The organism is Allobosea sp. NPDC055353, from assembly GCF_053644975.1.
The window spans coordinates 655,655-711,293 of sequence record NZ_JBSHMC010000001.1 but is presented as its reverse complement, the minus strand read 5'-3'; the positions used below and the strand labels follow the sequence as shown (position 1 = coordinate 711,293).

52 protein-coding genes and 1 tRNA gene (2 of these 53 cut by a window edge) are annotated in these 55,639 nt (G+C 66.6%); 29 read left to right on the top strand and 24 right to left on the bottom strand.

Going from position 1 to position 55,639, the window contains the following annotated elements; translation table 11 throughout:
* Both ACWIEX_RS03170 and rpsA read right to left on the bottom strand, forming a co-directional pair.
* Positions 1 to 443, bottom strand: partial view of an Hsp70 family protein gene (locus tag ACWIEX_RS03170; protein WP_454031687.1) — the 5' portion only. The gene continues 847 nt to the left of window position 1, outside the view; only the first 443 of its 1,290 coding nucleotides appear in the window; the start codon lies at positions 441 to 443; its stop codon lies off the left edge, out of view.
* 153 nt (positions 444 to 596) lie between these two features.
* Positions 597 to 2,300, bottom strand: coding sequence for a 30S ribosomal protein S1 (rpsA, locus tag ACWIEX_RS03165; protein WP_061968390.1), 1,704 nt, complete (start codon positions 2,298 to 2,300; stop codon positions 597 to 599).
* Positions 2,301 to 2,736: 436 nt separating this feature from the next.
* Here rpsA and ACWIEX_RS03160 point away from each other — a divergent pair, with 436 nt between their 5' ends.
* Together ACWIEX_RS03160 and ACWIEX_RS03155 are read left to right on the top strand one after the other, a co-directional pair.
* Entirely contained in the window at positions 2,737 to 3,294 is a 558-nt protein-coding gene (locus tag ACWIEX_RS03160) for a LemA family protein (protein ID WP_454031686.1), read from the top strand.
* A 37-nt stretch (positions 3,295 to 3,331) separates the two neighbouring features.
* Positions 3,332 to 4,405 carry a M48 family metallopeptidase gene (locus ACWIEX_RS03155; protein ID WP_454031685.1) on the top strand — a complete coding sequence of 358 codons (1,074 nt, stop codon included), beginning with the start codon at positions 3,332 to 3,334 and terminating at the stop codon, positions 4,403 to 4,405.
* Positions 4,406 to 4,408: 3 nt separating this feature from the next.
* Here ACWIEX_RS03155 and ACWIEX_RS03150 read toward each other — a convergent pair whose 3' ends face one another.
* Both ACWIEX_RS03150 and ACWIEX_RS03145 read right to left on the bottom strand, forming a co-directional pair.
* On the bottom strand, positions 4,409 to 5,308 hold the full coding sequence (locus tag ACWIEX_RS03150; protein ID WP_454031684.1) for an NHL repeat-containing protein: 900 nt from the start codon (positions 5,306 to 5,308) through the stop codon (positions 4,409 to 4,411).
* 10 nt (positions 5,309 to 5,318) lie between these two features.
* A complete protein-coding gene (locus ACWIEX_RS03145) occupies positions 5,319 to 5,927 on the bottom strand; it encodes a 2-hydroxychromene-2-carboxylate isomerase (protein WP_454031683.1) in 609 nt (202 codons plus the stop codon).
* A 348-nt stretch (positions 5,928 to 6,275) separates the two neighbouring features.
* On the opposite strand from ACWIEX_RS03145, the gene ACWIEX_RS03140 reads away from it, so the two are divergent.
* Positions 6,276 to 7,508: an argininosuccinate synthase gene (locus ACWIEX_RS03140; RefSeq protein WP_454031682.1), complete on the top strand. Its 1,233-nt coding sequence runs from the start codon at positions 6,276 to 6,278 to the stop codon at positions 7,506 to 7,508.
* 91 nt (positions 7,509 to 7,599) lie between these two features.
* Here ACWIEX_RS03140 and ACWIEX_RS03135 read toward each other — a convergent pair whose 3' ends face one another.
* Positions 7,600 to 7,884 (bottom strand): GIY-YIG nuclease family protein, encoded by a 285-nt coding sequence (locus ACWIEX_RS03135; RefSeq protein WP_454031681.1) that lies wholly within the window; start codon positions 7,882 to 7,884, stop codon positions 7,600 to 7,602.
* Between the two features lie 163 nt (positions 7,885 to 8,047).
* Here ACWIEX_RS03135 and ACWIEX_RS03130 point away from each other — a divergent pair, with 163 nt between their 5' ends.
* The gene (locus ACWIEX_RS03130) at positions 8,048 to 8,398 is read left to right on the top strand and encodes a hypothetical protein (protein ID WP_454031680.1); all 351 of its coding nucleotides are present in this window, start codon (positions 8,048 to 8,050) and stop codon (positions 8,396 to 8,398) included.
* Between the two features lie 69 nt (positions 8,399 to 8,467).
* Here ACWIEX_RS03130 and ACWIEX_RS03125 read toward each other — a convergent pair whose 3' ends face one another.
* From ACWIEX_RS03125 to fabA, 5 genes are all read right to left on the bottom strand, one after another.
* A complete protein-coding gene (locus tag ACWIEX_RS03125; protein WP_061968406.1) occupies positions 8,468 to 8,713 on the bottom strand; it encodes a DUF2188 domain-containing protein in 246 nt (81 codons plus the stop codon).
* A gap of 54 nt (positions 8,714 to 8,767) precedes the next feature.
* Positions 8,768 to 9,601, bottom strand: coding sequence for an enoyl-ACP reductase FabI (gene fabI, locus ACWIEX_RS03120; RefSeq protein WP_454031679.1), 834 nt, complete (start codon positions 9,599 to 9,601; stop codon positions 8,768 to 8,770).
* 127 nt (positions 9,602 to 9,728) lie between these two features.
* Positions 9,729 to 10,001: a DUF3303 domain-containing protein gene (locus ACWIEX_RS03115; protein WP_047578035.1), complete on the bottom strand. Its 273-nt coding sequence runs from the start codon at positions 9,999 to 10,001 to the stop codon at positions 9,729 to 9,731.
* Positions 10,002 to 10,008: 7 nt separating this feature from the next.
* On the bottom strand, positions 10,009 to 11,235 hold the full coding sequence (gene fabB, locus ACWIEX_RS03110; protein ID WP_454031678.1) for a beta-ketoacyl-ACP synthase I: 1,227 nt from the start codon (positions 11,233 to 11,235) through the stop codon (positions 10,009 to 10,011).
* A 112-nt stretch (positions 11,236 to 11,347) separates the two neighbouring features.
* The gene (gene fabA, locus ACWIEX_RS03105) at positions 11,348 to 11,860 is read right to left on the bottom strand and encodes a 3-hydroxyacyl-[acyl-carrier-protein] dehydratase FabA (protein WP_377845654.1); all 513 of its coding nucleotides are present in this window, start codon (positions 11,858 to 11,860) and stop codon (positions 11,348 to 11,350) included.
* Between the two features lie 285 nt (positions 11,861 to 12,145).
* Here fabA and irrA point away from each other — a divergent pair, with 285 nt between their 5' ends.
* Both irrA and ACWIEX_RS03095 read left to right on the top strand, forming a co-directional pair.
* Positions 12,146 to 12,610 carry an iron response transcriptional regulator IrrA gene (irrA, locus tag ACWIEX_RS03100; RefSeq protein WP_454031677.1) on the top strand — a complete coding sequence of 155 codons (465 nt, stop codon included), beginning with the start codon at positions 12,146 to 12,148 and terminating at the stop codon, positions 12,608 to 12,610.
* A 32-nt stretch (positions 12,611 to 12,642) separates the two neighbouring features.
* Positions 12,643 to 13,413 (top strand): YbaY family lipoprotein, encoded by a 771-nt coding sequence (locus ACWIEX_RS03095; RefSeq protein WP_454031676.1) that lies wholly within the window; start codon positions 12,643 to 12,645, stop codon positions 13,411 to 13,413.
* Positions 13,414 to 13,426: 13 nt separating this feature from the next.
* Here ACWIEX_RS03095 and ACWIEX_RS03090 read toward each other — a convergent pair whose 3' ends face one another.
* Positions 13,427 to 13,957, bottom strand: a complete 531-nt coding sequence (locus tag ACWIEX_RS03090; protein ID WP_454031675.1) for an SH3 domain-containing protein — start codon at positions 13,955 to 13,957, stop codon at positions 13,427 to 13,429.
* A gap of 178 nt (positions 13,958 to 14,135) precedes the next feature.
* Here ACWIEX_RS03090 and ACWIEX_RS03085 point away from each other — a divergent pair, with 178 nt between their 5' ends.
* The gene (locus ACWIEX_RS03085; protein ID WP_454031674.1) at positions 14,136 to 15,131 is read left to right on the top strand and encodes a 2-hydroxyacid dehydrogenase; all 996 of its coding nucleotides are present in this window, start codon (positions 14,136 to 14,138) and stop codon (positions 15,129 to 15,131) included.
* Between the two features lie 201 nt (positions 15,132 to 15,332).
* Here ACWIEX_RS03085 and ACWIEX_RS03080 read toward each other — a convergent pair whose 3' ends face one another.
* Positions 15,333 to 16,013, bottom strand: coding sequence for an HAD family hydrolase (locus ACWIEX_RS03080; protein WP_454031673.1), 681 nt, complete (start codon positions 16,011 to 16,013; stop codon positions 15,333 to 15,335).
* Positions 16,014 to 16,032: 19 nt separating this feature from the next.
* A complete protein-coding gene (locus ACWIEX_RS03075; RefSeq protein WP_454031672.1) occupies positions 16,033 to 17,037 on the bottom strand; it encodes a complex I NDUFA9 subunit family protein in 1,005 nt (334 codons plus the stop codon).
* Between the two features lie 285 nt (positions 17,038 to 17,322).
* On the opposite strand from ACWIEX_RS03075, the gene ACWIEX_RS03070 reads away from it, so the two are divergent.
* A tRNA-Leu gene (locus ACWIEX_RS03070) sits at positions 17,323 to 17,409 on the top strand.
* A gap of 277 nt (positions 17,410 to 17,686) precedes the next feature.
* Here ACWIEX_RS03070 and ACWIEX_RS03065 read toward each other — a convergent pair.
* The 6 genes from ACWIEX_RS03065 to ACWIEX_RS03040 form a co-directional block, all read right to left on the bottom strand.
* Entirely contained in the window at positions 17,687 to 18,157 is a 471-nt protein-coding gene (locus ACWIEX_RS03065; protein WP_454031671.1) for a YHS domain-containing (seleno)protein, read from the bottom strand.
* 17 nt (positions 18,158 to 18,174) lie between these two features.
* On the bottom strand, positions 18,175 to 18,660 hold the full coding sequence (locus ACWIEX_RS03060) for a hypothetical protein (RefSeq protein WP_454031670.1): 486 nt from the start codon (positions 18,658 to 18,660) through the stop codon (positions 18,175 to 18,177).
* A gap of 20 nt (positions 18,661 to 18,680) precedes the next feature.
* Positions 18,681 to 20,093 carry a tetratricopeptide repeat protein gene (locus ACWIEX_RS03055; protein ID WP_454031669.1) on the bottom strand — a complete coding sequence of 471 codons (1,413 nt, stop codon included), beginning with the start codon at positions 20,091 to 20,093 and terminating at the stop codon, positions 18,681 to 18,683.
* Between the two features lie 69 nt (positions 20,094 to 20,162).
* Positions 20,163 to 21,347, bottom strand: coding sequence for an OpgC family protein (locus ACWIEX_RS03050; RefSeq protein WP_454031668.1), 1,185 nt, complete (start codon positions 21,345 to 21,347; stop codon positions 20,163 to 20,165).
* On the bottom strand, positions 21,347 to 22,999 hold the full coding sequence (locus tag ACWIEX_RS03045; RefSeq protein WP_454031667.1) for a thiamine pyrophosphate-binding protein: 1,653 nt from the start codon (positions 22,997 to 22,999) through the stop codon (positions 21,347 to 21,349). Before ACWIEX_RS03045 ends, ACWIEX_RS03050 begins: the two co-directional genes overlap by 1 nt.
* Before the next feature lie 74 nt (positions 23,000 to 23,073).
* Positions 23,074 to 23,967, bottom strand: a complete 894-nt coding sequence (locus tag ACWIEX_RS03040) for a CE1 family esterase (RefSeq protein ID WP_454031666.1) — start codon at positions 23,965 to 23,967, stop codon at positions 23,074 to 23,076.
* Positions 23,968 to 24,120: 153 nt separating this feature from the next.
* On the opposite strand from ACWIEX_RS03040, the gene ACWIEX_RS03035 reads away from it, so the two are divergent.
* Both ACWIEX_RS03035 and ACWIEX_RS03030 read left to right on the top strand, forming a co-directional pair.
* Positions 24,121 to 24,693: a sigma-70 family RNA polymerase sigma factor gene (locus ACWIEX_RS03035; RefSeq protein WP_454031665.1), complete on the top strand. Its 573-nt coding sequence runs from the start codon at positions 24,121 to 24,123 to the stop codon at positions 24,691 to 24,693.
* An 86-nt stretch (positions 24,694 to 24,779) separates the two neighbouring features.
* A complete protein-coding gene (locus ACWIEX_RS03030; RefSeq protein WP_454031664.1) occupies positions 24,780 to 25,421 on the top strand; it encodes an NrsF family protein in 642 nt (213 codons plus the stop codon).
* A gap of 250 nt (positions 25,422 to 25,671) precedes the next feature.
* Here the strand turns inward: ACWIEX_RS03030 and ACWIEX_RS03025 are convergent, their stop codons facing one another.
* From ACWIEX_RS03025 to ACWIEX_RS03015, 3 genes are all read right to left on the bottom strand, one after another.
* Positions 25,672 to 26,823, bottom strand: coding sequence for an ABC transporter substrate-binding protein (locus tag ACWIEX_RS03025; RefSeq protein ID WP_454031663.1), 1,152 nt, complete (start codon positions 26,821 to 26,823; stop codon positions 25,672 to 25,674).
* Positions 26,823 to 29,006 (bottom strand): TonB-dependent receptor, encoded by a 2,184-nt coding sequence (locus ACWIEX_RS03020; RefSeq protein ID WP_454031662.1) that lies wholly within the window; start codon positions 29,004 to 29,006, stop codon positions 26,823 to 26,825. Before ACWIEX_RS03020 ends, ACWIEX_RS03025 begins: the two co-directional genes overlap by 1 nt.
* Positions 29,007 to 29,298: 292 nt before the next feature.
* Positions 29,299 to 30,045 carry a Crp/Fnr family transcriptional regulator gene (locus ACWIEX_RS03015; protein ID WP_454031661.1) on the bottom strand — a complete coding sequence of 249 codons (747 nt, stop codon included), beginning with the start codon at positions 30,043 to 30,045 and terminating at the stop codon, positions 29,299 to 29,301.
* A 222-nt stretch (positions 30,046 to 30,267) separates the two neighbouring features.
* Here ACWIEX_RS03015 and ACWIEX_RS03010 point away from each other — a divergent pair, with 222 nt between their 5' ends.
* The 4 genes from ACWIEX_RS03010 (at position 30,268) to ACWIEX_RS02995 (ending at position 35,226) form a co-directional block, all read left to right on the top strand.
* Entirely contained in the window at positions 30,268 to 31,617 is a 1,350-nt protein-coding gene (locus tag ACWIEX_RS03010) for a substrate-binding protein (protein WP_454031660.1), read from the top strand.
* 182 nt (positions 31,618 to 31,799) lie between these two features.
* Positions 31,800 to 32,675 (top strand): branched-chain amino acid ABC transporter permease, encoded by an 876-nt coding sequence (locus ACWIEX_RS03005; protein ID WP_454031659.1) that lies wholly within the window; start codon positions 31,800 to 31,802, stop codon positions 32,673 to 32,675.
* 5 nt (positions 32,676 to 32,680) lie between these two features.
* The gene (locus ACWIEX_RS03000; protein WP_454031658.1) at positions 32,681 to 34,531 is read left to right on the top strand and encodes a branched-chain amino acid ABC transporter ATP-binding protein/permease; all 1,851 of its coding nucleotides are present in this window, start codon (positions 32,681 to 32,683) and stop codon (positions 34,529 to 34,531) included.
* Complete coding sequence (locus tag ACWIEX_RS02995) at positions 34,528 to 35,226, top strand: ABC transporter ATP-binding protein (RefSeq protein ID WP_454031657.1); 699 nt, start codon at positions 34,528 to 34,530, stop codon at positions 35,224 to 35,226. Before ACWIEX_RS03000 ends, ACWIEX_RS02995 begins: the two co-directional genes overlap by 4 nt.
* A 152-nt stretch (positions 35,227 to 35,378) precedes the next feature.
* Here the strand turns inward: ACWIEX_RS02995 and ACWIEX_RS02990 are convergent, their stop codons facing one another.
* On the bottom strand, positions 35,379 to 36,311 hold the full coding sequence (locus tag ACWIEX_RS02990; protein ID WP_454031656.1) for a LysR substrate-binding domain-containing protein: 933 nt from the start codon (positions 36,309 to 36,311) through the stop codon (positions 35,379 to 35,381).
* Positions 36,312 to 36,417: 106 nt separating this feature from the next.
* Here ACWIEX_RS02990 and ACWIEX_RS02985 point away from each other — a divergent pair, with 106 nt between their 5' ends.
* The 8 genes from ACWIEX_RS02985 (at position 36,418) to ACWIEX_RS02950 (ending at position 46,242) form a co-directional block, all read left to right on the top strand.
* Complete coding sequence (locus ACWIEX_RS02985) at positions 36,418 to 37,614, top strand: pyridoxal-phosphate dependent enzyme (RefSeq protein ID WP_454031655.1); 1,197 nt, start codon at positions 36,418 to 36,420, stop codon at positions 37,612 to 37,614.
* A complete protein-coding gene (locus tag ACWIEX_RS02980) occupies positions 37,611 to 38,453 on the top strand; it encodes a transporter substrate-binding domain-containing protein (RefSeq protein ID WP_091857919.1) in 843 nt (280 codons plus the stop codon). Before ACWIEX_RS02985 ends, ACWIEX_RS02980 begins: the two co-directional genes overlap by 4 nt.
* A 72-nt stretch (positions 38,454 to 38,525) precedes the next feature.
* Positions 38,526 to 39,188, top strand: a complete 663-nt coding sequence (locus ACWIEX_RS02975) for an amino acid ABC transporter permease (RefSeq protein ID WP_454031654.1) — start codon at positions 38,526 to 38,528, stop codon at positions 39,186 to 39,188.
* A gap of 10 nt (positions 39,189 to 39,198) precedes the next feature.
* On the top strand, positions 39,199 to 39,915 hold the full coding sequence (locus ACWIEX_RS02970) for an amino acid ABC transporter permease (protein ID WP_454031653.1): 717 nt from the start codon (positions 39,199 to 39,201) through the stop codon (positions 39,913 to 39,915).
* A gap of 36 nt (positions 39,916 to 39,951) precedes the next feature.
* Positions 39,952 to 41,451 (top strand): argininosuccinate lyase, encoded by a 1,500-nt coding sequence (gene argH / locus ACWIEX_RS02965; protein WP_454031652.1) that lies wholly within the window; start codon positions 39,952 to 39,954, stop codon positions 41,449 to 41,451.
* A complete protein-coding gene (locus tag ACWIEX_RS02960; RefSeq protein ID WP_454031651.1) occupies positions 41,448 to 42,212 on the top strand; it encodes an amino acid ABC transporter ATP-binding protein in 765 nt (254 codons plus the stop codon). Before argH ends, ACWIEX_RS02960 begins: the two co-directional genes overlap by 4 nt.
* On the top strand, positions 42,205 to 43,530 hold the full coding sequence (locus tag ACWIEX_RS02955; protein WP_454031650.1) for an NAD(P)/FAD-dependent oxidoreductase: 1,326 nt from the start codon (positions 42,205 to 42,207) through the stop codon (positions 43,528 to 43,530). Before ACWIEX_RS02960 ends, ACWIEX_RS02955 begins: the two co-directional genes overlap by 8 nt.
* 150 nt (positions 43,531 to 43,680) lie before the next feature.
* The gene (locus ACWIEX_RS02950; RefSeq protein ID WP_454031649.1) at positions 43,681 to 46,242 is read left to right on the top strand and encodes a bifunctional acetate--CoA ligase family protein/GNAT family N-acetyltransferase; all 2,562 of its coding nucleotides are present in this window, start codon (positions 43,681 to 43,683) and stop codon (positions 46,240 to 46,242) included.
* Positions 46,243 to 46,275: 33 nt separating this feature from the next.
* Here ACWIEX_RS02950 and ACWIEX_RS02945 read toward each other — a convergent pair whose 3' ends face one another.
* Positions 46,276 to 47,028 carry an IclR family transcriptional regulator gene (locus ACWIEX_RS02945; RefSeq protein WP_454031648.1) on the bottom strand — a complete coding sequence of 251 codons (753 nt, stop codon included), beginning with the start codon at positions 47,026 to 47,028 and terminating at the stop codon, positions 46,276 to 46,278.
* A 192-nt stretch (positions 47,029 to 47,220) separates the two neighbouring features.
* Between ACWIEX_RS02945 and ACWIEX_RS02940 the strand changes: the two genes are divergently transcribed.
* The 7 genes in view from ACWIEX_RS02940 to ACWIEX_RS02910 are tightly spaced (at most 52 nt apart) and all read left to right on the top strand, a layout consistent with a single transcriptional unit that may run on beyond the window.
* Positions 47,221 to 48,162, top strand: coding sequence for an ABC transporter permease (locus ACWIEX_RS02940; protein WP_454031647.1), 942 nt, complete (start codon positions 47,221 to 47,223; stop codon positions 48,160 to 48,162).
* Positions 48,159 to 49,040, top strand: a complete 882-nt coding sequence (locus tag ACWIEX_RS02935) for an ABC transporter permease (RefSeq protein WP_454031646.1) — start codon at positions 48,159 to 48,161, stop codon at positions 49,038 to 49,040. Before ACWIEX_RS02940 ends, ACWIEX_RS02935 begins: the two co-directional genes overlap by 4 nt.
* Positions 49,040 to 50,842, top strand: a complete 1,803-nt coding sequence (locus ACWIEX_RS02930) for an ABC transporter ATP-binding protein (protein ID WP_454031645.1) — start codon at positions 49,040 to 49,042, stop codon at positions 50,840 to 50,842. The genes ACWIEX_RS02935 and ACWIEX_RS02930 overlap by 1 nt, the downstream gene beginning before the upstream one ends.
* Before the next feature lie 25 nt (positions 50,843 to 50,867).
* The gene (locus ACWIEX_RS02925) at positions 50,868 to 52,220 is read left to right on the top strand and encodes an MmgE/PrpD family protein (protein WP_454031644.1); all 1,353 of its coding nucleotides are present in this window, start codon (positions 50,868 to 50,870) and stop codon (positions 52,218 to 52,220) included.
* Positions 52,221 to 52,222: 2 nt separating this feature from the next.
* A complete protein-coding gene (locus ACWIEX_RS02920) occupies positions 52,223 to 53,788 on the top strand; it encodes an ABC transporter substrate-binding protein (RefSeq protein ID WP_454031643.1) in 1,566 nt (521 codons plus the stop codon).
* Between the two features lie 52 nt (positions 53,789 to 53,840).
* A complete protein-coding gene (locus tag ACWIEX_RS02915; RefSeq protein WP_454031642.1) occupies positions 53,841 to 55,136 on the top strand; it encodes an NAD(P)/FAD-dependent oxidoreductase in 1,296 nt (431 codons plus the stop codon).
* Positions 55,137 to 55,162: 26 nt separating this feature from the next.
* Positions 55,163 to 55,639, top strand: partial view of an RNB domain-containing ribonuclease gene (locus ACWIEX_RS02910; protein WP_454031641.1) — the beginning only. The gene runs 909 nt beyond the window's last position; only the first 477 of its 1,386 coding nucleotides appear in the window; the start codon lies at positions 55,163 to 55,165; its stop codon lies beyond the right edge, outside the window.

Below are 55,639 nucleotides of genomic sequence, written 5' to 3'. Positions count from 1 at the left end.
CGGCCGACCGCCAGTTCCTCGTCCGGCCGTTCGCCGGCGAAGACGACCGGGCGGCCGGAGACCAGCGGCAGCGCCTCGCGATCAGCGAGCCCCTCGGAGAGGTCCGACAGGAAGACGCCGATCAGGTCCTCCAGCCGGAAGAGCTTGCCGAAGAGCCGGGTCTCCTGGAAGGCGCGGCTGGAAAGATGGGTCTTCAGCGATTGCAGGAAGCGATGCTCGGTCGTCATGCCGAGCGCCATGTCGAGCGCATCGGGGCCGCTGACATGGGTGATGCGGGTCTGCGGCGGGCGGCCCTCGCGCCAGAACATCAACGCCGAGCGATAGGCATCGACCGCGCCCTGCTTGGTGGCGAAGGAGCGCGTCATGACCGATCCGTCAGCGCCAGCCAGCGCGACGACGCTGTTGGTGGTGCCGAAGTCGATGCCGATGGCGGCGGGGGTCATGGCGGGCTCCTTTTTGCCGTGAGCACGCTGTCATTCCGGGGCTTCGCGTCAGCGAAGAACCCGGAATGACAGCGTGGTTTCGAAACAAAAGCCCGCGCGGATCGCTCCGCGCGGGCCGAATTCAAAGGCCGGCCGCTTCACGCGGCCGAAACCTCACTTCTTGTCGGTGGCCTTCTTGAGCGCTGCACCCAGGATGTCGCCGAGCGAGGCACCGGAATCGGCGGAGCCGTACTGGGCCATCGCTTCCTTCTCCTCGGCCATTTCCAGGGCCTTGACCGAGACCTGGATCTTGCGGGCCTTCTTGTCGAAGAGCACGACGCGGGCGTCGATGCGCTCGCCGGCCGCGAAGCGCTCGGGGCGCTGCTCGGAGCGATCGCGAGCCAGCTCGGCGCGCTTGATGAAGGTCATCATGTCGGTGTCGGCGATCTTCACGTCGAGACCGGACTCCTTCACCTCGACCACCTCACAGGTGACGATCTGGCCCTTCTTGAACTCGCCGGCATCCACGAAGGGATCGCCGCCGAGCTGCTTCAGGCCGAGCGAGATACGCTCCTTCTCGACGTCCACATCGAGAACGATCGCCTGCAGGACGTCGCCCTTCTTGTATTCCTCGATGACCTGCTCGCCCGGACGGTTCCAGTCGAGATCGGAGAGATGGATCATGCCGTCGATATCGCCTTCGAGACCCAGGAACAGGCCGAACTCGGTCTTGTTCTTGACCTCGCCCTCGACCGTCGAACCGGCCGGGTGCTGCTCCGCGAAGAGCTCCCACGGGTTGCGCAGGGTCTGCTTGAGGCCGAGCGAGATGCGGCGCTTGACCGGATCGACCTCGAGGATCGCGACGTCGACTTCCTGCGAGGTCGAGACGATCTTGCCGGGGTGGACGTTCTTCTTGGTCCAGGACATCTCGGAGACGTGGATCAGGCCTTCGATGCCCGGCTCCACTTCGACGAACGCGCCGTAATCCGTGATGTTGGTCACGCGGCCCTTGAGACGGGTGCCGACCGGGTAACGCTCGGCGATGCCATCCCACGGATCGGCCAGCAGCTGCTTGATGCCGAGCGAGATGCGATGCGTGTCCTGGTTGATCTTAATGATCTTGACCTTGACCGTCTGGCCGATGGTCACGACCTCGGACGGGTGGTTCACGCGGCGCCACGCCATGTCGGTGACGTGCAGCAGGCCGTCAATGCCGCCGAGATCGACGAACGCACCGTATTCGGTGATGTTCTTGACGACGCCGTCGATGACCTGACCCTCTTCGAGCGAGGCGACGAGCTCGGAACGAGCCTCGGCGCGGGTCTCTTCGAGGACGGTGCGGCGCGACACGACGATGTTGCCGCGGCGGCGATCCATCTTGAGGATCTCGAAGGGCTGCGGCTGGCCCATCAGCGGGCCGACGTCGCGGATCGGACGGATATCGACCTGCGAACGCGGCAGGAAGGCCACGGCGCCGTCGAGATCGACGGTGTAGCCGCCCTTGACGGTGTTGAAGATCATGCCGCTGACCTTCTCGCGGGCCTCGAAGGCCTTCTCGAGCTTGACCCAGCTCTCCTCGCGGCGAGCCTTGTCGCGCGAGATGACGGCTTCGCCGAGGGCGTTCTCGATCCGGTCCAGATAGACCTCGACCTCGTCGCCGACATTCAGTTCCTGCTCACGGCCGGGGCCGGTGAATTCCTTGAGCGCGACGCGTCCTTCGGTCTTCAGACCGACGTCGATGATCGCCATATCCTTCTCGATGGCGACGACCTTGCCCTTGATGACGGAGCCTTCGAGGGCATCGTTCTTGCCGAAGGATTCCTCGAGCAGGGCGGCGAAATCCTCGCGACCCGCGCTGTAGCTTTCAACTGCTGACATGTAATCTCCTGGGAGCCGGCCGCGTATCCCGCGGGTGTCCGGCATGGGCGCCGTGGTTGGTGCTGCGTTTCCGGATCGCGGCCGTCGGCACCTCCTCTCGGAGGTTTCCGCCTCCCCGTCAGGCGGGGTTGGCGGAGGCGCCAGGACCAGCGGCTCGATCCGTATCCGGACGACCTGCTTCAAACACGAAACGGGAGCAGGTCTTGCAGACCGCCCCCGGCGCATGATCGATCACGGCCCTTCGGACAGGGGCGATGTAATGCAAACCGGCCTTCAGGGCAAGGTCGAAGCCCTGCCCGGGGCACCGATTTGGCCAACATCATCCCGCCCCCCTATTTCGAGGGAGCCCGCACCACCTGATATCGCGTAGCTTCCCCGGCGTTACGCTTCGTGCAAGGCTGCGGACGGATTTCATCCGCGATTTGGGAGGGGTGCCATGGGCTGGGCCATTCTGGGGCTGATCGTCGTCCTCGTCGTCTATCTGATCATGACCTATAATGGGCTCGTCGCGATGCGGCAGCGCACGAACCAGGCCTTCGCCGATATCGACGTCCAGCTGAAACAGCGCCACGACCTGATCCCGAACCTGGTCGAGACGGTGAAGGGCTATGCGACGCACGAGAAGTCCACGCTCGATGCGGTGATCGCCGCGCGCAACGCGGCGCAGGGCGCGAGCAGCGTGCATGACAAGGCCGCGGCCGAGCAACAGCTTTCCGGTGCAGTCGGCCGGCTGCTTGCGCTGGGCGAGGCCTATCCCGACCTCAAGGCCAGCGCCAATTTCCAGCAGTTGCAGGTCGATCTCGGCAATGTCGAGGACAAGCTGGCGGCGGCGCGGCGCTTCTTCAACAATGCGGTCGGCGAGTTCAACGCGGCGATCCAGGCCTTCCCGGCGGTGCTGTTCGCGCCGCAGATGGGCTTTACCCAGCGCGAATTCTTCGATGTCGGTCCGGAAACCCGCGCCCAGATCGAAGTCGCGCCCAGCGTGAAGTTCTGACGGCGGCAAGACATTCACGGCAGCGGGAGCGGCTGCGATGGCCGAGGCCTTCGGGCTCTATACCCACCAGCGCAACAACCGGATCAGGTCCAATCTCCTGATCGCCGGGCTTTTCCTGCTGGTTTATCTCACCGCCTGGGGCCTGCTGCTCGTCGCCTTCGGCTATGGCGGCGTGCCGCGCGGGCGCACCGCCTTCGGCGAGGCCGGCCGCGTCTTCCGTTCGTGGTTCCCCTTCATCACGGCGGCGGCGATGCTCTGGGTTTTCATCGGCTTCCGCATGAATGTCGCGATGATCAACGCGGTCACGGGGTCGAAAGGGCTGGCGCGCGAGGACAATCCCAAGCTCTACCGGATGCTGGAGAACCTCTGCATCTCGCGCGGGCTGCCGATGCCGAAGCTTGCCATCGTCGAAAGCGAGGCGCTCAACGCCTTCGCCAGCGGCGTCAACGACAAGCAGTTCACCGTCAGCGTCACGACCGGGCTGCTCGCCCAGCTCAACGACGCCGAGGTCGAGGCGGTGCTGGCGCATGAACTGACCCATATCCGCAACGGTGACGTCCGGCTGATGGTGATCGCGGTGGTGATCGCCGGCATCGTCTCCTTCGTCGGGGAGCTCGTCTTCCGCGGCTTTGGTCGCGGCCGGGTCAGGGTCTCATCGGACGATGCGAAGAAGGGCAACGGCCTTGCCATCATCATCGGCATCGCGGTGATCGCGATCTCCTGGTTCCTGGCGGTGCTGATCCGGCTGTCGCTGTCGCGCTCGCGCGAGTACCTCGCCGATGCGGGGGCGGTCGAACTGACCAAGAACCCGGATGCGATGATCTCCGCCCTTCTCAAGATCTCCGGCCGGGCCGATATCGAGGGCGTGCCGTCGGGCGTGATGGACATGTGCTTCGAGAACGACCCGGACGATTTCGCCGACCTGTTCTCAACCCACCCTTCCGTCACCAAGCGCGTGCAGGCGCTGGTCGAGACGGCCGGTGGGCGCATGCCGGCGATGCCGCCGCACCCGCCGAAGATCGGCGAGCGGCAGGACCTGCCGACCATGGTCGAGGAAACCGCGGCGCGCGGACCCTGGGCAAGGCCGCCGCAGGCGCCGGGCTCACATTAGAGCTCAGGCGACGAGCTTCCCCGGATCGATCTCGAAGACCAGCGGATAGAAGGTGCTCCAGCGATTCCAGCGCTGCGTGCCGGCCTCGCCGACCGCCCAGAGCCTGCCGTCGGGCGCAAGCCCGAGATCCTCGATCCCGCCGGGAGCGGGGTAGCGCGCAAGCACGGTGCCCGTGGCGGGGTCGAGTTGCGACAGGAAGGCCGGCCGATTGCCGGAGCTCTGCGAAATCCAGACCTTGCCCGCCTTGTCGAAGGTCGCGCCCTGCGAAAGAAGCGGCAGCGGCAGGATGGCCCGGCTATCGGCAAGACCGATCGGCGTCTCGCCGCCGGCAAGGACGCGATCGATGGGAACCGCGTGCAGGTTCGGTGCGCCTTCGCGGCGGTACGGCCCGAACCAGAGCGCGTCCCCTGACGCGCTCAGGAAGGACGGCCCCATCGTCTTGTCGACACGCACTTCCTTGAGCGGCACACATTCGCCGTTGCGGCAGGATTCCTTGAAATCAAGCGCAAGCAGCCGGCCGGAATTGGCGACGAACAGCGTATCCCGCGCCGTTGCGAGCCCACCGGGATGGCCATAGGTCGCCGGCAGCGCGAAGCTGCCGAGCAGGCGCCCGTCCCCGCGCGAGAGCCGGAACAGCCGCGCCGGGCCGTTGTCCTGGTCGCGTTCGGTGCTGCGATAGGCAGCGATCAGGATCTCGTCGCCGAAGACGGTGAGTCCCTGCGGCACATAGCCCTCGTTGAGACCGGGCGACCAGTAGCGCCGGCCGATCGCGGCGGCATTGGGTACGGCCGTCAGCTCGCGCGCATCATAAGCCGGAGCCTCACCGGGCAAGGCGGGGCGCGCCCGCGCCGCCGAGCCCAGGCACAGACCGGCGCCTGCCATCAGCATGTGGCGCCGGTTCACGCTCATCGCCTCAACGCCCTTCCGTCGCCCATTCGAGAGCTTCCTCGAGGCGGTCGTCGCCCCAGAACAGTTCGCCATCGCCGGCGACGAAGAAGGGCGCGCCGAAGATGCCGATCGACTTGGCATATTCGATCTCGGCGCGCAGGCGGCCCTTGACCTCCTCGCTGCGCGAGAGCGGGATCGCGACATTGGGATCGCTGCCCGCCTCTTTCAACGCCGCGCTCAGCACCGCTTCCTCCGCCATGTTGCGGCCTTCGCAGAAATGCGCCTGGAACAGCGCCTTCGAGAAGGCCGGCGTCCAGCCGCCATCGCGGCCGGCGAGCGCCAGCCGCGCCGCCGTCAGGGAATTCTGGGGAAAATTCTCGGGCTTGACGATGGCGACGCCCTGCCGCCGCCCCCGCCGCGCGGTATCGCGCCACATATAGCGGCCCTTGCTGGGGTAGAGCGCGAAGGGCGAGGTGTTCCAGCCCTGCGCCGCGAAGATCGGCCCGAGCAGGAAGGGCCGCCAGCGCAACGCGACGCCGGCTTCATCGGCCAGCTTCTCGATCCTCAGGGCACTCAGGCAGGAATAGGGCGACGCGAACTCATACCAGAAGTCCAGAACGGGACGATTCGGCATTCAGCCTCCGAACAGGTCGTCATGTCGTGTCGCGCCCGATCGAGCCTGCGCCCTTCGTAACGCGACCGCAAGCGCCACGAATGGGCGCCTGTGGAAGGGAAGGACGACGCGCGCTCCGGCGCCCATCCATCAGCGGACGACGCGGGATCGATCAGAAGGTTCCGATTGCTTCGCCCCGAGCGCTGGGATAGTGCGCCATTGCGTCCGAAACGCGGCCCATGGGGGCTGTTGACGCATCTTCGCGCTCCGAGGACCGCGGAGATGCTCTAGGTCGTTGTTTTGTCGCATTTTCTTCGTGCGAACCGGCATCCACTTCGCTTGAAAATGCTCTAACAGGAAAATGAACAGATGGCTGACAGCAGCGTGAAAAAGGTCGTCCTCGCCTATTCCGGCGGTCTCGACACCTCGATCATCCTCAAATGGCTGCAGACCACCTATCGATGCGAGGTCGTGACCTTCACCGCCGATCTCGGCCAGGGCGAGGAGCTCGGGCCGGCGCGCGACAAGGCGCTGCTGCTCGGCATCAAGCCGGAGAACATCTATATCGAGGACCTGCGCGAGGAATTCGTGCGCGACTACGTCTTCCCGATGTTCCGCGCGAATGCCGCTTATGAGGGGGTCTACCTGCTGGGGACCTCGATCGCGCGGCCGCTGATCGCCAAGAAGCTGATCGAGATCGCCGAGGCGACCGGCGCCGACGCCGTCTCCCATGGCGCGACCGGCAAGGGCAACGACCAGGTCCGCTTCGAGCTGACCGCCTATGCGCTGAAGCCCGACGTCGTGGTGATCGCGCCCTGGCGCGAATGGGACCTGCGTTCGCGCGAGCAGCTGATCGCCTTCGCCGAGCAGCACCAGATCCCGATCGCCAAGAACAAGCGTGGCGAGGCGCCGTTCTCGGTCGACGCCAACCTGTTGCACGCCTCCTCCGAAGGCCGCGTGCTGGAGGATCCGGCGGTCGAGGTGCCCGACTACGTCTATTCGCGCACGATCTCGCCGGAAGACGCGCCCGACAAGCCCACGATCATCACGGTCTCCTTCGAGAAGGGCGATGCAGTCGCGATCGACGGCGAGAAGCTCTCGCCCGCGACGCTGCTGGCCAAGCTCAACGATCTCGGCCGCGACAACGGCATCGGCCGGCTCGACCTCGTCGAGAACCGCTTCGTCGGCATGAAGTCGCGCGGCATGTACGAGACGCCCGGCGGCACGATCCTGCATGCGGCGCATCGCGCGATCGAGTCGATCACGCTCGACCGCGGCGCGGCGCATCTCAAGGACCAGATCATGCCGCAATATGCCGAGCTGATCTATAACGGCTTCTGGTTCTCGCCGGAGCGCGAGATGCTGCAGGCGCTGATCGACAAGAGCCAGGAATTCGTCACCGGCGACGTGCGCCTCAAGCTCTACAAGGGCGGCGTCCACGTCATCGGCCGGTCGAGCGATTACTCGCTCTACGACCAGGACCTCGTCACCTTCGAGGAGGGCGCGGTCGCCTACGACCATCGTGACGCGGCGGGCTTCATCAAGCTCAACGCGCTGCGCCTGCGCACGCTGGGACAGCGCAAGAAGAAGCTGGGCCTTTAGTCGCTCGCTCCTGAAGCGCGTCATCCCGTGCGCGCTGCGGCATGCAATGCCGCTGCGCAGACACGGGACCGCCCACCGATAAAAGCTCCGATCACCCGGCGAGGTCAGACCACGCCGGGTTTTCCTTTTCGATCAGCGTGACCTTCCAAGCACGGCTCCACGTCTTCATAACCTTCTCGCGCTCGATAGCTTGATTGGGATCGTCGAAGGTCTCGACGTAGACGAGCCGGTCTATGTTGTATTTGGCCGCGTGGCCCTTGATCGCATGGGCTTTGTGCTCCGCGATCCTGCGTTCGAGGTCGTTGGTGATGCCGACATAAAGCGGGCCGTCCTGGCGCGTCGCGAGGATGTGGACTGCGTAGATGCGGGCGGTCATCCGGAGCCTCGCGTCGAGGGCGAGATGGCACCTTATTCTGCACACGGTCCCGTGTCTGCGCAGCAGCACTCCGTGCCGCAGCGCGCACGGGATGACACCGCTCTTTGAACCAGCGGCGCGCTGAAGCGTTCAGCACTCACCGATCAACCTGAGTGCTCCTCGCATGCTTCGCTTCCTCGCCCCTGCCCTGATCTCCGCAACCCTCGCCACGACCGCCATCGCCCAGGAAATCCCGCCGAAGGGCGAGAAGCCGGCAACGCCGGAGATCGCGACCTGCAAGAGCGCCGCGCTGCAGGCGCTCCACGCCAAGGAGCCGGAGATCAAGGACATCTATATCGACGAGGACGCCGCCACGGTCGCGGTGTCCGAATCGAAGATCGAAAACATCCCGGTCACGCGCATCGTCATGGCCGAGGCCTATCTGAGGACCGACCGTTCGGACAAGCCGCGCCGCTTCCTCTGCCTGCTCGGCGAGAAGAACAAGGTGCTGCTGACCTTCTTCACCGCGCGCTGAGGCCTGCCGCCAGGCAAAGCGAAAGGGCCGCTCAACGGCCCTGTTGCTCTCCTGGGAACGAACGGCCCCTCAGCCGCCGTCGACGACCCTGGTTGCGGGCCGGTCATGGCCGTCCGCCAGCTCCTCGTGCCAGCGGCCGTTCTGATCCTGATAGACGATCCCGTCGGTGTTTCCGGCGACCGTCTGCCGGGCAGCGGCCCGGTTTGCCGCCTTCAGCGCCGCATCATGCGTCGGAAAGGTCTCCGACAGCGCGCCGCCGACCTTGTAGGCCCAGCCGCCATCATGCTCGACCACCTCGTACTTGACCATGACCATCGCGCATCCTCCTTTCGCTCGAGGGAAAACCGCGCCCCGGCCATGGAGTTCCGGCTAGTCGCCGTTGCCGCTATCGGCCGCGCGCAGCGAATCCAGCGCCGGCATCGAGGTGATGTGATAGCCGGCATCGACATGATGGATATCGCCGGTGACACCTCCGGAGAGATCCGAGAGATAATAGAGCGCCGAGCCGCCGATCTCTTCAAGCGAAACCGACTTGCGCAGGGGCGAATTGGCACGCTGCCAGGACAGCATGGCGCGCGCATCGGAGATGCCGGCGCCGGCCAGCGTCCGCACCGGCCCAGGCGAGAGGGCGTTGACGCGGATGCCGCGCGGGCCGTAGTCGCCGGCGAGATAGCGTACGCTCGCCTCCAGCGCCGCCTTGGCGACGCCCATGACGTTGTAGTTCGGCATGATCCGGGTCGAACCGCCATAGGTCAGCGTGATCATGCTGCCGCCCCTGGGCATGCGCTCCGCCGCGCGCCGGGCGATTTCCGTGAAGGAGAAACATGAGATCACCATCGTCCGCGAGAAATTCTCGCGGCTGGTGTCGGCATAGAGCCCCTTCAACTCGTTCTTGTCGGAGAAGCCGATCGCGTGGACGATGAAGTCGAGCGTGTTGCGCTCGGGATCGCCGCCCCAGGCCTCGTCGAGCGTGGCGAAGGTGGCGTCGACCGAAGCGGCGTCCTCGACATCGCAGGGCACGACCAGCTTCGAGCCGATGCTCTCCGCCAGCGGCCGGACGCGCTTGCCGAGCGCATCGCCCTGATAGGTGAAGGCGATCTCGGCGCCATGGGCGTGAAGGGTGCGGGCAATGCCCCAGGCAATCGAATTCTGATTGGCGACGCCCATGATGAGGCCGCGCTTGTTGTGCATCAGCGGGAGCATGGCAAACTCGGAAGGGGCTTCAGGAACGGGTCCGAAGGCGGGGGCATGGAGGGAAGTCGGCTGGTCGGGTCGGTCGAACTCTGAACGGCATAGCAGCATTGCCGGGCCATTGACGGCCCGCAGACGTCTAGTCGGTCTTGGTGATCGCGGCAGCCGCCGCCTTCGAGGTGGAAACCGGCACGATCTCGAAACGCACGAGATCGTTCCATTGCAGGACCCATTCCTGCAGCAGCGCGACATCGTCGCATTCCATGATCTGGAAGCAGCGGCCGAGATCGGCCGAGACCCAGCTCTCGACATAGCGCACGCCGGCCGGAGCCATCCGCCCGCTATGCTGGAAGCGGGCGTAGACATCCTTCACGCGGGCCTGATCGAAATGCTCGATCACCATGAAGAGCATGGCGCTCTCAGACCTCCAGGCGCTTCATCACGATGGTGGCGTTGGTGCCGCCGAAACCGAAGGAGTTCGAGAGCACGGTGCCCAGGCCGGCATTGTCGATGCGCTTGCGCACGATCGGCATGTCGGCGAAAGCCGGGTCGAGCTCGTCGATATGGGCGCTTTCGCAAATGAAGTCGTTGTTGAGCATCAAGAGCGAGTAGATCGCCTCCTGCACGCCGGTGGCTCCGAGCGAATGGCCGGTCAGCGACTTCGTCGCCGAGATCGGCGGCGACTTGTCGCCGGCGCCGAAGACCTCGCGGATCGCCTCGATTTCCTTGGCGTCGCCGACCGGGGTCGAGGTGCCGTGCGGGTTGATGTAATCCACCTTGGACTTCACGCCCTCGAGCGCCATCTTCATGCAGCGCACCGCGCCCTCGCCCGACGGAGCGACCATGTCGTAGCCATCAGAGGTCGCGCCATAGCCGACGATCTCGCCATAGATCTTGGCGCCGCGCGCCTTGGCGTGCTCCAGCTCCTCGAGCACGACGACACCGGCGCCGCCGGCGATGACGAAGCCGTCGCGGGCCAAATCATAGGCGCGCGAGGCGCGGGCCGGGGTGCCGTTGAAGTCCGAGGACATCGCGCCCATGGCGTCGAACAGGACGGAGAGCGTCCAGTCCAGTTCCTCGCAGCCGCCGGCGAAGATGACGTCCTGCTTGCCCCACTGGATCAGCTCATAGGCATTGCCGATGCAGTGGTTCGAGGTCGCGCAGGCCGAGGAGATCGAATAGTTGACGCCCTTGATCTTGAACCAGGTCGCCAGCGTCGCCGAAGCGGTCGAGGACATGCCCTTGGGCACGGCGAAGGGGCCGACCTTCTTCGAGGAACCGCTCTCGCGCGCCTTGTCATAGGCATCGATCAGGGCGCGGGTCGAGGGACCGCCGGAGCCCATGATGATGCCGGTGCGCTCGTTGCTGATCTCACCCGTCTCCAGGCCGGCATCGGCGATCGCCTGCTCCATCGCGACCTGGTTCCAGGCCGAGCCGCCGCCATGGAAGCGCATGGCACGCCGATCGAGCACCGTCGCGGGGTCGAGCGTCGGCACGCCGGCGACCTGGCTGCGGAAGCCGTGCTCGGCGAAATCCGGCACGAAGGAGATGCCCGATTTGGCTGTTTGCAGCGAGGCCAGGACCTCCTGGGTGTTGTTGCCGATGGACGAGACGATGCCCATCCCGGTGACGACGACGCGTCTCATGCTCGCTTACTCCAGCTGTCAGCACGCGGCGAGCTGAGCCCGTCGCTCTGGCATTGATACCGCGCAAATGGACCGAGCGGCAGCTGCGCGCAAGGTCGCGGTGCGCTTTTCCTCAGGCCGCTTCCGGCTTGAACAGGCCGACGCGCATGTCGCTGACCGTGTAGATGCGCTTGCCGTCGGCCTCCAGCCAGCCATCGGCGATGCCGAGGACGAGCTTGGACTTGAAGACGCGCTTGAAGTCGACGCCGTAGACGACTTTCTTGACCGAAGGCAGGACCTGGTCGGCGAACTTGACCTCGCCGACGCCGAGCGCCCGGCCGCGGCCGGGCAGGCCGAGCCAGCCGAGGAAGAAGCCGGTGAGCTGCCAGAGCGCATCGAGCCCGAGGCAACCCGGCATCACCGGATCGCCCTTGAAATGGCAGTCGAAGAACCAGAGATCGGGCTTGATGTCGAACTCGGCGCGGACCATGCCCTTGCCGTGCTCGCCGCCCTCTTCAGCGATCGCGACGATGCGGTCGAACATCAGCATCGGCGGCAGCGGAAGCTGCGCATTGCCCGGCCCGAACAGTTCCCCACGACCGCAGGCGAGGATCTCCTCGTAGCTGAAAGACGACTGACGCTGCATTCCCGTGAGGCTCCCTCGCACCGGCCGGATGCAGCCGATGTCTCCGCCGCCGTGCCTAACACGGAGGAAGCCGGAAACGAAAGAGCAGCGGGCGTGTCGACCCACACCGCAACGCCGAAAACCACAACGAAACCGCGCCGGATCAATGCAGGAAGGGCCGCCCGCCGCCTGGAAGCCGGCGCGACGCTTGCGACGGGAAGCCCGACGCCCTACATTTCAGTTGAAATCATTCAAGAGACGGAGCCTCCAGGACATCCGTTAGGCAAAAGGGCACGCGAGCACGGCATGAGCGACCTGACCTCCCAGGACCAGGGCTATGGAACGCCGGCGCGGCAGGGCTGTCCCTTCCACGATATCCGCCAGAAACTGCGGCGCGTCGGGTTGCGCCCGACCCGCCAGCGCGTCTCGCTCGGCTGGGTGCTCTTCGCCAAAGGGCAGCGCCATGTCAGCGCCGAGATGCTGTTCGAAGAAGCGATGAAGGAGCGCATCCCGGTCTCGCTGGCGACGATCTACAACACGCTGCGCCAGTTCACCGAGGCAGGCCTGCTGCGCGAGCTCACCCTCGACGGCGCCAAGGCCTATTTCGACACCGCCGACCATGATCACCATCATTTCGTCGTCGACGGCGAGAACCGGGTGATCGACATCCCGGCCGACGAGATCGATATCGCCACCCTGCCTGTGCCGCCTGCGGGCTACGAGATCGCGCGGGTCGATGTCGTGGTGCGGCTGCGCAAGATCGACGGCTGATCGCCGCTCCGCCGCTTCCGGAGACGATATTCATGCGCTTCACCGATTCGCCGCTCTCGCGTCGCGCGCTGGCAGGCCTCCTGCTCGCAGCGGCTGTCCCGGCGACACCGGCGCTGGCGGCGCCGCGCACCTTGCGCGGCACCGTCGCCTGTCGCGAACGCATGGCGCTGCCGCCAGGCGCCATCGTCGAGGTCAAGCTGCTCGACGTTTCGCTGGCCGATGCCCCTTCCCGCACGATCGCCGAGACCCGCGTTTCCGGTCGGCGCATCCCGGCGCGCTGGACGCTGCGCTTCGATTCGCGGCGGATCGAGCCGCGGCACAGCTACGCGCTGCAGGCGCGCATTCTCGACGGCGACCGGCTGCTCTTCATCACCACGGAACGGCACAGCGTCTTCACAGGTGGGCCGGACAAGACCGATATCTGGGTCCAGCGCGTCTCGGGCGAGGACCGGCCGCCCGCCGCAGCGCCCTCCCCGATCGGAAGCTGGCGTCTCGCCAGCCTCGGCAGCAAGGACGTTCCCGGCTCGATCGCCACGACCCTCGCGATCGCGGCGGACGGCAAGGTGTCAGGGCGCGGCGGCTGCAACGGCTTTGGCGGCCATGCGACGCTCAAAGGCCGGACGATACGCTTCTCACGCATGGTCTCGACGATGATGGCCTGCGCGCCGGACGTGATGGCGCAGGAGCGCGGCTTCCTCGACGGACTCGCGAAAGTCCGCCGCTGGGATATCCATCGCGGCTCTGGCGCGCTCGCGCTGCTCGACAGCCGCGGCCGGCCGGTGATGATGCTGACTGCGCAGTAGCGCAGGCGGCCGCTCAGTCGACCTTCTCGTTGGGATAGACGCCCCAGAGACGCTCCTGGCGGATGAAGCCGTCGATGTTGCCGACGCTGACGTGGCACCAGGCACTGACGCAGGACGAGACGCTGGTGACGACGCCCGGCTGCAGCCTGGCGACCACGGCAGCCTCCTCGTTCGCGGCACTGCGCATCGGGAAATTCTCGTCTTTCTTCTTCGACCAGGGCGCGACGAGCGCCGTCCGGCGGCCGGAGAGCAGGCTGTGCAGCACCCAGCCCTCGGTGCCGTCGGCATCGCGCACGCGGCGCCAGGTCTCGAATTCCGCGGTGACTTCCATCGGCAGGCCAGCGCGCTGATAGACCCAGCGCGTCCGGTGCTCCTTCGAGGGGCCTTCGCGCAGGTTCACGCGGTCCGTCTTCAGGCTGACATAGCGTGGCACCGGCAGCCCGGTGACCGACCCGGCCTGCATGTCCTGGGCAGAGGCGACCGCAGGCAAGCCGAGGAGGGCGAACGTCGCCAGAACCAGGCAGCGCATCGACGAGACCTTCATGCCGCCACTCTCCTTCGCGTCCGCTTACCCCCGGCGAAGGGGCAAGTTGTCATCCGGTGCGCTGCCGCCTAGACAACGATCATGGTGCCGCGCAACAATTCCCATTCCTGGGCCACCAGGGTTAATGGCGGGTTGAGGATATCAGGCCGATACGGCCAATGACGGAAGGGTGACCGCCATGTCGAAGAAGAAGCCCTTGGTGGTGGTGACGCGCAAACTGCCCGCCGTGGTCGAGACCCGGATGCGCGAATTGTTCGATGCCCGGCTCAACATCGACGACAAGCCGATGTCGCAGGCCGCGCTGGTCGAGGCCGTGAAGACCGCCGACGTGCTCGTCCCGACCGTGACCGACAAGATCGACGCCGCCATCATCGCGCAGGCCGGCGACCAGTTGCGCCTGATCGCCAATTTCGGCAACGGCGTCGACAATATCGACGTCGCCAGCGCCGTGCAGCGCGGCATCACCGTGACCAACACGCCGGGCGTCCTGACCGACGATACCGCGGACATGACGATCGCGCTGATCCTGGCCGTCGCCCGCCGCATCGCCGAAGGCGCGCGCGTCATCCCGGACGACGACTGGGCCGGCTGGTCGCCGACCTGGATGCTCGGCCGGCGCATCACCGGCAAGCGCCTCGGCATCGTCGGCATGGGCCGCATCGGCCAAGCGCTGGCGAAGCGCGCCGCGGCCTTCGGCCTGTCGATCCACTACCATAACCGCCGCCGCGTCGATCCGCGGATCGAGGAGAAGCTCGACGCGACCTATTGGGATTCGCTCGACCAGATGCTGGCGCGGATGGACATCGTCTCGGTCAATTGCCCGCATACGCCGGCGACCTATCACCTGCTCTCGGCCCGCCGGCTCAAGCTGATGAAGCCGGACGCCATCCTGGTCAACACCGCCCGCGGCGAGGTCGTCGACGAGACAGCGCTTGCCCGCATGCTGGAGGCCGGCGAACTCGCCGGCGCCGGGCTCGACGTGTTCGAGAGCGAGCCGGCGGTCAATCCGCGCCTGCTCAGGCTGGCGCGCCAGCACAAGGTCGTGGTGCTCCCGCATATGGGCTCGGCCACGCATGAAGGCCGTGCCGACATGGGCGAGAAGGTCATCGTCAACATCAAGACCTTCATGGACGGCCACAAGCCGCCGGACCGCGTGCTGCCGAGCATGCTCTGACGCGCCAGTCTCTCACCCCCCCTGTCATTCCGGGGCGCGCCACGGGCGCGAACCCGGAACCCACGACCGGGTGAGACAGTCCATGCCGCGCAATTTAAGACTCACCCAGTCGTAGGTTCCGGGCTCTTCGCTGCGCGAAGCCCCGGAATGACAAGGGTGGTTGAGGCCACGAGTGATCCGGCAGGCACCTAGGCCGGCAGCTCAGGCGGCGCGCAGTCCCGCGAGCCGCGCGGCTTCCGCCGGCCAATCCCTGTAATCGTCGATAACGCCCCCCGCTCCAGCAGCCAGCAGGCGCTCGCGCATGCGCGCCTTGTCATGGGCCACGCCGGTAAAGCCGGCGACCTGCATGCCCGCCGCCCTTGCCGCCAGCACGCCCGGCACCGAATCCTCCAGCACCAGGCAACGCCCGGCATCGGCGCCCATCTGCGCGGCCGCGAACAGAAAGACATCCGGCGCCGGCTTGCCGCGCGCCACTTGCGAGGCCGAGAAAACATGGGGATCGAACAGATCGATCAATCCTGCCAGCGCGAGATTGCGGCGCAGCGGCTCGAGCACCGTCGAGGATGCGACGCAACGGCGCCCGGCCAGAACGGTCAGCGCTTCCCGCACGCCGGGCAGCGCGCGCAGCTCGGTTTCCAGACGCAGCGTGACCGCATCCTCGATACGCGTTTCGAAATCGGCCGGAAGCGGCCGGCCGAGCTCCGCTTCGATGATCTTGAGGCCATCGACCCAGGGAATGCCGACGAGCTGCTCGACATAATGGTCGAGCGTCCAGTGACTCAGGCCGATCTCATGGCATAGGGCGAGATTGACCTCGCCATAGAGCGTCTCGGTATCGATCAGCGTGCCATCGCAATCGTAGATGACAAGGTCGAACGACACGGGCCTTGCTCCCGGCCGCTTAGCGGGCCTGGAGCGCGTCGAACTGGCCGGTCTTGCGGAAACGCCAGAGATAGGAGGAGATGACCGCCTCGGACGAGGTCGGCGCCAGCCCGAGCCCGGCGAAGTCGCGGCCCTCGGCCTTGGCCTCGGCAGAGACGACATTGTCGCTTTCGAGCAACGTCACCTGATCGCGCGTCATGACGAGCTCGTCCGGGATCAGGCCCAGCGTCAGGGAATCGGCGACCTGCAGCACGCTGCCCATGATCCGCGCCAGCGGGAAAGGCAACGGCGCGAACAGGCGCTTGCGGCCGGTCACCTTGCAGACCTCCTCGACGATCTCGCGCAGGCTCTGCACCTCCGGCCCGCCGAGCTCGTAGACGCGACCGCCCTGGACCGTGCCGTCGACGGCGCGGGCGACGATCTCGGCGACATCGCCGACGAAAGCCGGCTGGAATTTGGTCGCGCCGTCACCGACCAGCGGCACCACCGGCAGCATCCGGGCGAGCGAGGCGAAGCGGTTGAAGAAGGTATCTTCGGGCCCGAACATCACGGACGGCCGCAGCACGACCGCGCCCGGCACGGAGGCGAACATGGCTGCCTCGCCCTCGGCCTTGGAGCGGGCATAGGCCGAAGCCGATTCGGCGGAGGCGCCGAGCGCCGAGACCTGGACCAGACGGGCGATACCGGCAGCGGCGCAGGCCTGGGCGACGGCACGCGCGCCATTCGCCTGTACGGCCGGGAAGCTCTGGCGACCCTGCTCCTGCATGATGCCGACGAGATTGACGACAGCATCCGCCCCCTTCACGGCGGCAGCGACCGAGGCGGGATAGCGCAGATTGGCCTGAACGGCATGGATCTGGCCGACTGTGCCGAGCGGCTGGAGGAAATTGGCGAGATCCGGCCGGCGCACGGCGACGCGCACCCGGTAGCCGCGCTTGACGAGCGCGCGCACGACATGGCGGCCGACGAAACCGGAGCCGCCGAAAACCGTGACGAGTTGCTGGGCCGGGGCTTGGGAAGCCATCGTGAAAGCTCCGTTTAGAATGCTTCTGCCCTCCTAGATCATGTTCCGCCAAAGTGGAAATGCCTTTTGCGGCAGAGACCTCCTGCGCCCAGGCCCTGCGGCGTTCCGCCCTACTCCCAGACGCCGCATCCCCCATTCAACGCCGATCAGCCGCTTTCGGACCGGAACGGCCCGGAATTCGCTATGGCCGCTGAGGCTATTTCCACAGGGCTGCAAAAACAAATTCGTTTCGTCGCGACAGGGCCGTTGACAGGACGACTCGCCCCCCGTAAACGAACCGCCGTTGCCCAGGTGGCGGAATTGGTAGACGCACCAGCTTCAGGTGCTGGCGCTCGCAAGGGCGTGGAGGTTCGAGTCCTCTCCTGGGCACCACATTTACCTTCGCCGGCTTTTCGCCGGTGACCGAAAAGGCCTCCGGAACCTAGTGTTTCGGAGGCCTTTCTCTTTACCGGCCTTCGTTGACAGCCGCCGAATTTATTGGCCTCGCGGGGCCATAAGGCCATCGGCCCGAAGGCATGGATCCTGAGCGCGAGAACCTCGCGCAGCACGGTTGGCGCTTCGGCCGGCGGCGGCGCGTTCGTATAGCTGCATCCGAGTATCGTGCGGCAGCGCCGACCCTTTTCCGCCCGGAAGGCCGCCGCGGCGCCTTCTACTGGATATTCTTCGCCGTCAATCGCGGCCAATTGCCGTCGGCTCGGGCGATATAGGTCTTTGTTCGCCCGAGCCAGATAGTCCTCACGCCGAGGTCGTAGTTGAGATAGAGCCGGCCATCCACGATCGACCAGGCCTCCGGCTCGATCTTGACGAGATAGCCGCGCGAGGTTCCGTAGGCGCAGAAGCCGCCATAGGCTGGCAGGTAGCGCTCCGGATCGGCCACGAACAGCGCCTTGTGCTCGGCGCTGGCGAAACGCCAGGTCGCGCCGCCATGCCGGGCAGTGAATTCGGGCTTGCCGAGCCGAGGACCGCCGTCACGGAAATAGGCGACGGGGTCGTAGCCGCGGATCGCGAGACCATCCGGGGAACCCAGGGTGTTGACGGGGCGCGGCGCCTCCGCCCCGGCATCGCTCGCGGCGGCCAGAGCTGCCACGGCGAAGGCGATGAACAGGCGTCTGTCGAGCATGGTTTTCCCTCCCGCTCTCAGGTCCGGCGCGCTTCGAGCGTCTCGAAGACATAGGCCGCGAGGTAGCCGTAGATCGCGTGGCCGATCAGGCTCATGAAGGAAAGGCGCGGCACGTCGTTCAGCAGGAAGTGCTGTCCGGCGAGCGGCGCGAAGAAGGCGAGCGCGATGAAGTAGGTGATCACGCCCCAGATCCAGCCATCGGCCGGCATGCCGAAGCTCTTCACCCAGCGCGTCAGCCCCCAGTAGCCGAGCGGGTAGAACAGGAAGCCGGTGATGAAATGCAGCAGCTTGGCGGTGGGCGTCGAGATCGTCAGTCCGAGCTGATGGTAGAAAAGCGACTTCACCAGTTCCGGCGGCTCCAGCGGATATTCGGCGAACCAGGCAGTCGGCACGGCCGAGAACAACTCCCAGAAACCGAGGCCGGCAAAGCCGCCAAGGGCCAGATTGATCACGGTGCGGGTCGAGGGCAGTGCGAAGCGATAGGTCATGGTCGCGGTGTTCATGGCATGCCTTCCTGTGCGGATCAGTGAGCGATGGCGAGCGGGGTGGAAGCCACAGCGAGTGCAGCGAGCCGCCCGGTGCCGCGGCTGCGCAACTGAGCCAGCCGGCGCGCGGCGAAGAGATTGCTGCCGCCGCGCCGTGCCAGGCGTCGGCCGAGGATATCGGCGGCGCGGTCATGCTGGCCGGCGCGGATCAGGCTCTCGGCATAGGCCTGCTCGAACAGGTCACGCTGGGCGTGGCTGCCGCCGATGGCGATCAATCCACCGCGCGCGGCGCCGAGCAGGCGGGCGGCTTCGTCATAGTCGCCCTCGTGGAAGGCGATCAGCCCGAAGGCGGCGAGCGCCCCGTTGCGGGCGGCGGCGCGCCGCTCGCCGTCCGGATGGACCCTGGCGTCCTCGATCAGGCTGCGGGCGATGGTCTCGGCCCCGTCGGTATGGCCAGCACCGAGCAGCGACAAGGCATAATGCAGGTCGGCAAAGACGAGGCGGCCGTCATGGATGCGTCCTTCGGCCTTGCCGGCAAGCTCCTCCCAGCGCTCGCCGACATCGACGCCGGCATAGTCGAGCCGGGCGAGCAGCGAGGCGCCGTTGGCGATGTCGCGATAATCGTCGGTCGGTTCGGCCCGGATCTCCTCGTCATAGAGCCGCAGCACTTCGGCGGTCTCGCCGCGCTCCAGCCGGAACAGGGCGAGATGCCAGACGATATGGAAGCGCAGATTGTTGGCATGCGCGAGATTGCGCCCGTCCCCAAGCCAGACGATGCCCTCGTCGGCGCGACCGGTCATCTCGAGCACATGGGCAACCGCGTGGCGGCCCCAGGCGTCGCGCGGGCTCAAGGTCACGGCGCGGCGACCGACGCTCTCTGCCTCGGCATAAAGGCCCTGCTCCTCGAGCGCGAAGGCGTGGCAGCCATGGACGAACCCGGCGAGGGGATGGCTTTCGCCGAAACCCGGCGCGATCAGGCGCAGGGTCGCGAGCATTTGCGCCTGATCGCCGAGCATGAAGCGCAGGCCATGCGAGAGCTTGAGCGCCAGCACGTCGAAAGGATGGGCGAGGAGGATCGTCTCCAGTCGTTCGGCCGCACGGCGCGGCGCATCGTCCAGCCAGAGCGCCAGCGCCTCCGCGACCATGGCTTCACGGCGCGTGATCGGGCGCAGACGCGCGGCCGCCCGTGCTCTGGCGAGGCAATCGCGGGCCGGAGTGACGAGCTCGGCACGCGCCAGCGAAAGCAGCATCAGCCCCTTGGCGGCATGGGCCAGAGCGAAGTCCGGGTCGGCGGAGAGCGTGCGGGCGAGATGCTCGGGCGTGGCGGCAGCATGGGCCATGAGCGCTTCGAGTGTGTCGTTCCAGGCCAGGCGCGCGGCCTCGTTCGAGACCGTGATGCAATCGCCGGAGAGATCGTGATGAGTGGCGTAAGACATGGTGGCGTAAGACATGGGCTGCTCCATTGCCGCACCGCGAAGGGGGCTCTTCAGGGAGTTCGCAAGCGCTCGATCAAGCGGCGTTCAACTCGCTTCACGGACCCGTGTTGTCAGCGGAGCCTGCGCAGCCGGCTCAGCGAGCGGCTTGCGCGCCGGGCCGGCCCAGGGCGCGCTCTTGAACCAGCCAATCGTGAGCGCTGTGGCGAGGATCAGCGCGAACCCCGCCAGATTGAGCAGCGCCACAACGAACTCGCCGCGCCCGACCGTATCGGCAATGGTCCCCAGCAGCCGCGCGAGGACAACGCTGGCCACGAAACAGGCCAGCGACTGCCGCCCGATCAGAATGAGCAGATGGCCCACGCCGCGATCGAGCCGGCCTCGCCAGGGTTCGATCAGGCTGAGCACGAGATAGGCGAGCACCAGGAAATGCAGCACGCGCAGGATATGCAGGTCGGTCTTCTCGCTGGCGGGGATGACGAGGTCGCGGGCCGCCTGCGCGAGTGGCCAGTTCTCCAGAACGCCCCAGAAGGACAGCGGCACCGAGAACAGGATGAAAAGCGCAGCAGCCATCATCAATCGCCGGTCGCCGAGCCGAGGCACCGGCAGCCATTTCATGGCGATGAAGAAGCCGATGAAGAAGATGAATTGCCAGGCGAAGGGATTGAGGAACCAGCCGGCGCCATTCCACGGATTGCCGGACAGGTTGAGGCCGGTCGCCCAGACCGCGGCATAGAGCGATGTCGCGATCAGGAAAGGCAAGGCGGCATGGACCCGGCGCGCCAGCATCATGACCGGCACAAGCGCCAGGATGACGAGATACATCGGCAGGATGTCGAGATAGTCCGGCTGCCAGCTGAGTGTGGCCAAGCCGAGCAGCGCGTTCTCGGGATCGGCCAGCAGCGGCTGGAATTGCTGCGCAAGCACAGCAAGGCCGAAAATCCGGTCGAGCGCGGCGGCGAGCGCGATCAGCGCCAGGACGAGACCGATCTGGGCCCAATAGACCTGCCAGATCCGGTGGGCGATGCGTGCCGTGCCCAGCCCGAGCCCGCGGCGGGTGAAGACACTTCCGAAGGCGAGCGCGCTGGCGATGCCCGAGCAGAAGACGAACAGTTCGGCGCCCGAGGAAAAGCCGAAGCGTGCGGGAATCCAGGCGTTCCAGCTGTTCTCGGGCAGATGCGCGACGCAGATGATCAGCATGGTCAGGCCGCGAAACACGTCGAGCCGCTCATCGCGCGGCCGCTTCGCCGGCATGGCGGGGAGAGCGGTCATCAGAACGCTCCCTCGTAGCAGGAGGCGTCGATGCGGCAGGCCAGCAGCGTGAAGCCATCGCGTCGAAACGCCGCCCCGGCCTCGCGCGCAAGCGTTTCGCGATCATCGATCGTGGCGCCATGCCCACCCAACGCGCGGGCAACGGCGGCGAAATCGGTTTCGCCGATATCGACGCCAGCGCGGGCCAGGCCGAGCTGGCGCTGCTTGAGCGCGATCAGCCCGAGCGCCCGATCGACCAGCGCGACGATGACGACCGGCAGGCCGAGATCGCGCAGGGTCGCCAGCTCGCCCAGCACCATTTCGAGGCCGGCGTCGCCGACGAAGCACAGCGTGGGCCGGCCGGAGCCGAGCGCATGGCCGGTCGCCAGCGGCAGGGCGCAACCCATGGTGCAGAGCCCGCTCGATTGCAGCATGCGGCCGGGGCCATCGCAGTTCCACATCTGGCTGAGCAGGATGCGGTGCGCCCCGGAATCGGCGGTCGCGACCGTGCCGGGCGGTGCGACGCCGCGCAGGGTCTCGAAGACGGCGTGCGGCCCCCACGTCCCGGGAACGGCAAAAGCGACGCTGAAGGCGCGGCGGATCGCGGCCGGCTCGCCGCCCAGCCAGGTCTCCTGCGGCGTGCGCCCCTCCGACAGGCGTCTCAGGATTGCGCCGACATCGCCTTCCAGCAGCAAGCTGGAATGATGCATGCCGTGTTGAACCGGCTCGGCGACGATATCGATGACCCGCTTGCCGGCCGGCCAGGGGTTCCGCCAGTTCTGCCGCATCTCGATCGGGTCATAGCCGGCGAGCACGACCAGATCGGCGGCCTCGATCAGCGGCCGGACGAGCGCATCGGCCCTGGGCGAGAGGCCGACGGCGCCGATCACGCGCGGATCCTCCTCCGGCACCAATCCCTTGGCCTTGTAGGTGGTGAGCAGCGGCGCGCCGGTCGCGGCCAGGAAGCGGCCGAGTGCGGCCGCGCCACCATCCTGGTTGACGAGGTCGAGTCCCACGATGACGAGAGGTCTCTTCGCGGTGGCGAGCAACGCCTGCGCGGACTGGAGATCGGCCGGAATCGCCGGCGCGGCAAGCGGCATGACGAGAGCCGGGCGCGAGGGCGCCCGGGCTTCCGCAACCGCGATCGGCAGGTCGATATGGACCGGCCCCGGCCGGCCACGCCGGGCCAGCGCGACGGCCTTGGCGACGACGAGGTCCTCGGTGCCCGGCGCGACCCGGAAGCTCGCCTTGACCAGCGGGCGCAGCACGGCCTGATGGTCGAAGACCTGATGGGTATAGCTCTCGGCCAGGGCCTGATCGACGCAGCCGGTGATGAAGAGCAGCGGCACGCGATCCTGCTGGGCATTGGCCACGACATTGACCGCATTGGCGACGCCGGGGCCGAGCGTCGCGACCAGCACGGGCAGCGCGCCGGTCGCGTGCCAGAGCCCTTCGGCCATGAAGCCGGCGGCGTTCTCGTGCCGCGAGAGACGAAAGCGGATGCCGGCGCGTTCCAGCGCATCGACCAGCGCCAGCACCTCGCCACCGGGGATACCGAAAGCGTGCGTCGCACCGGCTGCTGCCAGCCCAAGCGCCAGGAGATCGGCGCCCGTCACGAATCCTGTCGGGCGAACTCCAGCCGGCTCCGCAGCCGCCATCGTTTCGTGACGCATCGTCTCTCTCTCCGCTTCGCCGCTGCAGCGGCCCTGCCGGAGAGATCGCGCGGTGCCCCGGTTTGGTTACACGATCACGGAGACGTGACGCTGCTTCGCCCGGCTGCGACGGGCGAGCCCACCGGCATCGTCAGCCGCCAGGCGCGCTCGACCCATGCCGGGTCGGCCTCGTGGCCGCCGCCATGCAGGCAGAGCTCCAACCGGGCGGGATCGTCGCAACTCGTCGCGACCGCGCAGATCAAGCGCCCCGGTGCAGGCGTGGCGCGAGCGGCTTCTGCCCAGCCGGCGGTACAGCCTCCTGGTGCGAAGATTGCGAAGCTCTTGAAGACATCGCCCTGCCTGGAACCCTGCCGCAGCGTGCGGCCGGCGAGCGGCACCGTCCTATCGCTCGTGCCATGGACATGGATCAAGGGCGGGCGCGGGCCTTCGCAGCCTTCCGGCAACGGCTCCCAGAAGGCGCCGGCGATCGGGGCGAAGGCGGCGAAACGCTGCGGCATCCGGCAGGCGAGATACCAGACCATCGACCCGCCCTGCGAGAAGCCGCTCGCGAGGATGCGGCCGGGATCGACGGGAAAGCGCGCGACGACATCGTCCAGAACCTGACCGACGAAGGCGAGTTCGTCGCGATGGCGCGCGGGCGAGCCGGGGAAGGACCAGGAGTGCCCGGCACCGTCAGGTGCGATCAGCGCGACGCCGAGGCGCCCAGCGACAGCGACGAGGCCCGGATCGGTCGTCACCTCCTCGGCCGAACCCTGATAGCCATGGAAATACAGGATCGCGCCGACAGGGCGCCCTGCCGCGGCCTGTGACGGCAGCACGATGCGATAGCTGCCGCTCGCCACGCTGCAGCCCGCAGTCCCGACACAGGCCTCGCCGGGCTTCGAAGGCCCGGGAGGGTCTCGAGCGTCCGCCGCGCCGGCAGCCAGGAGACCGACCAACGCAGCCACGAGCGGCAGCCTTGTCGCCATCGACCATCTCTCCGCTGCACCGTCGAGGTCTTGCATTCCCGCGCCAACGTAACCGGGCGGCGCACGCAACTCACCTCGGCATCGCGGGCTTGTGAGCAGGCGTCCGCCATGCAACGGACTGGGTGCGAACCTGCCTTCCGAAAAGCGCAATACGTGTCGCTGATAGAACTCGAAACCCAGCTCCGGCCTGTCTTCATCGCCGCGCTCGCAGGCGATGCTGCAGCCTATCGCCTGTTCCTCGATACGATCAGCATGCGGCTGCGGGGCTATCTCCGCCAGATGCTGGCGCGCGCCGGCCGGACCGAGGCCAGCGAGGCCGAGGACGTGTTGCAGGAAACCTTGCTGGCGCTGCACCTGTCGCGCCACACCTACGATGCCGCGAGCCCGGTGACGGCGTGGGCGCATGCGATTGCCCGCTACAAGCTGGTCGACCATCTGCGCCGCACCGGCCGCCATGCCGGCGCCCTGCCGCTCGACGACGAGGCACAGCAGCTCGTCGGGCCGCCGGAGGGCGTCGCGGCCGAGGCGAGGCTCGACCTGGAGCGCGCCATGGCCGCCCTGCCCGAGCGCACGCGCCATCTGATCGATCAGGTCAAACTCCAGGGCGCCAGCGTCGTCGAAGCGGCCAATGCCGCCGGCATGACGGAGACGGCGGCGAAGGTCGCGATCCATCGCGGCCTGCAGGCCATGGCGAAATTCCTCTCGAAACGCGGGGCGAAACCATGATGAAGCGCTGGCATGACCGACGCCCCGTAACCTTTCGCCAGCTTCTCGCGAACTCCCGATAGACCGTGAAACCACGAAGACCGGACATGCAGACCAACGATCTGATCTCCCTGATGAGTGCGAGCGCCCGCCCGGTCGATACCGGCTGGCTGCGCCGTGCGACATGGCTTTGTGCCATCGCGGCGGTCTTGGCCACGATCGGGCTCGTGCTGCTCACGCTCGGCACCAGGCCGGATTTCGCCAGTGCCTGGACGACACTGCCGGTCATTGCCAAGGCCGCGCTCGGTACCAGTGTCGCGGCCATCGCGCTCGTGCTCTTCCAGAGCAGCCTGCGGCCGGGCCTGAAGCCGGCGCGGCGCCTGCCGCTCGTCGCGATCCCGTTCCTGGTGGCGGCCGGTTGGGCGCTCCTGACGCTGGTGCAGGCGCCGGCCGAGCAATGGAGCGCCTTGATCCTGGGCCGCCACTGGCGAGCGTGCCTGATCGCGGTGCCGCTGTACGCGCTGCTTCCGCTGATCCTGCTGCTGTTACTGGCGCGCCGCGGCACTCCGGTGGACCGTGTCCTGACAGGGGCTCTTGCCGGTCTTGCCTCCGCTGGCCTTGCCACTGTCGCCTACAGCCTGCATTGCCCGGATGATACAGCGCCCTTTCTGGCAACCTGGTACGTGATCGCGACCGTGATCGTTGCAGCGCTCGGCGCACTTGTCTTTCCGCGCCTTCTGCGCTGGTGAGATGAAACACCTCCGACGCGCGAAGCAGCCAATCACGATGATTCAGCTTCTGGTTCGGGGCGAAACATCCCTCCCGCACGAGCCTTGATGCGTTTTAGGCGAGCGCTCGTCAGGCGCCCGCTTTCGGACCATCAGTCAATGCCTGGGGGATGGCGCATCCGGCGCGTCAGAAGGAAAGCGATCGCTCCTTCGGGCTTTGGCCGGCGACATCGAGCCTCGTGGATCGATGGAAAACGGCGACTGGGCACAATCACATGCCGTCAGCCAGCCCAATCCAGTAACCAGGCCGATACTGGATTGGCAGAAAGCGCTCGTGCAGCTCTCGCAGAGTCGCCTCTGCATCGAGCCCATCGAAAAGCTTCGGATGAAGCCAACTTGCGATGCGCTGCAGTGCCACGAACTGATAGGGGCTGTTGTAGAACTGGTGCCAGATCGCAAAGACGCGCTGTTCGGCGACGGCTTTGCCATGCGCGAATGCCGGACGCTTCGCCAGCGCCTTGAGCTTGCTGCGAGCTGCCGACAAGTCAGCCCCCGGACCGAGGCCGACCCAGCCGCCGCCGGGAGCCAGCGCGTCCCAGTTTCCGCCGGTTACGATGACGACGTCAGGGTCCCGCGCAATGATCGTTTCGGGATTGATCGTGCCGAACGTTCCCGGAAAGAGTTCCGATCCGAGATTGCGACCGCCAGCCATTTCGACCATGAGGCCGAAATTCTCCTTCCCGAAGCTCATGCAGCAGGCGTCCGAATATCCGGGGATGCGATCCAGCATGACGAGCGGCCGCTTGATGTCCGGGTTTCTCGCTATGGGGCCAGTCACGCGCGCGATCTGGTCTCTGCGGAAGGTGATCAACTCTTCCGCGATTGCCTCGCTTCCGAACAAGCGTCCCAGCAAGCGCAAGGATGGCTCCGTGTTGCGAAGCGGCGCATGGCGAAAATCGACATAGAGCACCGCGATGCCCACGGAGGCGAGCTTATCGACGAGCTGGATCTCGGCGCTCGCCCGCTCGGCTTCGTAGTTGAGGAGAAGCACGTCGGGCTGAAGCGAAATCGCCTTCTCGATGTCGAAATTGCCAGCCCCCACGCTGCCGAATTTCGGGATGCCGGCGACCTGCGGAAAGCGTTCGGCATAGGCGCGGTAGCTGTCGGGGTCGGACTTTTCCAGGTCCTCCCCCCAACCGACGATCCGCTCGAATGGGTTGCCGCGGTCCAGCGCCGCAATGGCATGAATCTGCCGCCCTTCGCCGAGCAGGATCCGCCGAACAGGAAGCTGCACCGCGACCTCCCGTCCAAGGACGTCGGTGACCTTGATCGGCGCGGCTGTCGGCCGGCCAGCCGCGATCAGCGGCAGGCCCAGGCCGACGGCGCCGAGAAGACCGCGGCGAGAGAGGGGCAAGCGCGCCATCACAGGTCCATGGACATGGACAGGAGATATGTCCGCGGCGCCCCTTGCGTGAACGTCCCGAAGGAAGCGGCCCCTGCCCAGTATTTCGTGTCCGTCACATTCACGACATTCGCCCGGAACGTCGTCTTTCGGCCATTGAGTTCGGTCGCATAGCGCAGCCCGAGGTCGAGGCGCGTCCAATCAGGCAAGGCCTGTGTGTTGGCGGCATCGACGTACTGCTTGCCGGTGTGGATGATCGCGGCATTGACGGTCAGGCCTGCAATCCAGGGCACGTCCCATTCTGCACCGAGATTGAGCTGGATGCGCGGCACGCCGATGGGCGTATTGCCGATATTGGCGATGGCGGCCGTCCGGGTCAGCTCCCCATCGAGAAGGGTCACGCCACCGAGCACACGCCATTGCGACGAGATCTGACCGAAGGCCTGGAGTTCGAGGCCCCGGACTCTCTGCTCTCCCGTTTCGGCGAACCTGCCGGCAGGGCTGAGTTCGCCAACAGGCCGCGTGATCTGGAACGCTGCGAGCGAGGCTCCAAAGCCATTATAGTCCAGCTTGACGCCGGCCTCGATCTGGCGCGCCACGTAGGGAGCGAGTATCTCGCCGGCATTGGTGGCCGTAACCGGCGCAACGTCGCCGCGGCTCAGCCCCTCGATATAGTTTCCATAGAAGGAGACATGCTCCCAGGGACGGATGACCAGGCCGACGAAGGGCGTCGTGGCGCTCTTGTCGTAGGAGGAGGCCAGGGTCCCGACATTGGACACATAGTTCCGTGCCTGAATGTTCTGGCGCCGGACGCCGAGCGTCATCAGGACGCGCTCGTCGAAAGCCGAAAGGGTATCGGCCGCCGAGAGGCTGGTCAGCGTGCTATCGGACAGCGGTGCCTGCCGCCCCACGCGCAGAGCCGCGATTTCCGGCACGCGCACGGGATTGTAGATGTTCGAGATGTAAGTCCCGCTAACGGGACCGAACTCGCGCTTGGTCTCCTCATGATAACGGGATGCCTGCACGGTCAGGTTATGGCGAATGAAGCCTGTCTCGAACTTCGCCCTGATGCCGCCCTCGAAGGTTTGGCGATCGATACCCATGCCGTAGAATTGCGGCGAGGTGCTGGTTGTCCCCAGCACGCTGGTGATCATCGGCGCGGAAGCGAAAAAGCGCTCGACATTGCTGTGGGAGGCACCTGCGTTGCCGAACACGGTGATGCCGTCAGTGACGTCGTATTCCAGCTTGAGCAAGCCGCCACGGTCATCGACGTCCGAATATTCCCAGGGCTGAGTGACGTTGCGGCGACCATCCGGAGCTTTGGGAACCGGCACTCCCGCACGCATGAAGAACGGCCGGGCAGGCGCGTTGAAGCGGTCGGATTGAGCGAGGACATAGGCCCATGCACGGAACCGCTCGCCCTGATAGTCGATGGCCAGAGCTCCGACGCCCGACTGCTCCTTCTGATGGTCGACAGCTGTCCTGCCGTCATTCAGGCTCGTGATGGCCCGCACACCCCATTCCCGATTGGCGCCGAAGCGTCGGGAAACGTCGAGCTGCCCGCCGCCTCGTGCGTTCGAACCATAGTTCAGCGTAAAGCGCGTCAGGTCGCCTTCAGCACGCTTCGGAACGATATTGACGACGCCTCCGATCCCGCCATTGGGTGAAACGCCGCTGATCGCTGCCGAAGGTCCCTTCAGCACCTCGATGCGCTCGGCGTAATCGGAAAATACGCGGAAGCTCGGCGCGATGCCGTAAACGCCGTCGAACGCGATCTCGCCGCTGGTGCCCTCATTGATCGGGAAGCCGCGGATATAGAGCGAATCGAACGGCGCGCCCGTGCCCTGGGTTGCCCGTACGGATGGATCGAGCGCGAGGGCCTCGGAGGCCGTCCTGGCCTGGCGGTCGCGGATGAACTGTTCGGTGTAGCTGGTGACGCTGAACGGCGTCTTTGCAATATCGGTGTTGCCGAGAGCGCCGATGCGAGCCCCGGTCGCAACTTGTCCGCCTGCGAACGGCGCCGGAACCTGCGAGGAACGCGTCCCCTCGACGACGATCTCGTCGAGTTGGACCTGGCTCTGCTGCTGAGCGATGACTGGCGTGCAGGACAGGGAAAGGCTCGCGGCGACAATCGCCGTCGCGCTCACCGCCGGCGGCGCCACAAGCTTTCCGCTTCGCGCCATCATAACGACGGAGAATTTCATGAGATTCATTCCAGCACCACAAGCCGCAATCGAAACTAAAACGCTCCGACCTGATGATATCTGCGGTGCAGTCTTGTCAATAATCCGGCCACATATCTGATCATAAACTCGGCGATAGCCCGGATACGCATGATGTTTTTTTAATTACTCAAATTAACTTCATGCCAAGGCGCGATGGGGATGCGCCATCGACACACGCTGCACAGCACCTGCAGCAGCATAGCGAGGTCAAGCAGGCCTTCGTCGATGGCAGTTTCGGGAGGCCGGCCTCCCATGAGCCCGCATTCGGACCTCATAAACCGTGCTGGACCACTGGCCCGGCTGGAATGAGCGCAAGGTCTACCGGCTGATATTGCGCCAGCTGGCGCAATCCTGCGATGTCCGGCAGTTCCATGAGACGCGAGGTGCTGACGATCAGCCGCTCGGCACGCAACTCCTGCATCACGCGATTGAGATGCGGAACGCTGAGCCCCAGCACATCGGCCAGGATGCCTTGCGAAAAGGGAAGATCGAACCGCGTCTGTTCGGCGCATCCGACCTCCAGCAGGCGGTCATGAATCTCGAGCAGGAAATGCGCGAGCCGCTCGATCGGCGTGCGCCGGCCGAGATTGACGATGTGCTCCGCGCAAATCGCGGCTTCCCGGGCTGCGAGCCAGGTCAGGACGAGGCCGAATTCCGGCCGCTCGTAGCAAAGGCGCACGTATGAACTGAGCGGGCAGGCGCTGTAACTGAGATTGCTCACCGCCACGACCGCATAGGTCGAGCGGTCGAAGAAGCTGACGGGAAAGCCGATCACATCGCCCGGCAGAATCACGTTGAGAATCTGCCGCTTGCCGTTCCGCAGCAGCCTGTAGCGGATCGCATAGCCGCTCCGGACGAAGCACAGGTCGCGATGCTCCGCGCCGTGGACGATGAGATCGTGCCGCTTCGCTGCCATTCCCTCGCGCTCCATGATCGCCTCGAGGCTATCGATGGTCCCGGCGGTCATATCCATGAGACGAGAAATCTTCGTGACGAAGGGATGTCCGGTCAGCGGCATGATGCGGTTTACACCCCTTATCGACTGGTTCTCATGGAGTATTCTGCGGCTGATTATTAATCGAGATCAATAATCAATATTATCGGACGAAAGTGGCATTGACCATATAGCCAATGCAGCGGGGAATGGCCGCGACGTGTCTTCAGATATTCGGTGCCGACAGCACGTCCAAACCCCCGCATGACGAAGGGGAGGATCGGACACCAGAGGGGAAGAACGCACATGACATCCGACAATCGCAAGCTCACGAACCTGTCCCGGCGCACGCTGATCCAGGGCGGGCTTGGCGTCGCGGGCGGCGCGATCCTGCCGGCGGGCCTGTTCCCGGTCTACGCGGCCGGCCAGCCGGCGATCGGCACCTGGCCCGAAGGGTCGAAGGGCGACACCGTCAATATCGGCGCCGCCGTACCGCGCACCGGCGCCTATGCGGTGCAGGGCGAGGACGAGCTCAAGGGCTGGCAACTCGCCGTCGAGCACATCAACACCAACCATGAGCTGATGAAGAAGCTCGCGCCGAAGATCAACAACGGCGTCAACGGCAAGAAGGTGAACCTGCTCGCGGCCGACTCCGCCGCCAAGCCGAACCAGGCGGTGCAGGAACAGCAGACTTTCATCAACCAGAACAAGATCGTCCTGATGACCGGCTCGACCTCGTCGGCCGTCGCGGTGGCGCTCAACAAATTCGCGCAGCGCGAGAAGGTGCTCTACGTCGCGGCCATTTCGGGCTCGAACGACACCACCGGCAAGGATTGCGTGCGCTACGGCTTCCGCCAGAATTTCTACGGCGAGACCGCGGCGAACGCGATCGGCCCGCAGCTCGTGAAAGCCTACGGCAAGAACCGCAAGGCGGCGTTCATGACGCCGGACTACACCTACGGCCACACCGTGACCAAGTCGGTCAACGACTACCTGACCGAGAAGGGCGGCTGGACGCAGGTGACCAACCAGGTCTCCCCGCTCGGCACCCAGGATTTCAGCCAGTACCTGACCAATATCGCCAATTCCGGCGCGGAGTTCATCATCAACGTCAACTGGGGCCGCGACGCCGTGCTCTCGGTGCAGCAGGCCAAGCAGTTCGGTCTGACGCCGGCGATGAAGATGGTGATCCCCTACCAGATCCCGTTCCTCGCCAAGGAAGCGGGGCCGGAGCTGATGGAAGGTGTCTTCGCCGCGACCGATTACTGGTGGACGCTCGAGGACAAGTATCCGCTGGCCAAGATGTTCAACGAAGCCTTCGTGAAGAAGTTCGGATATCGCCCGGAATGGGGTGCCGAGAACGCCTATGTCAGCTTCGCGCATTGGGCGCGCATGGTGACGGAGGCCGGCAGCTTCTATCCGCCGGATGTGATCAAGCAATACGAGAAGGGCGAGACGATTCCCTCGCTGCTCGGCGACGTGCGCTATCGCCCTGAAGATCACCAGTGCATCCGCCCCGTCGTCATCGTCCGCGGCAAGGCCGTCAAGGACATGAAGAACAAGGAAGACTTCTGGGAGGTTCTCGAGATCCTTCCCGGCGAACCGCTGATGCAGAAGCCGGATGCGTTCGGCTGCAAGCTCGGCGATTACACCTGACCGATCGAACCCGCCGCCGCGCTGGCTGAGAAGGCGGGTTCTCCGGATTGCGGGAGGGGGTGCGGGGGGCCGAACGTCGGCCTCCCGCGGCTCCCTGCCCGGGTCCCCGTCCGACGACAAGACAAGCGCAGAAGCCGGCGCGAGGCCGGACTCTACCCGCGTTCAGGCAAACGGATAGCATCGTGGTCAACTGGGCGAACTTCATCTCGCAATGCTTCAACGGGCTCGTGCTCGGCGCGCTGCTCGCGCTGATCTCGTCCGGCCTGACGATCATCTACGGCACGCTCGGCGTGCTGAATCTCGCGCATGGCGCGATGTTCATGCTCGGCGGCTATGCCGGCTGGGTCGCCTACACCTATACCGGCTCGTTCCTGGTCGCGGTGGCGGCAGGCTCGCTGTTCGTGATGCTGGTCGGCATCGTGGTCGAGCGGCTCATCATCCGGCATTTCTACAGCCGGCCGCATGAGGACCAGCTCCTCGTCACCTTCGGCCTCAGCATCGTGTTCGTCGAGGCGGTCCGGTTCTTCTTCGGCAGCCTCTCGAAAATGGTGCCGCCCCCGGGCCCGCTCGTCGGCATCACGCCGCTCGGCTTCATGATGTATCCGACCTACCGGCTCGCCCTGCTCGGCATCGTCGCCGTCGCGCTGCTGGCGCTCTATTTCGTGCTCTACCGCACGCGGATCGGCATGATCGTTCGCGCCGGCATCGAGGATTCGGTGATGGTCGATTCGCTCGGCATCGACGTCTACAAGATCTTCATGCTGGTGTTCGGCATCGGCGCCATGGCCGCGGGCTTCGCCGGCATCGTCAATGCACCGGTGGTCTCGATCGCGCCGGATGTCGGCGAGGCGATCCTGGTGCAGACCTTCGTCGTGGTGGTGATCGGCGGCGTCGGCTCCTTCCCCGGCGCGATCCTCGGCGGGCTGATCGCCGGCCAGATCATCTCCATCACCTCCATGTTCAACCCCGGCTATGCCTACATCATGCTGTTCGTGGCGATGACGCTGGTCCTGGTGCTGAGGCCCTACGGGCTGCTCGGCGCAGCCGGCCGCGAGTGACGCCGATGCGCAGCCAACGCCCCTTCCTCGTCGAGACCATCACTGCGATCGCGCTGATCCTGGCGCCGTTCGTGCTGCCCCATCTCGGCTTCACCCCGAACACCATCAACCGCATTCTGGTCTGGGGCCTGTTCGGCCTCGGCTTCGATATCCTGTTCGGCTATACCGGCCTCCTCTCCTTCGGCCAGTCGGCCTTCTTCGGCACCGGCGGCATGTTCGCTGCCTATCTGCTGACGGAAGCCGGCTTCGGCTATGTGATGGCCGCCGTCTTCATCGGCACGATCGTCGCGGCGGTCGTCGGCTACCTGATCGGCCTGATCGCGTTGCGCCGCACGGGCATCTATTTCGCGATGATCACGGTCGCGATCGCGGAGGTCTTCTTCTTCGTCGAGTTCAACCCGCTTTCCGCCTTCACGGGCGGCGAGAATGGCCTGCCGGGCGTGCCGAGACCCAGCATCTTCCTCGGCTTCACGACGCTGGAATTCAACACCGATTTCCAGGTCTACGGATTCCTCGCGTTCTGGTACTTCGTCGGCCTCGTCATCGCGCTGCGCATCGTGCGCTCGCCGGTCGGCGCGATCCTCTCCGCGATCCGCGACAATCCGCAGCGCGCCGCCGCGCTCGGCCACGATATCCACAACTACAAGCTGACCGCCTTCGTGGTGGCAGCGGCCTATGCCGGCTTTGCCGGCGGCATGCTCGGCCTGATGCAGGGCTTCATGCCGCCGGATGCCTTCATGTTCGAGACCTCCGGCCAGCTCGTGATGCAGACGGCGATCGGTGGCGCCGGCACTCTGTTCGGCCCGCTGGTCGGGGCGGCAGTCTGGCTCTATCTCAGCGACTTCTTCCAGAACACGCTGCACCTGGGCGCCACCTGGAAGCTCGTCCTCGGCATCGTGTTCGTGCTGCTGGTCTGCTTCCTGCGCCACGGCATCGTCGGGGCCGTGGCCGATCTCTACCGTCTCGCCGCCGGCCGGCGGGCGGAGGCGGCTCCCGGGGCGGACGTCGCCCCTGCCGCGAGCCTGCCCGCCACCGCTCCGACTGCCGCGATGATGCCGGCCCGCCGCCGCGACACCGACCGCTCCTCCGGCCCCATCCTCCAGGCCACCGGCCTGACCAAGCGCTATGGCGGCGTGGTCGCCAACAGCGACATCGACTTCACCGTCAACCACGGCGAGTTGCGCGGCATCATCGGCCCCAACGGCGCCGGCAAGTCGACCTTCTTCAAGATGCTGACCTGCGAGGTGCCCCCGACATCCGGCCAGATCCTGTTCGAGGGCAAGGACATCACCGGAATGGGCGTGGCCGATGTCTGCCAGCTCGGCCTCACCAAAAGCTACCAGATCAACCAGCTCTTCAACCGGCTCACGGTCCGCGAGAACCTGATGATCGCCGCGCTCGCCGAAACCCGTGGCAAATTCAAGCTCGACCTGTTCAGCAACCCCAGGAACAATCCCGAGCTGACCGAGCAGGTCGACCGCACGATGGCGCTGGTCAATCTCGCCAGCCGGGGCGATGCCCAGGTGTCCGAACTGGCCTATGGCGAGAAGCGGCGGCTCGAGATCGGGCTGGCGCTCGCCACCTCGCCGTCGCTGCTGCTGCTCGACGAGCCGCTCGCCGGCATGAGCCCGGCCGAGCGCGTCGAAACCGTCAAGCTGCTCAAGTCGATCAGCCGGGGGCGCACGATGATCGTGATCGACCACGACATGGACGCGCTGTTCGAGCTCGCCGAGCGCGTCACCGTGCTCCAGGAGGGGCGCGTGCTGGTCGAAGGGACACCCGACGAAATCAAGGGGAACACCAAGGTGCAGGAAGCCTATCTGGGCGGCGTGCACGACGTGTTGGCGGCCCAATGAGCATGCTCGAAGTCACCGGGCTGAATGCCCATTACGGCGACAGCCACATCCTGTTCGATGTCGCGCTGCGCGTCGATCGCAACGAGGTCGTCGCGCTGCTCGGCCGCAACGGCGCCGGCAAGAGCACGATGCTGAAAAGCCTGATGGGCGTGGTGAAGCCGAGCAGCGGCTCGATCCTGTTCGACGGGGAGCAGATCGCCGGCCGCAAGAGCCACACGATCGCGCGCGCCGGCATGCAGCTCGTGCACGAGGACCGTCGCATCTTCGGCAGCCTGAATGTCGAGGAGAACCTGGTGCTGGCCGGGCTGACGGCCAAGGGCCGCTGGCCGCTCGAGCGCATCTACGAGATATTTCCGCGCCTGAAGGAGAGGCGCACGAGCCGGGGCACCGATCTCTCCGGCGGCGAGCAGCAGATGCTCGCGATCGGGCGGGCGCTGGTGCGGGATCCGAAGATCGTGCTGCTCGACGAACCCTTCGAGGGGCTGGCGCCGGTGATCGTGCAGGACCTCGTCAGGACCTGCCGCACGCTCGCGGATGCCGGCCAGACGATCATTCTGGTCGAGCAGAACATCGCCGCAGCGCTCACCCTGGCGACGCGCGCCTACATCATCAACAACGGCCATATCGCCCATGAAGGCCCGACCGGCGAGATTCGGGCCCAACCTGAACTCCTGCAGCGGTATCTGGGGGTCTAGGACACCGGACTGAATACGGTATTCAGTCTGGTGTCCTGGGCTTTTGATTTGCATCGGCATTTTCCGAAAACCGCGTTCCACTTTTCGGGCCGATGCTCTAGGCGTCTTGCCCGGCCATTGCGCCTGACGCGCGACAGGCGAGTGTGGGCGCATCACATCGGCCCGTTCGGGGGCGGTTCGCCGCGATGCGCGGACGTCGTCTCGTATCCGGCGAGCTCTTCGCGCACGACGGCAAGAAAGCCATCGACGAGCGGATCGGCGCGGTAGTGGCTGGGAAACATCGCGTGGCCGTGGAACATGACCTCCGGCTTGAACGGACGGAAGGCGATGCCGCTGCGCCGGTAATCGTCGGCGGCGATCGGATTGACGATGCCGATGCCGAGCCCTTGCTCGACAAGCGCGCAGATGGCCGCGCTGAAGGGCGTCTCGATCGCGAGATGGCGGCGCACGCCCGCATCCTGGAAGATGCGATCGACGCGTGCCCGCGCACCGTCCTCCAGCGAGAGCGAGATGAAGGCCTCGCCTTCGAGATCCCTGGGCGTGATGCGATCGCGCTTTGCGAGCCGGTGCCCCGGCGGTAGCGCGCAGACGCCGGGGATCATGTAGAGCGGACGATGCTCGACGAGCGGAATGTCGATCACATTCGCGATGAAACCGATGTCGCAATAGGACGACGACATCCAGCGCGTCACCGTGCCGTCATGGCCCATCTGCAAGGAGACGCTGACCTGCGGAAAGCGCTCCTTGAAGCGCCGGATGCAGCGGGGGACGAAGCCCAGCGCCATCACCGGCATCGCCGCGATGCGCAGGCGCCCGGTCCCGAAGTTGCGGATGTCACGCGCGGCGTAGGAGAGGGTCTCCAGCCCGATATAGCTGCGTTCGACCTCGCGATAGAAGGCAAGGCCCTCCTGGCTCGGTCGAATCCGCCCGGCTTTTCGCTCGAACAGCTTGAGTCCGATCTCGGTCTCCAGCTCGGCGATCAGCCGGCTGACGCTCGGTTGGGAGGTCCGCAATTCCTGCGCGGCCGCCGTCATCGAGCCGCGCAGGATGATGGTTCGGAACGCGTCCACCTGCCTCAGATTCATGGGCACACTCATATCACCAGTGAATAGAAGAGCTAAAAACTGAGATTTGACCAGATAGATGGCCGAAGCAATACTTTTGGCCATGTCAACGCGCCCAAACACCGCTGTGACGTCCCGCCTCACCGGCATGGCCTGCCTGCGCTGCGCAGAGCCCTGGCCGGTTGCGGAATACGAGGCCGGGTGTCCGCGCTGCGCGGCCGAGGGACATGCACCCAATCTGCGGCTGACCTACGCGCCCGGCGAGCGCGGCGTCTCGCTCCCCTATCCTGACGCGCCATGCTTGGGGGAAGGCACGACGCCGCTGGTCGAGCTGCCTGAACTGGCGCGCGCGCTGAAGCTCGGCAGGCTGTCCGCCAAGATCGAATGGTGCAATCCGACGGGGTCCCACAAGGACCGGATGAGTGCGCAATTGATTGCGCGGGCTCTCGATCGCGGCGCCGCGCGCGTCGTGGCGGCCTCGAGCGGCAATGGCGGCCTCTCGGTGGCAGCCTATGCGGCGCGCGCCGGGCTCGCCGCAGAGATCGCGACGACCGATGCCCTGCCGCCGGTTTACCGCAGTGCCATCACCGCACATGGCGCGAGCATCGCCAGCTTTGCCGACAGCATGGCCCGCTGGCAGCATCTCGCGATGCGCGTCGGCGAGGGAGCCTTCGCGGCGACGAACTACAAGGTGCCGGCCATCGGCACCAACCCGTTCGGCATCGAAGGCTACAAGACGCTCGCGGCCGAGCTGGCGTCGGAGACCATGCCCGATCTCGTCGTCGTGCCCTGTTCACGCGGGGATCTCCTGTCAGGCATCCGCCTCGGTTTCGAGGAGATCGGCGCAGGCTTGCCCATGCTGGTCGCGGCCGAGCCCTTTGCGCGCATCGAGCGGGTGCTCGCCGGCGCCGATTATCGCGAGCATTTCGCAGGCGATACCGCCCAGGCCTCGATCGCCGGCAGCACGGTGACATGGCAGGCCGTCGCGGCGCTCCGCGCCAGCGCCGGCCGTGCCGTTTCTGTCGATGATGGCGCGGCGCGGGCGGCACAGCGCCGTCTCGCAGCCTGCGGCCTCCATACCGAACTGTCCGCAGCCTCCGCATTGGCTGCGCTCGCCGTCATCGCCGCGGATGGTGGGCTCTCCGGCCGCCACGCCGTGATCGTGCTCACGGGGGCAGGCTCCCGTGATCCCGGCGATACCGACCTGGCCGCAAGGCCCTGGAACGAAGCTGCCTCCCAAGAGGCGCTCGCGCAGCCGGCAACGACCGGCGCCTTACCACAGAGAACCGATCCATCGGTCCAACAGAAGAGGGAAAACGGATGACCACCCATGTCTCGCACCTGTCGGCGCTCTCGGCTGCCGCAGCCGCCGTCTTCGCGCTCTCGGTCGGGGCCCAGGCCCAGGGCCTGCCCCCGCTGCCGGAAGCGATCAAATCCGCAGGCGTCCTGAAGGCCGGCGTCCGCTGCGACCAACCGCCCTATGGCTACAAGGACGAAACCGGCAAGTTCGCCGGTGTCGAGACCGACATGGCGATCCAGATCGCCGCCTGGGCCTTCGGCTCGCCGGACAAGATCGAGCTGACCTGCGTGACGGCCGAGAACCGTATCCCGCAGCTTGCCGGCAAGAAGGTCGACATCCTGATCGCCACGCTCGGCGTCACGCCCGAGCGCGCCCGCGTGGTCGATTTCTCCAAGCCTTATCGCTGGGGCGGCTCGGACATGCTCGTCGCCAAGGACAGCCCGATCAAGAAGCTCGACGATGTCGCCGGCAAGACCGTGATCATGCTCAAGGGCTCGACCCAGGCGAAATGGTTCGAGGACAACATGCCCAAGCTCGAGAGCATGCGGCTGAACACGGCGTCCGACGCGCTGCAGGCGCTCAAGCAGGGCCGCGGCGACGCCTATACCCATGATGCCGCCACGCTCGTCGTCATCGCCGCCAAGGATCCGAGCCTGCGCCTTGTCGGCGAATCCTTCGCGGTCTCGGACGCTGCCGTCGGCGTGCGCAAGAACGAACCTGAATGGCTCGCCTATGTCGATGCAGCCCTCGATCGGATGAAGGCCGAGGGCCTTTACGCGAAATGGGTCGAGAAGTGGATTCCGGCCGAGATCAGGCCCTTCTACGTCGACGCCTTCACCAAGCCGAAGCCGACCGCGCGCTGAGCGAAAGGCAAGCGCCGGGAGCGGTTCCGCGCTCCCGGCAACCCGATACCTGGCAGCGGAGGAGCGCGTGCCATGGAATTCGACGTCGCCTATCTCAACGCGCAGTGGCCCGCGCTGATGCGCGGCCTGTGGCTGACGGTGCAGGTCAGCGCGCTCTCGATCGTGCTCTCCATCGCCGTCGGCGTGCTCGGAGCGGCAGCGCGCGTGCTGCAGGTTCCGGTGCTCGGCAAGCTCGTCGTCGGCTATGTCGAGTTCATCCGCAACACGCCGCTGCTCGCCCAGCTCTTCTTCATCTTCTACGGCCTGCCGGGCCTGGGCCTCAGGCTCTCGCTGTTCTGGTCGGGCGTGCTCTGCCTCACGGTCTGGGCCGGGGCCTACCAGATCGAGAATGTCCGCGGCGGGCTTGAAACCGTGGGCAAGGGTCTGCGCGAGGCCGCCTTCTCGCTGGGCCTGTCGCCCTGGCGCTTCTTTCGGCTCGTCGCCGCGCCGATGGCGATCCGCGTCGGCCTGCCGTCGATGCTCAACACCTCGATCTCGCTGCTGAAGAACTCCTCCTATCTGCAGGCGATCGGCCTTGCCGAGCTGACCTATGTCGCGATCGACCGGATCTCGATGGATTTCCGCACCATCGAGATGTTCGCCGCGATCTGCGTGATCTACCTCCTTCTGGTCCTCACCCTCTCCTTCTTCGCGAGCCGGCTGGAATACCGGCTCAACGCCCCGTTCAGGCTTTGAGGGGGGCGAGATGGACCTGCTGATCCGCAACCTCCCCTTCATCCTGCAAGGCCTTGCCATGACGCTGGGCCTGGCGCTGGCGACGCTGTTCTTCGCGACGATCATCTCCTTCCTGCTCGGCACGCTGGCGACGCTGCGCTTCGGCTGGCTGCGCGTGCTGGTGAAGATCTATGTCGAGCTCTTCCGCGACATCCCGCTGGTCGTGAACATCTTCTTCGTGTTCTTCGTGGCGCCGCTGTTCGGGCTGGAACTTTCGCCCTTCGCGGCCGTGACGGTGGGGCTTTCGGTCTGGGGCAGCGCCAATGGCATCGAGATCGTCCGCGGCGGCTTCAATGCGGTGCCGCGGCATCAATGGCAGAGCGCTGCCGCACTCGGGCTGAAGACCTGGGAAATCTATCTCTTCATCACCGGTCCACAGGCGTTGCGGGCAATCCTGCCACCCTTCGTCGGGCTGCTCACGCTGCTCGTGCAGGCGACGTCGCTCGGTGCACTGGTCGGGGTCAACGAGTTCTTCAAGGTCGGCCAGATCATCGTCGAGCGCACCACGATGATGGAGGGCTGGAATCCGGCCTTCACGGTCTATGCCGCGGTGCTCCTCACCTATTTCGTCATCTGCTCGACGCTGAGCTGGTTCGGCCGCTGGCTGGAGCGCCGGCTGAAGAGCGACCGCCCGCAAGCCCGGCCGGAGGCGATCGCCCCGGCCGAGCCGGCAGCGCAATTGCCCTGATCCTTCGCAAACTACCTGCATATCGGGAAAGCCGCCATGGAATCGAAAGTCAGCCGCCGCCTGACCGAAAAGGTCGCCGAAGAAGTCTGCGAGCACATCTATGCGCCGCGACTTGCACGGGATTTCCGCACGGTCTTCGACCATATGAGCGACCTCAACCAGGCGCATGTCCTGATGCTTGCCCGTTGCGGGCTGATCTCCCCGCAGGCCGCCAAAGCGCTCGCCGGCGGGCTCCTGCGCATGGAGGAGGAAGGGCCCGAGGTCGTCGAGCTCGACCCGCAGCGCGAGGATGCGTACTTCAATTTCGAAGCCCATCTGATCAAGCTGATCGGCACCGAGGCCGGCGGGCGGATGCATATCGCCCGCAGCCGCAATGACCTGACGGCCGCGATCGACCGGCTGCGGGCCCGCGACCTGCTGCTCGATGCGAGCCAGGCGCTTCTCTCGGTCGAGGAGCATGCGCTCGACGGTGCCTTCCGCTTCCGCGACGTGGTGATGCCCGGATACACCCATCTCCAGCCGGCGCAGCCCATCACCTACGGCTTCTATCTCGCCGGCGTCGCACAGTCGCTCGAACGCGACCATGGCCGCCTCGCGGATGCCTGGGCACGCACCAATATCAGCCCGCTCGGAGCAGGCGCGCTTGCCGGCACGACCTTCGGGATCGACCGGGAGGCAGTGGCGCGCTCGCTCGGCTTCGAGGGGCTGGTGGAAAATGCCCTCGATGCCGTCGCGACGCGGGATTTCGGGTTGGAGATCCTGTCGGCGCTCACCCAGATCGCCTTGGGCTGGAGCCGCGTGGCGCAGGACTATCATGTGATGGTCTCGCACGAATTCCAGACGATCGAGTTCCCCGACCGCGTCACGGGAACGTCGAGCATCATGCCGCAGAAGAAGAACCCGGTGGTGCTCGAACATCTCAAGGGCAAGGCCGGCCACCTGCTCGGCCTCTATGTCGCCTCCGCGACAGCGGTGAAGGGCACGCATTTCACCAACACCATCGACGGCAACCGCGAAGGCATGCGCGGCGTCTGGGAGGCGGGCGAGGAGACGCTGCGCTGCCTCTCGCTCTTCGATCTCATCATCGCCACGGCCCGGCCGAACGCGGCGCTGATGAAGCGACGCGTCACCGAGGATTTCGCCGCCGCGACCGATCTCGCCGACCTGATGGTCCGGGAAGCCGATCTCTCGTTCCGTGAGGCGCATCATGTCGTGGGCGGCGTCGTCCGCGCCGCGATGGATACCGGCCTGGCGGCTGACGGCATCACCACCGGGATGGTGGACGCGGCAGCCCAGGAGCAGCTCGGCCGGCCGCTCGGCTTGCCCGCCGACCATGTCCGCGAAAGCCTCGACCCGGCGGCAAGCGTCGCCGCGCGTCTCGTGCCCGGCGGACCGGCCCCGGACAGGGTCGCGGAGGCTGTAGAGGCGGCGCAGGCACGGCTCGAAAATCGCCGCGGCATTCTCGCACGCAAGCGCAGCGACCTGAAGGATGCGCGGGAGGTGCTCAAACGCGCGATGCGGGAGCTCGCCGCATGAGCTCCTCGCCGCTGATCAGCCTGCGCGGCATCGCCAAGCGCTTCGGCGCGCATCAGGCGCTGCACGGCATCGACCTCGATGTCGAGGCCGGGAGCGTCGTGGTGCTGATCGGGCCGAGCGGCTCCGGCAAGAGCACGCTGATCCGTTGCATCAACGGCCTCGTCAGGCCGGACGAAGGCATGCTCCGCGTCGCCGGAAAGCCGGTCGACATCCATCACGAGAGTGCCTGGCAACAGATGCGGACCGAGGTCGGCATGGTCTTCCAGGACTACGCGCTGTTCCCGCACCTGACCGTCCTGCGCAACATGACGATCACGCCGGAGCGCCGCCGCGGCGTTCCGCGCGCGAAGGCCGAGGAGGAGGCACGGGCGCTGCTGACGCGCGTCGGCCTCGCCCACAAGGCGCTGGACTATCCGTCCGCCCTGTCGGGCGGGCAGCAGCAGCGTGTCGCCATCGTCCGCGCGCTCGCCATGCGGCCGAAGGCGATCCTCTTCGACGAGCCGACATCCGCACTCGATCCCGAGACGATCGGCAGCGTCCTCGACGTGATGAAGGACCTCGCCCGCGAGGGCACGACCATGGTCGTGGTCACCCACGAGATGGGCTTTGCCCGCGAGGTCGCCGATCGCGTCGTGTTCATGGCCGAGGGACGGATCGTCGAGGAGGCGCCGCCGGGCGCCTTCTTCGACGCACCCCGCCACGAACGCACCCGCGCCTTCCTGTCCAGCATCAGATCCTTCGGAGAGGCCGCCCATGCCTGAGCCTGCCGGCGTGCTGGCGCCGAACTTCACCACCGATCCCTATTGGTGGGACGCAGCCCCGCCCGAAACCGCGCGCGACCCATTGCCTAAGGAGACCGATGTCCTGGTCGTCGGCTCCGGCTATTGCGGGCTCTCGGCGGCGGCCGAGTTGGCGCGCAACGGCGTCGACGTCACCGTCGTCGACGCCGAGGAACTCGGCGCCGGTGCCTCGACGCGCTCGGGCGGCATGGTCTCGAGCGGTCAGAAGCTCGTCATCGGCGGAGCGATCAAGGGCGTCGATGCCGCCCGCATGGAGCGGCTCCTGGAGGATTCGCTGTCCTCCTACGAGCATCTCAAGTCCCTGATCCACGAGAAGGAGCTCGATGCCGATCTCGGCGTCTTCGGCCGCTATTTCGGCGCCCATGTCCCCCGTCACTACGACCGGCTGCGCCGCCATGGCGAATTGCTGGCAAGGCACACCGGCGTCACCGTCCACGACATCCCGAAGTCACGGCAGCACGAGGTGACGAAGACGGATTTCTACCATGGCGGCATCGTCATCGACGACTATGGCGGCCTCCATCCGGCGAAGTACCATCGCGCCCTGCGCCGCCTCGCGCAGGCCAATGGCGCCAGGCTGCGCTCGCATGCGCCGGTTCTCGGAGTTGACCCCGTCGCCAATGGTTTTTACGCGGTACGGACCGGCCGCGGGATCGTTCGCGCCCGCCACGTCTTCTTCGGCACCAACGGCTACACCGACAAGGCGAGCGGCTTCCTGCACAAGCGCATCGTCGGCGTGCGCAGCTACCAGATCGCGACCGAGCCGCTGCCGCCGGAGCTGATGGCCGAGATCAATCCCGGCCGGCGCATGATCACCGATTCCAAGCGCGAGCTGATCTATACGCGCCCGTCGCCGGACGGCACGCGCATCCTGTTCGGCAGCCGGCCGGGCCTGTTCACTCTGCCGGAACGCGAGGCCGCGCCGCGCCTCCACGCCATGATGCTGAGGGTCTGGCCGCAGCTTGCAGGCTACAAGGTCACCCATTGCTGGAGCGGCAAGGTCGGCATGAGCGCCGACAAGATCGCCCATATGGGCAAGCTCGGAGGCATCGATTTCGCCGTCGGCTGCAATGGCAACGGCGTCGCGCTCATGACCTATCTCGGCCACCAGTCAGCCCTCAAGCTGCTCGGGAAGCAGAACCGCAAGAGCGCTTTCGACGATCCTGCCTTCCCGGAGATTCCGGTGCCGCTCTATGATGGCCGCCCATGGTTCCTGCCGATCGTCAGCGGGTGGTATCATCTCCAGGATGCGATCGATCGCCGTCTGGCACGTCTCTGAGAGGTGATTGCGAACAAGGATTGCAGGTCCGGCGCGGCAGGCCGTTCGCCATCGCTTGAAAGGCGCGTGGAACGCGTTCGCAGAAGACGTCTGGCTTGACGGCCGGGAATCGCGTCTGCTGGTCTTCCCGCGAACGGAAGCCGCCGACAGATGACGCTCGCCCTGCTCAGACGCGCGCTTGAACCCCGGACGGTCACGGCGATCGCCGGCTCTCCCGAAACGGATGTGCTGGTAGCGCAGATCCGCGCGGAGCCCTATCGCGGCGAACTCACCGTGCTTGCCGATCCGAGTGCTCTGCCGGCGCTGCCGCCCTGCGATCTCCTCATCGCCCCCGTCGCGTTTGCGGAGCAGGTGCTGGCTGCCGCAGCGGGGCGCGGTTGTGCCGGGCTTCTCGTGCCCGATGGCGCAGCCGCCGATTACGATCGCCTCCGAAGCGCGGCACAGGCCGCCGGCCTGCGCCTGATCGGGCCGTCCTCGCTCGGTCTCGCCGCGCCGCGTCTCGGCTTCAACGCGACCGCCGTCCCGGTGCATCTGGCTGCGGGTTCGCTTGCCCTCGTCGCGCAGTCCAATTCCGTGGCGGCCGGCATCATGGCCTGGGCCGCCAGGCGCGGTGTCGGGCTCTCCGGCGCCGTCGTCCTGGGCGAGGGCGCCGATGTCGATATCGCCGATTGCCTCGATCATTTCGGCGCCGATCCGTCGACGCGCACCATCTTGCTGGCGATCGACGACGTCACCGATGCCGCGCGCTTTCTCTCGTCCGCCCGCGCTGCGGCGCGGCTCAAGCCGGTGCTGGTGCTGAAGCCGCCGCGCCAGGAGCCGGCATGGCCGGCCCTGACGCATTCCGCCCTGATCGTGACCAGCGACGCCGCGCATGATGCCGCCTTCCACCGGGCCGGTCTGCTGCGGGTCAGCGATCTCGACGAGCTCTTCGCGGCGGCCGAGACGCTGGGACGCGCCCGCGCCGCCGATGCCGGCCGGCTGGCGATCGTCAGCAATGGCGACGGGCTGGCGGCGCTCGCCGCAGCGCGATTGCGGCAGGCCGGCAGCGTCGATCGCCTGGACCGGGAACCGGAGGTCGTCCGCACGGCGCAGGATTATCGCGAAGCGGTGACACGCCTGCTGGCCGAGAGCGATGTCGACGCCGTCCTGGCGCTCAACGCCCCGCTCGCACCGGACGAACCGGCCGATTGTGCCCGTGCCGTAGCCGAGGCCCGCTCGACGTCGCCGGCGCATAAGCCGGTTCTGGCCGTATGGGTCGGGGGCGGCGAGGAGATGGCGGGGATATTCGCAGCCGCCGGCATTCCCTCGTTCGCGACGGAGCAGGACGCGATCCTGGGTTTCCAGCATCTGACCCGCCATGCCCGCCTCATCAAGGAACTGATGGCGACGCCGCCCGCACGCGATGAAGGCGATCAGCCGGACATTGCCGCTGCCACCGCGCTCGTCGACCGGGCGCTCGGGCAAGGCCGCAGCTGGCTCGAACCGAATGAGGTCGCGCAGTTGCTCGCCCTGTTCCGGATTCCCACGCTCGGTCTCGTCATCGCGGCGGATGCCGCAGGAGCCGCCGAGGCTGCCAAGGTGCAGTTCGCAGCCGGACGCACGGTCGCCCTCAAGATCGTCTCGCCGGATATCGCCCATAAATCGGACGTCGGCGGTGTCGAGCTCGACCTTGCCAATGAACAGGCTGTGCGGGAGGCGGCCGGCCGCATGATCGCGCGCTTGCGGGAGTTGCGGCCGAAAGCGCGGTTGGCCGGCTTCATGGTGCAACCGATGGCGCATCGTGCCAAGGCACGCGAGTTGATCGCCGGCTTTGCCGTCGACCCCTGCTTCGGCCCGGTCATCGTCTTCGGACGCGGCGGCACGGCAGCCGAGCTCATCGCCGATACGCATGTCGCATTGCCGCCGCTCGATCTCGCCTCGGCCGAGAACCTGATCGCCCGGACGCGGGTTTCCCGCATACTCGCCGCCTATCGCGACGTTCCCGCCGCCGACCGGCGCGCCATCGCCGCTGTCCTGGTGGCGCTGGGAAACATCGCCTCCGCCCTTCCGCAAATCCGCGCGATGGACCTCAACCCGATCCTCGCCGATGCCAAAGGCGTCATCACGGTCGACGCGCGCGTCGTGCTGGAGCCGGACCCGGCGCGCCGATGCCGCCCGGCGATCCGGCCCTATCCGGCAAGCTGGACCTTGCAGCTTGCGCTCGGCGAGCGGCGCTTCTTCATTCGCCCGATGAAGCCGGAGGACGAGCTTCCGATCGGCGCGATGCTGGCCCGGGTCACGCCGGAAGACCTGCGATTGCGCTTCTTCGCGCCGCTGAAATCATTCAGCCACGCCTTCCTCGCCCGCCTGACCCAGCTCGACTATGCGCGGGAGATGGCCTTCCTCGCCGTCGAGGAGGACAGCGGGGACGCGGCCGGCGCCGTTCGCCTTCACGCCGACCCCGGCCATGTCGAGGCCGAATATGCGATCCTGCTACGCTCCGACCTGAAGGGCATCGGGCTCGGCCGTGCGCTGATGGAGCTGATCATCGACTGGGCCAAAGCCGAGAAGCTGGAGCGCGTCCATAGTCAGGTGCTGGCCGAGAACGGACCGATGCTCGCGCTCTGCCGCGATCTGGGTTTCGAGGTGAGGCTCGATCCCGAGGACATTTCGATCAGGCGCGTGACGCTCGACCTCGGCACCATCGACGGCAAGGCACAGGCAAAACGCTGATCTGCCGTCCGTTCCGACGGCCAACATCACCACTCAAGGCAGGCATTCGCTGAGCGCGCCGATCTGGCTCTCGACCCAGTCGTCGGTCATCATTTCGAGCGGCGCGTTGAAGGAGACGGCCATGTTGACGTCGTGGGGGGCGTGGCTCGCCCGCGGCAAGCCGATGCCGCCCTGCCCCGGAAAATAATAACCCATGTTGAGCGCGTAGCCACGGCGCTGCGCATCGGCGACCTGTGCCCGGATGACATCGCCATCGACATGGCGTCCCGAGGGATGCTTCAGGTAGCGCTCGGCATTCGCCTCGATGATCTGCTGGATCGCGGCGTCCGGCAGCAGCGACATCAGGGCGAGACTGCCCGCGCCGACGCCCATCGGCACGCGGTAGCCCACGCCCATCGAGAACTGGCGCCGCGTCGAACGGCTGATCATCTCAGCGCAGACCGCATCAACCCCGGATTGCACGATCAGGTAGACGGTGAAGCCCGTCCGGCGCGCGAATTCGGTCATGCCGGGGCGGATCTTCTGCACCTGCGGCTCGAGCCGCTCCTGTCGCCGCGCCAGCATCGGCACAGCCGAGCCGAGGCGGTAATGGCCGTATCGGCCCGTCGGCTCGGCGAAGCCCTTCTGCAAGAGGGCGACGAGGCTGCGATGCGCCGCCGACTTGGCGCAGCCCATGCGCTCGGCGATCTCCGCCAGGCTCAGACCTTCAGGTCCGACCTCGCCGAGCGCCAGGACGATGTCCAGCGCCCGCTCGGCATTCGACGAGGAACTGAGGGCCTTTGTCACGTTGACAATTCCGATTATCAGAACAAATCATATCATATTATACCGAATACAGGAATTTGTTGACAAGGGCCGGTTTGTCCGTTCCGCTAGGGACGCTGCCGGAGCGTCGAGACGTCTAGGAGCGCTCGCGAACCGGCCGCCAAAGGCAGCCGCCAGCTCCATCGCTGGTCGGACAATGCGGGGGCGAACCGGATGGTGTCATTCCTGGCGAGGCGTCTGGGCTTCGCCGTCGTCACGTTGTTCAGCGTCCTGACGCTGGTCTTCCTGATCGTGCGGATCCTGCCGGGCGACCCGGTGCTGGTGATCCTCGGCGATCAGGCGAGCCCCGCCAGCGTCATCGCGCTGCGCCAGCGGCTCGGCCTCGATCAGCCGCTCCTCGTCCAGTACGGGCGCTTCCTGCTCCAGGCGATCCAGGGCGACCTCGGCACCTCGATGATCTCGGGGCGGCCGGTGACGGAGGAGATCCTCGCCGTCCTGCCCTATACGCTGGAATTGACCATCGCGGCCCTGATCCTGGGCGCCGCGCTCGGCATCCCCGCCGGGGTCTGGGCCGCGGTCCGGCGCAACCGGCTTCCCGATTACGTGCTGCGCCTGCTCTCGCTGCTTGGCCTGTCGCTGCCGGCCTTCGTTGCCGCGATCATCCTGCTGATGGTCTTCGCCATCCAGTTCCGCTGGTTCCCGGTGATCAGCGCCGGCGGCGCCGACACGCTCGCCGAACGCCTGCGGCAGATGGCGCTGCCGACGCTGGCGCTGGCGCTGATCATGATGGCCTACATCACCCGCGTCACCCGCTCGGCGATGCTGGAAGTTCTCAGCCAGGATTTCGTCCGCACGGCGCGAGCCAAGGGCGCCTCCGCCTCGGCGGTGATCTGGTCGCACGCGCTCGGCAACTGCCTGATCCCGATCACCACGGTCATCGGCCTCTATCTGGGCATCCTGATCGGCAATTCGGTGCTGACCGAGATCGTGTTCTCGCGCCCCGGCCTCGGCAAGCTGATCCTCACAGCGTTGAGCCAACGCGACTACACGCTGCTGCAGGGCATGATCGTGGTCTACACGCTGATGGTCGTCGTCGTGAACCTGCTGACCGACCTGACCTACGGCTTTCTCGATCCGAGGGTGCAGTACAAATGAGCGAGACTGCAGCGGAAACCGCTCGCCCTGCCGAGCGTCAAAATGCCTTCCGCGGCGTATTGGCCCGGCTCAACCTCACGACCTGGATCGGCGTCGCTATCGTCGTCCTGCTCGTGCTCGCCGCGATCTTCGCGCCCTATCTCGCGACGCATCCGCCGGCAAAGCAGAGCATCATGGACCAGCTCGCGCCGCCCGGCGGCGGCTACCTGCTCGGCGCCGACCAGTTCGGCCGCGACATCTGGTCGAGACTGCTCTTCGGCGCGCGCTATTCCCTCACCATCGGGCTCTTCGCGATCCTGACCGCGCTGGTCATCGGCTCGCTGATCGGGATGACCGCGGGCTATCGCGGCGGGCGCACCGACATCCTGCTGATGCAGGTGATGGACGTCATCCTCGCCTTTCCCTCGCTGATCCTGGGGCTGGCGCTCGTTGCCCTGATGGGCGCGACCATGACGAACATCGTCATCGCCATCGCCTTCACCGCAACGCCGGCCTTCGCCCGGATCGCGCGCGCCGCGGTCATCGCCCAGCGCGACCGCGAATATGTCCAGGCCTGCCGCGCCATGGGGTTCTCGGGCGGGCGCATCCTGTTCCGCCACATCCTGCCGGCAATCCTGCCGGAGGTGATGGTGATGACCTCGCTCTGGATGGCGACCGCAGTGCGCACCGAGGCCTCGCTCGCCTTCATCGGGCTCGGCCTCGCGCCGCCGACGCCGACCTGGGGTGGCATGGTGCGCGAGGGCTTCGAGAACATCCTGAGCTCGTTCCATCTCGCGCTCTTCCCGAGCCTCGCGATCCTGATCCTGGTGCTGGCCTTCAACCTGATCGGCGACGGCCTGCGCGACGCGATCGATCCCCGCCTCAAGGACGCCTCGTGATGGACGGCAAGAACACGAGCAGCAAGAACACGAGCGACAAGCCGGTCCTGTCGGTCAGCGGGCTGACCATCGCCTTCGGCTCCACCACCGTCGTGCATGATCTCGGCTTCGAGATCGCCGCCGGCGAGACGCTCGCCGTGGTCGGCGAATCCGGCTCGGGCAAGAGCGTCACCTCGCTTGCCATCATGGGCCTGCTACCGGAACGGATCGGGCGCGCGAGCGGCTCGGTCAGGCTCGGCGACCGCGAATTGCTGACCCTCGACGAATCCGAGATGCGCAGCGTCCGCGGCGGCCAGATCAGCATGATCTTCCAGGAGCCGATGACCTCGCTGAACCCCGTCCAGCGCATCGGCGACCAGATCGGCGAGGCGATCCGCATCCATCGCGGCCTCAAGGGCGCGGCGTTGCGCGAGGCGGTGCTGGAGATGCTGCGCAAGGTGCGCATCCCTGACCCCGAGGAGCGCATCGACAACTACCCGCACACCTTCTCCGGCGGCATGCGCCAGCGCGTGATGATCGCGATGGCGCTGGCCTGCAACCCCGCCCTCATCATCGCCGACGAACCAACGACCGCGCTCGACGTCACCGTGCAGGCACAGACGCTGGCGCTGCTCAAGGAACTCCAGCGCGAGACCGGCACCGCGATCCTGTTCATCACCCACGACATGGGCGTGGTCGCGGAGATCGCCGACCATGTCCTCGTCATGCGCCGTGGCCGCGCGATCGAGCAGGGCACGGTCCACGAGGTCTTCTCCAACCCGCGCGACGCCTATACCCGCAGCCTGATCGCGGCGGCGCCGAGTCTCGTCGGCAAGCTCGCGGACGGCGCCACCGCGGCGCGCGGCGTCGAGGGCGTTCCCCTCTCCTTCCGCGGCGATGCGCCGGTGCTCGAGGTGCGCGACCTCTCGGTCCGCTTCCCCTCGCGCGGCGGCCTGTTCGGCCGGCTCAAGGGCGAGGTCCATGCCGTCGAGCAGGTTTCCTTCGCCATCGGCAAGGGCGAGACGCTCGGCCTCGTCGGCGAATCCGGCTCGGGCAAGTCGACCATCGGCAAGGCGATCATCGATCTGGCCCCGCGCCATTCCGGCGAGATCACCGTCGCCGGCCGCAGGATCGACTATGCCGATCCGCGCAGCCTCGCGAGCTTGCGCCGCGACGTGCAGATGATCTTTCAGGACCCGTTCGGCTCGCTCGACACCCGCCAGAGCATCGGCTCGGCGATCATCGAGCCGATGCTGGTCCATGGCATCGCCTCCGGCAAGGAGGCGCGCTCCAAGATGGAATGGCTGCTGGAGCGGGTCGGTCTCGACCCGGCACGCGCCATGAGCCTGCCGCATGAGTTCTCCGGCGGTCAGCGCCAGCGCATCTGCATCGCCCGGGCGCTCGCGATGTCACCCAAGCTGATCATCGCCGACGAGGCCGTCTCGGCGCTCGATGTGGCGATCAAGGCGCAGATTATCGACCTGATGATCGACCTGCAGAAGGAATTCGAGGTCTCCTATCTCTTCATCAGCCACGACATGGCGGCGGTCGAGCGCATCTGCGACCGCGTCGCCGTGATGTATTTCGGCGAGATCGTCGAGATCGGTGCGCGCGACGACGTAATCGGCCGGCCCGGCCACGGCTATACCCAGCGCCTCCTCTCCGCGATCCCGATCACCCATCCCGACCAGCGCAACGTCCGGCCGCCGCAGCGCGTCGACGCCACGCCGCCGCGCAGCCCGATGAAGCCCGTCGGCTACCGCCCGCCACCGCAAAGCTGGGAGATGATGGCTGAGGGCCATTTCATCCGCCGGGCGAGCTAGTCATCCAGGAACTGGAACGCGAATCATGCACGCCATCGAGGAACTCGCCGCCTTCGTCGCCGACCACCCTGAGGGCGCCCTGCCGGCAGAGGCGCGGGAGAGCGCCTCGCTCCTGATCGCCGACCTGATCGGGGCCACCGCCGCCGGGCTGGATTCGCGGCTGGCCCAGGCCGCCCGCATCGCCGCCGAACAGCTCTATGGCTCCGGGCCGGCCGGCATCTGGCTGACGGACAGCAAGCTCAGCGTTGCCGGCGCCGCCATGGCGAATGCGGCGGCGGCGAGCGCGCTCGATATCGACGACGGCCATCGCGGCGCGGCCGGTCATGCCGGGGCGGGCATCATCCCGGCCGCCTTCGCCGTCGGCCAGGCGCTCGACGCTTCCGACGCGCGCATCTTCGACGCGATCGCGCTCGGCTACGACGTCGCGCTCAGGGTCGGAACCTCGCGGCCGACGCCGACCATCGAGACCTATAGCAGCGGCCGCTGGGTCAATTACGGCGTCGCCGCCGCGGCCGGGCGCCTGCTCGGGCTCGACGCCCCGACACTCGCCCATGCCATGGCGATCGCCGGGGCCGAAGGGCCGATCAGCTTCCCGATGGGTTCTTCGAAATATCAGGGCAGCACGGTGAAGGAGGTCATCCCGCCGGCCGTCGTCGCCGGCCTGACCGGCGCCTACCGGGCCCGCGCCGGTGCGACCGGCCCGCGCGACCTGCTCGACCGCGACGACCGTTTCACCCGCAGCGTGCTGACAGGCGGGCTCGGCGAACGCTGGTGGCTGCAGGATTGCTATCTCAAGCCCTATGCCTGCTGCCGCTACATGCATGCCGCCGTCGACGCGATCCTGGCGCTGCGCGAACCGGGCAAGCCGATCCTGTCGCTGCGCATCGAGACCTTCCCGCGCGGGCTCGGCCTCTCCAACGAGCGCGCGCCGCAGACGCTCGAAGGCGGGCAGTACAGCTATTATTTCAGCTGCGCTCTGGCCGCGATCCATGGCGCCGCTGCCTTGCAGCCGGTCGACCCCGCCCATCTCAACGATCCGCAGGTGCTCGAACTCGCCGGCCGGATCGAGCTCTCCGCGCATGATGATTTCGCGGCCGCCTTCCCGAAGAGCACGCCCTGCCGCGTCGTCATCGACCAGGGTGATGGTCCGCGCAGCCTGAGCGTGCCCTACCCGCTCGGCGACGTCGCCAACCCGATGAACCGGGCGCAGGTCACCGAGAAATTCCGGCGCATCGGCGCGGCCAATGTTGCTCCCGATTGGCAGGATGCGATCCTGACTGCGCTCGACGGGCTGACGAGCAGCGGCTTCCGGCCACTTTTCGCCGCGCTCGGCACGCAGCCGGCGCGGCTGCGACTGGTTTCAACAGGGGAAGGCTAACAATGAAAAACACCACATTGACCAAAGCCGGACTTCTCGCCGGCGTCCTCGGCTTCGGCCTGCTGGCATCCATGCCGGCTTTCGCTGCGAAGACCGAACTCACCTTGGGCGCCGCCGCCGTGGATGTCGGCACGCTCGACCCGCATTACGCCAGCAGCACCTCCGACCGCATCCTCTCGGCCTGGATCTTCGGCGGGCTCGTCCGCTTCGCCCCGGGCTCGACCGACCCGGCCACGATCGAAGCCGATCTCGCCGAGAGCTGGCAGGCGAGCGACGACCGCCTCGTCTGGACCTTCAAGCTGCGCCCCGGCGTGAAATGGCAGCATGGCTATGGCGATGTCACGGCCGACGACGTCGTGTTCAGCCTCGACAAGGCGCGCGATCCCAAGCGCTCGGCCTTCGCCAGCGATTATGCCGCCTTCCAGAAGATCGAGGCGGTCGATCCGCAGACGGTCCGGATCACGCTGTCGAACCGCGTGCCGAGCCTGCTCGGCCTGCTCACCAACTATGCCGGCGGCTTCATCATCTCGAAGAAGGCCTTCGAGGAGCGCGGCGAGAACTTCCGGCGCAGCCCGGTCGGGTTCGGACCGTTCGCGCTCGATGCGATCACCCCCGGCCAGGCCGTAACCTTCAAGGCGAACGACGCCTATTTCCGCGGCAAGCCCAAGCTCAGCAAGATCACCTATCGCTTCCTCAACAACAACGCGGCGCGGGACCTCGCCTTCGTCGCCGGCGAAGTCGATGCCGCGACCGGGCTCGCCGACCAGCGCTGGCTGCAGCGCACGCTCGCCAATCCCGGCGTGGTCGTCGACAGCTTCGACCCGGCCGAACTGACGACGCTCAGCGTCAACGTGACGAAGCCGCCCTTCGATAACATCAAGGTTCGCCAGGCTCTCGCCCATGCGATCGATGCGCCCAAGATCGCCCAGTATCGCGGTCCCCGCTTCACCCGCGCCGGCAAGTCCGCGATCCCCTCGAACAATCTCGGCTTCACCGAGGATGCCGGCGTCCTGCCACATGATCCGGCCAAGGCCAAGGCGCTGCTGAAAGAGGCCGGATTCCCCAACGGCCTGACCGTGACCATGCTCGCCAGCCAGTTGCCGAGCCTGGAATCGACGGCGCAGATCATCCAGGGGCAGGTCGCCGAAGCCGGCATCACGCTCAATCTTCAGCCGGTCGAGCACGCCACCTGGCACCAGATGATCCGCAAGGACCTGAGCCCGCTCGTCATGTACGGCGCCGCGCGCTTCCCGATCGCGGACAACTACCTGACGCAGTTCTATCACTCGAAGAGCGCCATCGGCCAACCCGGCCAGGTCGTGAACTTCAGCCATTGCGACGTCGCCGACAAGCAGATCGAGGCGGCCCGCGGCGAGACTGATCCCAAGAAGCAGATCGCGCTCTGGCAGGAGGCGCAGAAGCTGATCATCGGCAATGTCTGCGTCATCCCGATCACCGAGACCGGACAGGTCTGGGCCCGCCGGGAGAAGCTCAAATGGGGTTTCGATCTCAAGGGCTCGATGTCGCTCGGCCCGCTCGTGACCGAACAGACCCATTTCGTCGACTGAACCGATCGGCCGCGCCCATTCGGGCGCGGCCTCCTCCATCTGCGGCCGAGCCATGTCCAAGCTGACCTATCCGACCTACACCAACCATTGCGGCTGGAACGCGATGCTTCCCGCGCGTACGCCGCACGCCCCGCTGAGCGGGGACATCACCGTCGACTATGCCGTCGTCGGCGCCGGCTATACCGGCGTCGCGGCGGCCCGCCGCCTGCACGAGCTCGACCCGCAGGCCCGGATCGTCCTGCTGGAGGCGACGACGGTCGGCGAAGGGTCCTCGGCCCGCAATTCGGGCTTCACCGCCCCCGATGTCCTGCCCCGCACGGCGTCGATGGAGATGGCCGAGAAGGCCCGCAACCAGACCCGCCTCTTCACCGAAGCCTTCGACTGGCTGACCGGCATCCTCCGCGACAACGACATCTCCTGCGACATGCAGAAGGTCGGTTCGATCCGCACTGCCGCAACGGAGGCAGGAGAGGCCTCGCTGCGCAAGGTCGCGGAGGTGGCGCGGGCCAATGACCTGCCTCACACGATCCTGAACCGGGCGGATATCCGCGACCGTATCGGCGCGGATTATTATCGCTACGGCATCTACCTGCACGACACCTGGTTGCTGCAGCCGGCGGCGCTGATCCGCGGCCTCGCCGATGCGCTGCCTGAGGGTGTCACGCTCCATGAAAACAGCCCGGTTCGTGAGATGCGCCGGGAAGGCTCCGGTTGGCGGCTCGTCACCGAAGGCGGTGCCGTCCGCTGCCGGACGGTGGTCCTGGCCAATAACGGCTTCATCCCGAGGCTCGGCTTCCTGAAATCGCGGATGGCGACGATCTTCACCTATGCCGCCGTCACCGAAGCGGTGAAAGAGAACGATATCGGACATCTCGGCCAGTCCCCGGCCTGGGGCGTGCTGCCCTCGCACCGGCTCGGCACCACCTTGCGTCGCATCGGCCGCGACCGGCTCATGGTCCGCTCGCTCTATGCCCATGACGCGGAAATCGCGCAGGCCACGGCGGTGCGGGAACTGCGCGATCGCTTCCATCGCCGCTGGCCCGGGCTGCGGCATGTCGATTTCGAGTTCGTCTGGGGCGGGACGACGGCCTTCACCATGAACGGCGCGCCCTGGTGGGGGAAGCTCGAGGATGGGCTCTATGCCTCGGGCGGCTGCAATGGCAGCGGCATCGCCAAGGGCACGATGCTCGGCCGCAAGCTCGCCGATCTGATCCGTGGCGTCGGCACGCCCGGCGAGGTCGAGGCGGTGATGGGCGCGGCAAGCTGGATCGCGCCCGAGCCGTTCCGGTCGATCGGCTTCCAGATCATCTCGGCGCTGGAAAGCCGCAAGGCGGGGCTGGAGGCCTGACGATTGTTCCGGTAACCCGATAGACGATGAAGACCCTGATCGACTCTACCCATGCGCTGATCGGCGGGCTGGCCGCGATCCGCGGGCAATTCAACGTTCCCGAGCAGTTTCCTCCCGCGGTCCTCGCGGCAGCCGACAGCGCTGCCCGGCGCCAGCCAACCGCGCATGCCGATCGCACGGACCGGCCTTTCGTCACGCTCGACCCGGCGACCTCGACGGATCTCGACCAGGCCTTCACGATCGAGCGCAGCGGCAACGACCTGCTGCTGCACTACGCCATCGCCGATGTCGCCTGGTTCGTCGGGGATGGCGACGCGATCGACCGGGAAGCCTGGCAGCGCGGCACGACGATCTACCTGCCGGACGGCCGGGCCGGGCTGTACCCGCCTGTTCTCGCCGAAGGCGCCGCGAGCCTGCTGCCCGCCGTCATCAGGCCGGCCGTGATCTTCACGACCCGGATCGACGGGGATGGCAATGTCCGCCTGGACGGTGCCGAGCGCGCC

What these genes read in the sequence shown, in the direction of transcription:
- rpsA (WP_061968390.1), bottom strand. Translation starts at nt 2,300, where the DNA reads ATGTCAGCAGTTGAAAGCTACAGCGCGGGTCGCGAGGATTTCGCCGCC.
- ACWIEX_RS03160 (WP_454031686.1), top strand. Translation starts at nt 2,737, where the DNA reads ATGGGCTGGGCCATTCTGGGGCTGATCGTCGTCCTCGTCGTCTATCTG.
- ACWIEX_RS03155 (WP_454031685.1), top strand. Translation starts at nt 3,332, where the DNA reads ATGGCCGAGGCCTTCGGGCTCTATACCCACCAGCGCAACAACCGGATC.
- ACWIEX_RS03145 (WP_454031683.1), bottom strand. Translation starts at nt 5,927, where the DNA reads ATGCCGAATCGTCCCGTTCTGGACTTCTGGTATGAGTTCGCGTCGCCC.
- ACWIEX_RS03140 (WP_454031682.1), top strand. Translation starts at nt 6,276, where the DNA reads ATGGCTGACAGCAGCGTGAAAAAGGTCGTCCTCGCCTATTCCGGCGGT.
- ACWIEX_RS03135 (WP_454031681.1), bottom strand. Translation starts at nt 7,884, where the DNA reads ATGACCGCCCGCATCTACGCAGTCCACATCCTCGCGACGCGCCAGGAC.
- ACWIEX_RS03130 (WP_454031680.1), top strand. Translation starts at nt 8,048, where the DNA reads ATGCTTCGCTTCCTCGCCCCTGCCCTGATCTCCGCAACCCTCGCCACG.
- ACWIEX_RS03125 (WP_061968406.1), bottom strand. Translation starts at nt 8,713, where the DNA reads ATGGTCATGGTCAAGTACGAGGTGGTCGAGCATGATGGCGGCTGGGCC.
- fabI (WP_454031679.1), bottom strand. Translation starts at nt 9,601, where the DNA reads ATGCTCCCGCTGATGCACAACAAGCGCGGCCTCATCATGGGCGTCGCC.
- ACWIEX_RS03115 (WP_047578035.1), bottom strand. Translation starts at nt 10,001, where the DNA reads ATGCTCTTCATGGTGATCGAGCATTTCGATCAGGCCCGCGTGAAGGAT.
- fabB (WP_454031678.1), bottom strand. Translation starts at nt 11,235, where the DNA reads ATGAGACGCGTCGTCGTCACCGGGATGGGCATCGTCTCGTCCATCGGC.
- fabA (WP_377845654.1), bottom strand. Translation starts at nt 11,860, where the DNA reads ATGCAGCGTCAGTCGTCTTTCAGCTACGAGGAGATCCTCGCCTGCGGT.
- irrA (WP_454031677.1), top strand. Translation starts at nt 12,146, where the DNA reads ATGAGCGACCTGACCTCCCAGGACCAGGGCTATGGAACGCCGGCGCGG.
- ACWIEX_RS03095 (WP_454031676.1), top strand. Translation starts at nt 12,643, where the DNA reads ATGCGCTTCACCGATTCGCCGCTCTCGCGTCGCGCGCTGGCAGGCCTC.
- ACWIEX_RS03090 (WP_454031675.1), bottom strand. Translation starts at nt 13,957, where the DNA reads ATGAAGGTCTCGTCGATGCGCTGCCTGGTTCTGGCGACGTTCGCCCTC.
- ACWIEX_RS03085 (WP_454031674.1), top strand. Translation starts at nt 14,136, where the DNA reads ATGTCGAAGAAGAAGCCCTTGGTGGTGGTGACGCGCAAACTGCCCGCC.
- ACWIEX_RS03075 (WP_454031672.1), bottom strand. Translation starts at nt 17,037, where the DNA reads ATGGCTTCCCAAGCCCCGGCCCAGCAACTCGTCACGGTTTTCGGCGGC.
- ACWIEX_RS03065 (WP_454031671.1), bottom strand. Translation starts at nt 18,157, where the DNA reads ATGCTCGACAGACGCCTGTTCATCGCCTTCGCCGTGGCAGCTCTGGCC.
- ACWIEX_RS03060 (WP_454031670.1), bottom strand. Translation starts at nt 18,660, where the DNA reads ATGAACACCGCGACCATGACCTATCGCTTCGCACTGCCCTCGACCCGC.
- ACWIEX_RS03055 (WP_454031669.1), bottom strand. Translation starts at nt 20,093, where the DNA reads ATGTCTTACGCCACCATGTCTTACGCCACTCATCACGATCTCTCCGGC.
- ACWIEX_RS03050 (WP_454031668.1), bottom strand. Translation starts at nt 21,347, where the DNA reads ATGACCGCTCTCCCCGCCATGCCGGCGAAGCGGCCGCGCGATGAGCGG.
- ACWIEX_RS03045 (WP_454031667.1), bottom strand. Translation starts at nt 22,999, where the DNA reads ATGCGTCACGAAACGATGGCGGCTGCGGAGCCGGCTGGAGTTCGCCCG.
- ACWIEX_RS03040 (WP_454031666.1), bottom strand. Translation starts at nt 23,967, where the DNA reads ATGGCGACAAGGCTGCCGCTCGTGGCTGCGTTGGTCGGTCTCCTGGCT.
- ACWIEX_RS03030 (WP_454031664.1), top strand. Translation starts at nt 24,780, where the DNA reads ATGCAGACCAACGATCTGATCTCCCTGATGAGTGCGAGCGCCCGCCCG.
- ACWIEX_RS03025 (WP_454031663.1), bottom strand. Translation starts at nt 26,823, where the DNA reads ATGGCGCGCTTGCCCCTCTCTCGCCGCGGTCTTCTCGGCGCCGTCGGC.
- ACWIEX_RS03020 (WP_454031662.1), bottom strand. Translation starts at nt 29,006, where the DNA reads ATGAAATTCTCCGTCGTTATGATGGCGCGAAGCGGAAAGCTTGTGGCG.
- ACWIEX_RS03015 (WP_454031661.1), bottom strand. Translation starts at nt 30,045, where the DNA reads ATGCCGCTGACCGGACATCCCTTCGTCACGAAGATTTCTCGTCTCATG.
- ACWIEX_RS03010 (WP_454031660.1), top strand. Translation starts at nt 30,268, where the DNA reads ATGACATCCGACAATCGCAAGCTCACGAACCTGTCCCGGCGCACGCTG.
- ACWIEX_RS03000 (WP_454031658.1), top strand. Translation starts at nt 32,681, where the DNA reads ATGCGCAGCCAACGCCCCTTCCTCGTCGAGACCATCACTGCGATCGCG.
- ACWIEX_RS02995 (WP_454031657.1), top strand. Translation starts at nt 34,528, where the DNA reads ATGAGCATGCTCGAAGTCACCGGGCTGAATGCCCATTACGGCGACAGC.
- ACWIEX_RS02990 (WP_454031656.1), bottom strand. Translation starts at nt 36,311, where the DNA reads ATGAATCTGAGGCAGGTGGACGCGTTCCGAACCATCATCCTGCGCGGC.
- ACWIEX_RS02980 (WP_091857919.1), top strand. Translation starts at nt 37,611, where the DNA reads ATGACCACCCATGTCTCGCACCTGTCGGCGCTCTCGGCTGCCGCAGCC.
- ACWIEX_RS02975 (WP_454031654.1), top strand. Translation starts at nt 38,526, where the DNA reads ATGGAATTCGACGTCGCCTATCTCAACGCGCAGTGGCCCGCGCTGATG.
- ACWIEX_RS02970 (WP_454031653.1), top strand. Translation starts at nt 39,199, where the DNA reads ATGGACCTGCTGATCCGCAACCTCCCCTTCATCCTGCAAGGCCTTGCC.
- argH (WP_454031652.1), top strand. Translation starts at nt 39,952, where the DNA reads ATGGAATCGAAAGTCAGCCGCCGCCTGACCGAAAAGGTCGCCGAAGAA.
- ACWIEX_RS02960 (WP_454031651.1), top strand. Translation starts at nt 41,448, where the DNA reads ATGAGCTCCTCGCCGCTGATCAGCCTGCGCGGCATCGCCAAGCGCTTC.
- ACWIEX_RS02955 (WP_454031650.1), top strand. Translation starts at nt 42,205, where the DNA reads ATGCCTGAGCCTGCCGGCGTGCTGGCGCCGAACTTCACCACCGATCCC.
- ACWIEX_RS02950 (WP_454031649.1), top strand. Translation starts at nt 43,681, where the DNA reads ATGACGCTCGCCCTGCTCAGACGCGCGCTTGAACCCCGGACGGTCACG.
- ACWIEX_RS02940 (WP_454031647.1), top strand. Translation starts at nt 47,221, where the DNA reads ATGGTGTCATTCCTGGCGAGGCGTCTGGGCTTCGCCGTCGTCACGTTG.
- ACWIEX_RS02935 (WP_454031646.1), top strand. Translation starts at nt 48,159, where the DNA reads ATGAGCGAGACTGCAGCGGAAACCGCTCGCCCTGCCGAGCGTCAAAAT.
- ACWIEX_RS02930 (WP_454031645.1), top strand. Translation starts at nt 49,040, where the DNA reads ATGGACGGCAAGAACACGAGCAGCAAGAACACGAGCGACAAGCCGGTC.
- ACWIEX_RS02925 (WP_454031644.1), top strand. Translation starts at nt 50,868, where the DNA reads ATGCACGCCATCGAGGAACTCGCCGCCTTCGTCGCCGACCACCCTGAG.
- ACWIEX_RS02920 (WP_454031643.1), top strand. Translation starts at nt 52,223, where the DNA reads ATGAAAAACACCACATTGACCAAAGCCGGACTTCTCGCCGGCGTCCTC.
- ACWIEX_RS02915 (WP_454031642.1), top strand. Translation starts at nt 53,841, where the DNA reads ATGTCCAAGCTGACCTATCCGACCTACACCAACCATTGCGGCTGGAAC.